Source organism: Shewanella marisflavi (assembly GCF_023283925.1).
GTDB lineage: Bacteria > Pseudomonadota > Gammaproteobacteria > Enterobacterales > Shewanellaceae > Shewanella > Shewanella marisflavi.
This window is the reverse complement of the sequence record NZ_JAKIKX010000013.1, coordinates 1-56416: the sequence shown is the minus strand read 5'-3', so window position 1 is coordinate 56416 and position 56416 is coordinate 1. Positions and strand designations below refer to the sequence as shown.

Sequence of the window (56416 nt, the reverse complement as noted above, 5' to 3'; positions counted from 1 at the left end):
CATCTCCTTGCTGCGAGTCTGCCCAGGCAAACGAGCCAATTATTCTGCACTCAATTTACTCACTATCCTAAGCGAAAGCGAGTATTAAGTCCTATCGGCTTGTTAGTAACAGCCACCAATCAGGCATAAAAAAAGGGAGCCAGGCTCCCTTCATTATTTACTCGATATTATCCCAGCAGGGCCGCCAGTAAACCAATCAGGCCACCAAATACACCACCCCAGACCACCAACCAGCCTAAGTGCTGTTTGATCATCTGCTGCACTATCTCTTTCACCAACTGCGGGGTCAGTTCGGCCAATCTTTGATCGACAATGCTCTTTACCTTGGCCCTGAGATCCGCCAACACATCAGGCTGCTCAATCTCATTTTTGAGCAGTTCATAGAACTCATCACTCTGAGAAAGCTCTACCAAAGAGGCTTTCATTTTGTTGATAAATGGCTCTTTCAGCGGGGCAATCGCCTCTGTGCCACCAAACATAGCCAGCATGCCGCCAAATGAGGATTGTTCGACCGTGGTCACCAAGGCATCGAACGCCGGCGTCATATCCACTTTTTCAATCACAGGTTCAAGATTAATATGGGCAACGCTCCCTCCTTGCTGAGACAGAAATTTATCAATGTTTTCATTGGTAAAAAACTGCTCCATCATCAAGTGGGCGATCCCCGCCTTAAACTCTTCGAATCTTGCAGGTACCACGCCGCTACCATAGAGGCCCGGAACCTTTTCAAACAACATATGAATGGCCAGCCAGTTGGTCACGGCGCCAGACAGAGCAAACAGACCGACGCTAAACAGGATAGGCAGGTCAAGAAAATAGCCGCAGACCACCAACACGGCGGCCAGTAAATTAGTGATAAGGCTCTTATTCACTGATTTATCTCCAAGGATCCAAACTAAAAAAACGCGCTATCTTACCACAAGCAAAATCCCTGAAGACAGACTATCGATTTTAGTTAATAGCGTACTCGGCAAACAAAGTATTGATTTCACTCTCATCGACCATGATAAAGCCATCGCCGCTTAGGTGTTCGCGACGCACTGCAATCACGTTAGTATCATCGGCAAGTTCTTTGGCTTTTTTCACCAAACGCCTGGCAATACCGCGATGGCGGAAGCTTTGTTCGACAAACAGATCATCGAAATACCAAACAGGCTTGAGTAAGCGAGAGCAGAAAGAGGGGTATAACTGAATAAAACCAACGACCTGATCTTCAACCTGAGCAATAAAAATAACCGAATCATTCTCGTGCAGACGAGCACGAATGAACTCACGGCTTTCGGCCAAGGCCGCATCCTGCCCCAGACTTTGACGATAACAATCAAATAGGGAGGTTAACGCAGTCAAGTCATCTTCAATTGCAATTCTAATCAGCATATTCCGTCCTTGAAACCTGTATTGACCCAGGATGATAGGTGACAAATACAGTTACATCCTCATGATTTATTTGATGTTATCATAAAGAGACCGAAAAAACAGTGCAAACCTGACTGAAATCGTCGGACCTCTCAGACTAGCCTCGCGGACGGGTGCGCAGATCTTTATATTCGAAAGAGAGGCTATGGATCCGCTCGATGGGAAAGCCATTTAAGAAGGCTACTTCTCGACTCTCATTGACTAAACCTGGCTCACCACACAAAAACAGCTGTTGTTGACGATCAAATTGATGACTCTTTAGTGCCTCTGTAAAGGGGTTGGCATGGATCACTCGACGGCCCTTGCTCTCACTCTGTCCCGTGATGCACGCCTGGTACTGAAACTGGCGATGTTCCAGCATCATCTTTAACAACTTATGATGGAGATAAAGGTCGTTATCATCCCGCGCGCCGACATAAAGAAAAATCTCCCCTTGATGTCCCTGGGCCAAGGCCTGATTCAGGATGCCATAAGCCACCCCTAAGCCACTGCCAAAGGCAACAATAATCAACTTAGTGTCCCGATAGGCGTTGCGATAGTAGCGACTACCCAATGGGCCCTGAACCAAGAGTGACTCGCCAATCCCTGCATGATGGTAGAGCCAGTCACTAAACTGACCATTATACTTGCGTCTGACATGCAGCTCGATCGCCGAATCCCCCGGCTGATTCACCGGCGAATAACTTCGGGTGAGACCATCGAAACGTCTGACATTAATATATTGACCAGGATGGTGAAGCAGCGGCTCATCGAGGGAGAGACAGATACGCACCACGGCCTCATTGATAAATTGCTTTTGCTGAATCTTGGCACCGATGAAGAGATCCTGAGGCAAAATGGATTTCAGCCGCAAAGAGGGGGTCGGCTTACATTGGCAGGAGCAGAGGTAATGTCGCTGCTTTAGACCCAAGGTCAGTCCACGCTGGGCACCTATTGCCATTTCGCCATCGACATGTTGCAACAGACACGTTTTACACACCCCCTTCTTGCAGGAGTAGTTTACTCTCTGGCCATGACGGATAAGGGTGTCTAACACGGACTCTCCCGCTTGTGCCTCAAATGCCTGACCGTCGAGGTAAAATGTTGTCATAACTATCGATTTATCTCGTAAAAATGTAAATTATTTAATGTTTGGTCGTTCATTATCGTTAATAATACGACTAAAATTATAGCGACTGATTCACAAACGTGCGGACAGTAATTTTCACCGCGCCCTTCCCTGAATCTTTATCAGTTCGTCTACAACATCATTAAGGTCATTATGTCTTCCGTCCCATCTTTTTTTACTCTATTAGGACAAAAATATAAGCAGTTACCTAAATATCAACGATATATTGGTATCAGTCTTACCCTGTATTTAACATGGACCCTATTATTGGGTCTACTGCTTCCTTATGTTTTGACCCAACAAGTCCCAAAACAGCTATCCAAGCAGTTGCAAAGACCCGTGGCGCTGGCAGAGGTGAAGATCAATCCTTTTACCTTAGAAGTCGGGCTCAAGGGATTTGCCATCAATGAAAAAGATGACCAAGCCTTTGTCGGCTTTAACGCCCTCAACCTGAACATCCAGTTTTGGGATTCTCTGTTTCAGCAAGGCCTGAGCCTAACCGATATCACTTTAGATCGCCCCCATGCTAAGATTAAACGCGTCCAAAGTGAGCAACCGCTGCGGTTTAATTTCTCCGATATCCTGGAAACGTTAGCCCAAAACGGGAAAGCCGACCCAGCGCCAGAACCAGAAACCGGCGAAGCGATCCCCCATTTTATCTTGCATAACCTCGCAATTGTCGATGCGAACCTGCAGCTCATCGACGAGATAACCCAAGGCGAAGTAAGCTACCCCAAGGTTAACCTCAAGGTCGCCAGTTTCGACTCACACAACCCCATAGCCGAAACCCAGATTGATAGCCAGAACGGCGATAAGGTCAACCGCTACCATATGGAATTCCACAGTGCTCATGGTGGCAAAATAGCCCTCACAGGTCAGGTTCAATTGACACCTTTCGATCTGATTGGTGATATCAGTCTGACCCATATCGACCTGCCGCAGCTTTGGCCCTTTATTGATGAATACTTTGATGTTTCTCTCGACCAAGGCTATGTGGACTTCGCCACTCATTACCGTGTCTCTCTGGTCGATGACAAACTAGAAGCCAGCTCAACCCAAGGAGAGCTCAGCTTTAACGCCCTGCGGCTCACTCATGAGCAACAGCCGCTGATCACCCTTGGCCGTTTGGCTCTGGTTAACATCAACGCCGATCTTGCTAGCCAGAACCTTGAAGTCGACGCTTTGCAATCTGAAGACCTAACAGTCAATGCCCGCCTCGACGATAAAGGGATAGACTTAGCCATGTTGCTCGCCCCTAAATCCAGCGGGGATTCACCAGCGCCAGCCTCTGCGCCTAAGAGCAGCGACGAGCAAGCAAGCGCCGACAAGCCAGATACAGAGGCCCCACTGGCTGAGGCTGAAACCGGTGCGCCAAGCTGGCATGCAAAGCTAAGCCAAATCGCCCTCAGTAACTATCAACTTAATCTTACCGAGCAACTGTTTAAAGATGAGAACCACTGGCAAATTGAGCAGTTCGAGCTGACCACAGGGCCTGTAGACGACAGCCTGAGCCAGCCTATCGACTACCAACTGGCGCTGGTGATTAATCAACAAGCCAAGCTACAGAGTCAGGGACAGGTCAACGCGCTCGCTAAAACGGTCAGCACCCAGGTGGCCCTTTCTGACCTAGGTCTTAACTGGTTCCAGTCCTATCTTGCACCTTACGTCAATATCAAGGTGGATAGCGGTCGCTTGAGCAGCCAAGGAACGCTGACTGCCGACGCCAGTGGGCAAATGAACTATCAGGGAGCGCTGCAGGTGGACGAACTCCAGGTCAAAGATACTATGGCCAACAAGACGCTGGTCAAGTGGCAGCAACTGGATGTGAATCAGCTGATCTTCGATAAACAGGAAAATAGCCTGGCCATAGATCAAGTGACCTTGAGTAAACCCTACGGCCGTATTGTCATTAACGAAGATCGCACCACAAACTTTCAAGATCTTCTGGTCGCAAGCGATACTCCAGACCAAGAGAGTGTGAAAGACACACCTGCGGATGACACTGCACAGGCGGCCAAACCTATGGCACTGAGCGTCAATAAGGTCCTCTTTAAAGATGGCTCAACCTTCTTTGCCGACAACTCCTTAACGCCCAACTTCGCCGCCAGCATAGAGCAGCTCGCAGGCAGTATCGCCAATCTCTCGTCAGGCAGTGACAAGGCGGCAGGTGTCGATATCAAAGGTAAGATAGACAGATACGCTCCGGTCACCTTAAAAGGTGAGATCAATCCGCTACTGGAGCTGCCCTATCTGGACCTGGATCTTAGCTTTAAACATGTTGAGCTCACCTCGGTGAACCCCTATTCCGGGACTTATGCGGGCTACTATATCGATAAAGGTCTGATGTCACTGGATTTAAAGTATCAGCTAGAAAACAATCAACTGGTAGGAGACAACCACTTGGTGGTCGACCAGCTCCAATTAGGCAAGAAGAGCGACTCGAGTCTGGCTACCTCACTCCCGGTCACCCTAGCCATCGCCCTGCTGCAGGACAGACATGGGGTCATAGATCTTGGACTGCAGGTCTCTGGCGATCTCAACGAACCGGACTTTAGCTTTGGCAGCATCATCGCCACCGCCATTACCAATGTGATAACCAAAGCCGTGACGGCTCCCTTTAGTCTGCTGGCTGGACTGCTGGGCTCGGACGATGAGCTCGACAAAGTAGCCTTTGAGCCTGGTCAAGCACAGCTCCCTGAAGAGAGCCAGTCTCTACTAACCAAGCTGTCTAAGGGCTTGGCAGACAGACCTAAGCTGACCGTCAGCGCCAAGGGAGCAGTAGATCTTACCCGTGACAGCCAAGCCCTGATGACAGCTCAGCTGCATCAAGCGCTCATCACCGAGGCTAAGATTGAAGAAACGGCTCTGCCAGCAGATCTCACCGCCAGCACCTTCCCCACCAAGGGCGTGCTATCGGATGCGCTTAAGTCTCTCTATGAGAAAACATTACTGCGGGATCCCGAGGAGATACTCAAAGAGATAAAGCAGCGAAACACCGAGCAGGAGGTAAGCCAAGAGGAGCTGCAAACCCGTTGGCACATCGCCCTATACAACTATCTGGTATCTGCACAGCAACTCACTGACGATGCCCTTGGCCTGCTCGCCCAGCAGCGCGCATTGGCGGTCAAACAATATCTGATTGAAGAAGCTAAGGTTGATGCTGGACGGGTCTTTGTTCTCGACAGTCAAGCCGCGCTCGATACCAGCGCACCTCAGGCTCTGCTCACCCTCAGCGCCCAGTAAATAAGCAATTGTCACACAGCGGCCAAGGTAAACTCTTGGCCGCTTTTTAATACCCTTTCATCCCCCTAGCCAATAAAATCCGCTCCTTTTTTCCTTATGAGTTCACATTTAAGCTCAGGGCTTTGATCTCAATCACGCTTGCGATAGAATCCGCTCCATCAAAAACGTAGAGGAGTCGTTAATGTTTATTGTTCGTTGGGTTTTAGGTCGAATTATCCTGTTTCTGAATTTTGTCTTTACCCCTAAGAAGCGCCAACGTCCGCTGGCCGAGCAAGCCAAAGTCGATGAGCAGACCCAAAGCCTGCAACTGTATCAGTACGCCGCCTGCCCCTTCTGCGTCAAGGTACGCCGAGCCATTCGTCGTCAGGGATTAAATATCGCGACCATAGATGCCAAGCAGACAGATCATCAGCAGACACTGGTAGAACAAGGTGGCCTAGCTAAGGTACCTTGTTTACGCATCGAAGAAGCTGGTGAAACTAAATGGATGTATGAATCTTCAGATATCATAGATTATCTCAATAAACGTTTCGCTTAAGCGATTAAGGGCACCAAAAGGTGCCCTTTTTATTGACCAAACCTAAGCTTAAAGATGAGGCATCATCCCTTTAAGGACGATATCATCGTAGGTTACGACACCAAGGATCTTACCTGCCTCAATCACAGGCGCCTTGTTGATGCCAAAGCGTTCGAATAACCTGGCGGTATAGCGAATGTCCATGTCGGCGTGCACAGATAGCACAGGTTTTATCATGATCTCATAGACATTAACCCGCTCTGGCGATTTGTCTTTTGCCAACACCTTACGCGCGATGTCGCTCATCAATACCATGCCATATTCGTCATGCTCGTGGCGTTTATTGACCAAAAGCATACTGACATCATTGCCCACCGCTAACTTGATCGCCTCTGCTACGGTATGCAGACCATCGACCATCACATAACTGTCTTTCATGACGTCACTGTTCTTAATTAGCCTGCTTGGTTTCATAGTTGATCCTCAATCTCTTTGCTGAGTTTTTCGACTTGGTGGGCGACACCCACGGCGTCCTCCACATCTATCTGTATAGCAATTCCCTGCCCTGGGTTAGTGTCGAACTCCCCTACCCGGCAAATGGTTTCCAAAATGCTGCGACTCATATGCTCCTCTACCAACCAGAGGATCACATCACGCTGAATATCCAGCCCCAACCCCATGAAAGTCTTTTTCTTTTCCAGTCCTTCACCGCGGGCATGGTTAATCACTGTAGCCCCCGTGGCGCCCGCCTCTCGCGCCGCATCAAGCACGGTATCGGTACAGGTGTCATCGACAAAGGCGACGATAAGTTTAAAGCGCATGGTCTCGCTCCTTAGCGGATTTTCGCTGACTTAAGAATTCCACTAGCTGGGCATAACCCATCACAGTGATCATAGGAAACAGGCTAGCAAAGGCAATCAAGCCAAAGCCATCGATAAGTGGGTCGCGCCCTGCTACATTGGTTGCCAAGCCCAGGCCAAGCGCCGCCACCAAGGGAACCGTCACGGTCGAAGTAGTGACCCCGCCCGAATCATAGGCCAGAGGCACTATCATCTTAGGGGCATAATAGGTCTGGATCACCACCAGCACATAGCCAGCCATGATGTAGTAATGAATAGGATCGCCCACTACGATACGAAAACAGCCCAGTGATATCCCCATGGCGACACCTATGGCAACTGAGATCCTAAGCCCTTGAATGCCGATGGCGCCGCCCGATACTTCGTTGGCCTTGATTGCCACGGCGATCAATGAGGGTTCGGCAATTGTGGTGCTAAACCCTATGGCGGCGGCAAACAGATAGACCCAAAGGTAGTCTTGCCAAATAAAGGGCGCATCGCCACCCTCGGGGTGAAGGAAGTCCGGCGAGGTTAATTGACTGGCCATACTCTGCCCGATAGGAAACAGCGCTAGTTCCAGCCCCACTAGGAACAGGCTGAGCCCAATGATCACATAGACAAAACCCAACAACACCCGGCGCCAATTGGCGATGGCACGCTTAAGCACCCCAAGCTGAAAACCAAACAAAATAACCGCTATCGGCACCACATCACGGGCGGTCAATAACAGTGTGTCGAGCATAGTACTGAGATAGTTCATCACAACACCCACATGCCATAGAGCAAGACGAAAATCATAGGTGTCAGACTGGCAAAGGCGATCAGGCCAAAGCCATCTAGCATAGGGTTTCGCCCCTTAATTACACTGGCCAACCCGACGCCCAAGGCGGTCACCAAGGGCACGGTAATGGTGGAGGTGGTAACGCCACCAGAGTCATAGGCGATACCGATAATATTTTCCGGGGCAAACGCCGTCAGCACCATGACACACAGGTAACCGCCGATGATCAGATAATGAATTGGCCAGCCTTTGAGGATACGAACCACCCCGAGCAGAATAGCCAGCCCCACAGAGATGGCCACAGTCAGCCTGAGTCCCATGGCATAACGATCCATCGCCTCAACACTCTCACCGATAGCACCTGAGTTAGCCGCCACCTCGGCGGCTTCGTTAGCCACGGCGGTTAAAGCCGGCTCTGCAAGCGTAGTACCAAAGCCGAGGGAGAAGGAGAAGACGACTAACCAGAAGACACTGCCTTTACGCGCCAGCGCCTGAGCCAAAGACTCACCAATGGGAAATAGCCCCATCTCGAGACCGAATACGAAGAAAGTGAGGCCAAAAACGATAAACACTAAGCCAAGTAGGATCTCGGCCAGGTTTGCCGGAGCCTGTTGCAGCACAAATATCTCAAAGAATGCCACGACACAGATGATAGGCACCAGATCTCGAAAACTACCGAGTAATGAGCGAAACAGGCTGATCAAGGCCGACATGCAGACTCCTTAGCATTGAGGAACTCCTAACACATTTCCCCTTACCTTGAGTGTGCCAACACGCTAACAAATAACAACATTTTTTTCACAAAACCCCGCATTTACGTGAGCGACATCAAGTTAAGCAGAGAAAGTCAGCCAAAGTAAGTCTGTTAACTTGGGGTGCTATCCCCTGACAATTGGGGTATGCTCCTCGAGTAACGCATAGCTAAGACTAATAACCAGCGAAATAAAGATAACAATCAAATGCCAATACGCTCATTACTCTGTTTCATCTTGCTTATCAGCCTGAGTGGCTGCGCCAGCAAACGCGATGTGGACGATTTCAACATCCGAGTCGAAGATACCTTTCAAACCGCCATCAAGGGCAATGGTATTAAGCTATTCACCTATAGAGTCAAATACGCCGAACTGCCGACTCTAGAACAGCCCCATATGCAGCGCGTCAGGCAGATTGAAAGAATGAAACGTTCGGGCAGTAACAAACGCTCTATCTATCAGCCTGATTTAAGTCGCTGGACAGAGCAGATAGAACTAGGCCTGGAGAAGACCATCGCCATGACAGGATACTGCCGTGAAGGTTATCTGGAACTGAGCCGCATCATAGAAGAAGGACGCGGCGAGATCCGTGGTGAATGCAACGACGGCGCGACCGATGCCGACATCAGCAAGTTTGCCGACAACCATTAAGCCAGCTTATCTTAGGCCTCGTGACTAAAACGGCCGTGGGCTAAAAAATGGGCTGTCTGAGCAATCACAGCTCCGCTATTCATCATAAAGGGGTGAGTCACGGGCAGACTAATATGATCCCGCATGCCATCAAGCTTAGTGTTAGCCACCGAGACCTTACCATCATTGGGAGCTGGCAATAGCGTCGACAGTAATAGATTGATGCTGCGGGTTCCGGCAATCACCCCAAGTTCAAAATTTGCCGGGCCTAAGCTGTTGGGCACACTATCTCTTTCTGTGCCAAGCTGCATTCCGGCCGGGCCGTTGATCCACTTAAATCCCGGAAAATGCTTTAGGCTATCCACAACCTCGCTCCCCTGATTGGGCGGGCCTAACATCACCACGCGGCCAAGGGCAGGCAGAGGGTTGAGGCTTAGGTACTGACGCACCAAGATGCCCCCCATTGAATGGGTCACGAAATGGATCTTATCGCCACGGCAAGCTTTCAACGCCTTGTCTATGTGCTCGGCCGCAAGCGTCTGAATATCGAAACGTGTTGAAGGATAGCCAAGGTTCACGCAGTGATAACCAAGATCCGACAAGGCGGCCGCCATCTTCTCCATCGAGCCTCGCGTGCGGGCTAAACCATGCAATAAGACCACTGATTCAGAGTTGCTTGTCATCGTATTATCTGCCACTTACGCTTAATCAACTTAGTCCATCGTCGACTCAGACGAGTTCAGCCTTTGCCTGCCAACACTTTGCCAACGACCACGATTCTGAATGCGTTGTAACAAAGCAAATTCCCAAGGGCAATCATCCGTGCTTAGTGTTGTCATGTGATTTTGTAAGGCTTGGCTAGCCGACTCCAATCCGTTGTGCTGGGCATACAAAAGTAAACTCAAGGTCAATGAACACTGCTCTATGGGATTGTTAATTAAGGCCAAATGCTCAATAGCATTGGATAAATTCATATTCTGCTTGATGATTTCCAGTGTTTCTTTTTCACTGGCTTCAGGCAAATGCCTCATCGCTAAATCAAGCATGTCCCAATCAGGCTCGCTCTCAATGGACTGGAATACAAAGTCTCTAAAATAAGAAGCCCCCATAGGACAAAGGTACTCATCACCGGATCGCTTAATGACCTCTTTGAGTAAGGATTCTCTTCTTTCACGCCATTGCTGCCAATCAGCCCCCGTATCGATATCGTCAAAAAGGAAAGCCAACTCACCTAGATTGATTGCTGAATACACACCAGCGCAAATAAAGTCTATCCCAGTTTGATAGACTTTTTGATGCCATTTCACCGTTTGACTGACATCAACGGGTAAGCCGTTTTCTCCTGTAAACCTGTGGGTCGCCATAATATTCATGCAACCAGCATGGCCACTTTCGGCACACCTTTGCCATAAATCATAGGCTTTAACGGGATAATTAAGCAGATGCATTGCCACATGACCACCGGCGTAGAGTATGTGATGAGAGCCGGTCTGTTGACTAACAAACTCGATATCTTCTAAGGCCATCTCAGACTGAACATAATCGACTCTTTGGCCAGAGTTTAACCTGTACATGTTAATGTTCTTCAGACTCAAGCCCCTGACTCTTCTTAACAGTACCTGACCCTCTATATTCCACTCATTGGTCTGTAGCACTTGACTCAGTTGCGATATCACCTGTTCGGCAGTTTGAATATCCTGACCGCTATAATCAAACACCTGAATGACATTTTCTCTCAGGTAATTAATATCGCGATTAATTTGCTCAAGGGACTCTTCTGCCCAACCATTTGCTGACAAAAATAAAAATAGAGCCGTACAGCAAGCTGTTAAATATCTAGTCATTTTTCGCATCCATTCGTCTTCAACGCCAATCATTGAAGCTGGTTAATGTACCACTCGCAATACTAAGCTTACTGAGAATTCATCAACTGAAATTCAATCAGGTACAGTGTCTGAATCTCGCCATATATCTCAGTGATCACCGCCTTTAACTGCTCCAGCGTCATATTCTCCTGCTCGGCGTGCCGCGAGTTTAATGCATCAAAGGCGAGCTTTTCGACCCGCAGCACTTGAATGTCGCAAAAATGTCTCCCGGTTTCAAAGGTCGACACTGACAACACCTGCCCTGGGGAAAAATGAGACTCGCTCTCATCCCTAAGGGTGATAGTTTTAGCACCACTTAAAATATCTGCCTCGAAACGCTCAAAGAAGGTGATCTTGCCATCACAGCTTAATGAAGCCATATTTCCTCTATCTGCTATCTTTGCCTATAGCCGCTTGGCACAGATTAGGTTAAAATCCGCCCCCGGTTTAAGCTATCTGGGTTTAAACCCTTATTTTATCTGAATCAAAGACCCTGGTGGAAGTATGAACAAGAAACAAAAGATGCTTAAAAAGACGGCAAAAAGAGCCAAAGCCCGTCACAACAAACATACGCCGCCGACAGTGAAGAAATATATCTCTAAAGGCGATCGCGCCAAGATGCTGGCTCAAGAGCAAGCTGAAATGGCCGCTAAAGCAAACGCTGCCGAAAAAGCCAAGAGCGAGGAGCAAGAAACTCCGACTCAAGAAAGTGATAACTCAGAGGCTTAATCTCGCTCCTGACCGACCACTAACTCGGTCACTTTGTTACTCGCTTCACAATCTTGCTCTTCACTGATCTGCGCCATTTGGGCGCAGGATGAAGAGAGTGGGTTTGGGCTACTCGGGCTCAGTTCCTCATTCAGATCATCGTTAGCACTTTCTTGCACGGCGCCATTTTGCACCTTATCCACCAGACGATAGGCAGTCCATACCCCCAGGACCCCAAAGAGGATCGCTCCGAGCACCTGACCTATCAACACCCCTTCGACGCCCCCAAGCTGGCCGCCATAATAGACGAAAGGTATGGTACCCAGCGTCGCCTTACCTACGTTAAACAGGGTCGAATATTTAGCTTTGCCCAAGTTATTAAACGAGGCATTGGCCACGAATAATGCCCCTGAAAACACAAAAAACACGGCAATATAACGGCAGAAGAAGCGGATCAACTCGGCGCTCTCCCCCTGCATGGCAAACAGGGTCACTATCTGCTCCTGAAGCAGAAGCAACAACAGCGAGACCGAAACCACGTAGATGGCGCAAAATTGCAGCGCCTTGGTCAGACTCTGTCGTACCCTAGCATACTCCTGCGCACCAAAATTCTGCCCAACGATGGGGCCGATGGCGCCACTCAGCGCGAAGATCATGCCAAAGGCCACCGGCGTCAACCTGCCAATCACAGCCCAAGCCGCCACATAGCTATCACCAAAATCGGCAATGGCCCTGGTCACCACAGCATTACCTATCGGGGTCGCAATATTAGTCATCATGGCAGGGCCCGCAATGGCAAAGATAGGCTTAATATCCTGCTTGAAAGCGGTTAGATCGAAGCGGCCAAACAGCTTATGTTTCACCACTACACCGCGAGCGGCAACCACGAGCACGGTAAGGCGCGCGAGCACAGAAGCCAGCGCCGCGCCCTCAATGCCCATGGCCAACAAAAAAATAAAGATGGGATCGAATAGCAAGTTTACGCCACCACCGGCCAGCGTCGACAGCATAGACAGTTTGGCATCGCCAACCGCGCGCAGCGCAGCGCCCAGAGCCATAGCCAAACAGATAATGGGCATGGAAGGCACTAAGATATAGAGATAACTCGCCGCCAATTCGGCAGTACGCCCACTGGCTCCCACTAAGGTAAGCAGCTCAGGAATATACCAAGTCACCACCAGGGACACCAAAGTCGCCACCAACACGGTTACGACGGCGCTATTGAGCAATAACCGTTTAGCCAGTTCAAACTCTTTTGCCCCCACAGCTCGTGACACCAAGGCGCCAAGTGCGATAGCTAAGCCGATACCGATAGAAGTGGTAAAAAAGGAAATAGTGCCGGCATAGCCCACCGCAGCAGCCAGCTCCTGCTCCCCCAACATACTGAGGAAAAAGATGTCGATAAGATCGACGACAAACAGCGCCGATACCCCTATTGCGGCGGTAGAACTCATTACCCAGATGTGGCGCATAATAGAGCCCTGCACAAACTTTGCAGTGGTCATAATTCTATTGTTATTCCTTGGCTATTGGCACAGACAAAAACTTCTAAAGATCGGTTTCCAGTTCGCTGCCACACTTATCACAGTAGAGGGCTGACACTTCGTGTCCCATCTTAAGGCAGTTGCTACAACGGCGCAGATCTTTCTTACGCACCATCTCCTGTGAGATCTCAGAGGTCAAGATACCTGTAGGGATGGCGATAATTGAGTAACCGATCAGCATGGTTAACGCGGCTATCCCCTGCCCCAGAGTGGTCTGCGGCGTAATATCGCCATAACCCACTGTAGTGATGGTCACTATGGTCCAGTAAATCGACTTAGGCATGGAGGTGAAACCATGCTCCGGCCCCTCCACCACATACATGATGGCACTGAGCACCATGACGATCAGGCTGACAGAGAAGAAAAACAGAAACACCTTGCGACCCGACTGCATCATGGCGCGCAGCAAGAGGTTCCCCTCACTGAGATAGCGCAGCAGCTTAAGCACTCGAAATATCCGAAACAGACGCAGCACACGAATAACGAGGGTAAAGCTGGCTCCAGGGAAAAGGAGCGCCAAATAACTTGGCAAGATAGAGAGCAAGTCCACTACGCCGTAGAAGCTGCGGGCATATTGCACCGGCTGAGCCGAGCAGTAAAGTCTGAGCAGGTACTCTATGGTGAAGATGCCGGTAAAGCACCACTCGGCGATACGGATCCACTCGCCATAACGACTGTGAATACTGTCAATGGTATCAACAAATACTAAGGCAACACTCAGCACGATACAGACGATGAGGCTGATATCGAAATACCGCCCCGCCTTTGTGTCTGTACCAAAGATGATCTGCCTTAGCTTTAGTTTCAGTGTCTCTTCGGGGATATCGTCCATCGCAATCAAAAATCCTTATGACTCTCGCCTAGAGGCGCATACCAGATGTCACCGGCAGCAACATCGAATTAACCGATCCAGCTTAATCTAAAATAAGGTATGATGAACACCCAAGTTGTGGCTTTATTTTACCGAACCAAGATGATGCAGACATTTTTTAAACAACTCCTGCTGCTTTGCCTGCTCGCCCCAGTGGGGGTTACCTGGGCGCAATCGAGTGGCTTGAGCTCACCACACAGTGCCAGCAAGAGCCAGCTGGGCAAGGTCGATCTTGTGGTGGTCAATAAATCTGAAGCCAGTATGCTATTGATGCGCCAAGGTAAAGTTGTTAGACGTTACAAGATAGCCCTGGGCGATCGCCCTGTGGGTCACAAACAACAAGAGGGCGATCAGCGCACCCCTGAAGGTCGCTATATTCTTGACTATAAAAAGGCCGACAGCGCCTACTACCGCGCCATTCATATCTCCTACCCAAATGATGAGGACAAGCTCAGAGCCGCCGCCCTGGGTATCGATCCCGGTGGACAGATCATGATCCACGGCCAGAATCCTAACTCCTCACTCACCCCGGACGAAGCCCAGCGCCTCAACTGGACCGACGGCTGCATCGCTATCAAGAACGAAGAGATAGACGAACTGTGGCGCGCCGTCGATACCGGCACCCCCATAGAGATCTGGCCGTAAACGGTTAACTTTATCTAATAACCATCATTCGCAATCGCCCCACCATGCCCTAAGGAGTATGTATAATGACATTCAGAAATGAAATCATTACCCTAGCCACCTTAGCAGCGCTTACCCCCGCCTTATCACTGGCAAACGCCACAAATTTAGGTCCATTAATGACCTATGCCCAGTCGCCACTGCAATCTAATTCGTTATCGCCACAATTGCGTTCTGGTTTCAGTTTGGCGCACCAAACCAAAGAGTTCTATGTTTCGGCGACGAGCTCCAGTGTTTGGGCTGAAAATGAGGTATATCATGCGGACTACTATCAAAATAGTGTACTGATGGGCACCAAATGGCAGTTTACGGAAAAATGGCAAGCAAACATTCAATATCGTTGGAATTTTTCCGCCAATAACCATTTGGATAATGTCACCGATAAATTTCACACACTATTTGGTCTCGATGCGAACGGACGAGATAAAATTAAGCACAATCAAAACAACATTATTATTCCTGAATACGGCATCAAGGTGACCGATTTTGAAGGTGAAACCTTATCCAGCGCATTCAGCTTCTACGCTCAATATCAGCTTATCCAAACTCCCCATCACGGCCTCTCTGTCGGGGGAAGTCTCTATTACAATCATGTGGGCTCAGGCCCTTTTAAAGACTCAAGATTCGAACAGGGACTTCAATTAAACTACAGCTATCAGAATCGTAGTCATCATATTTACACCAGCCTTGGGGTTTCATATCGCCACAACGAAGAGGTATTTGCCCAATTACCCTATCGTAACACCACCTTTGCCATGCTATTCGGTTACCAATATGACCTGGATGACAATCAGGAACTCATGTTCGAACATCATTGGTATGAAGGCTCAGCGAGCAACATTGCCGATATCTCTGACCCCTCTAACGAAATTGTTCTTGGGTATCGTTATAACTGGCAGAAAACATCACTAGAATTTGTCATATTAGAAAATATCTTCAATATGGATAACAGTGCTGATATCTCATTTACGCTTTCTTTAAGACACAGAATCAAATAGGGTTTCTGCAAAATGCAAAATCAAACCATAACAAGTCAGCTCGTTCAAAATTGGGCGGATTTTTCACAACAGATTCAGAATTTTATCGCAAATTTAGGACTAAATGACTTAAGTTGCGATCATGTGGCAATTCGGGTAAACAGCAATGCTGCCGCAGATGAACTGCGAGATTATTTTCTGCAGCGGGGGCAGTTGATCTCAAACAACCTCATCAATGGCCGTCCTATTTTAATCTTCGAACTTTCCGAACCAATGCAGTTAGGCGAGTTATCCATCGAGTGTGTCGAACTGCCCTATCCTGGCGACAAAGCGTACCCTATGGAGAGTTGGGAGCATATCGAACTGGTGCTGCCTGGCGGTGCGACCAGCATTGAAACACTGCGTGAGCAGCTACTCGAGCGGGTGCCAACACTCGCCCCTGTGCTGGCTCAGGAAACAGAGATTAAGGTGAAAATGAGCTCGCCAAAGGGACAGCACGAGCGCCTGCCAAACCCCACTATCGCCTTCAAACGAGGACATCTCTGCATTAAGGTTCATCCCCACGGCATTAAAACGGTTATCGCCTCAGAAGCTAAATAGCTAAATCACCATAGAAGCCAAGTAGCCAGTTAGATTGGCACTTGGTTTCTGGTTCAGTCACAAAGGCACGATTTAAGCGGGTTTAATGTTCTGATTCACCCTAAATAGATTGTTCGGATCGTACTGCTTCTTCAGTTGCTGCAAACGCCCATAGGTTTCACCATAAGCTGCCTCGGTGCGATCGGTTTCATCATCGGTCAGGAAGTTGATGTAGGCGCCGCCGCTGGCAAAAGGTTTGGTCTTATCAAAAAACTCCCGCGCCCAGGCGATACAGCGTTTATCATCATCGGCAGACTCCCAGCGAACATGCACATTTAACACGTACTGAGCATCACGGGCCGAATACGCCATGGCATCGGCAGCAGGCAGGCAAGTAGCACAACCTATAGAGGCGATAAAGATCTCACACTGATCTGTGGGCAGGGTGCCGGCATATTCAATGGCCGTATCGATAGCCGCTTCACTAAGATCGGTAAAATTGTGGGATTTCCAGTAATTACGTGCGCCAGGCGTCAATAAGGGGTCGAAGGCTTGCTGCCAGGCGGCAAAGGGTTGTACGCCAACATGCTCACCGACAGGTGTGCCAAATTGACGAAGCGGTGCGATCAACTTTTCACCTTCCGCGGGATCGCCGGCATAGCATATCGCCAGCACGACCACTTCTTTTCCATGTACCGCTTCGGGTAAAAATGGCAGTGGCGGCGCCTTACGTGCCACCATCCAGACACTCAAATCGTCAGGTGCGCTAGCGGTAAAGTTGGCAAACTGGCTGATAACTGATTTTGCCTGTTCGAAGGGATATACAATCAAGCCACTGAGGAGGTCAGGCCCCACAGGGTGCAGTTTAAACTCAAATTGAGTGACTATGCCGAAATTACCGCCACCACCACGAAGTCCCCAGAAGAGCTCTGGCTCGCTGGCTTGACTAGCAACATGCTGTTTTCCATCGGCGGTCACCACATTGGCAGAGATCAGGTTATCGACAGTCATACCAAACTTGCGGCTTAACCAGCCAAAACCGCCACCTAAAGTTAATCCTGCAATCCCTGTGGTGGAATTAATCCCCACAGGTGTCGCCAGGCCATGTTTTTGTGTGGCACTGTCCACATCTTCAAGCGTACAGCCCGGCTCAACCCAAGCCACTTGTTTGTCGGGATCGACCTTGACCTGTTTCATTAGTGACAGATCGATCATCAAGCCATCGTCACACAAGGCCTTACCCGCAATATTGTGTCCACCGCCGCGAACCGAGATGAGTAATTGATGCTCTCTGCCGAAATTGACGGCTTTGACCACATCGTCTGGCGAAGTGCATCGGGCTATCATTCCCGGTTTTCGATCTATCATGCCATTCCAGATCTGTCGCACTTCATCGTAATGGCTGTCTTGGGGCAAAATAACATCGCCACTAAATTCAGCCTTAAACCTGTCCACCTGAGATTGTTGTAAGCCTTTCATACTAAGCTGCCTCTTATGAGTCACATCGTCGCGCAAACAATGTATGTGCTAATAAGTGCTATGCTCACTCCCTTAAGTTCAACAACTATCTTGGTGCTAGTTAGAGTAATGAAGTCAATTTACGGATTTAATTACGGCAATTTAAAAGAGCATAAGTCTTTATCTTAGTAGAAGTGAGCCAGTTTAGATAACCAGACTCACACTAAAACAGCGGTGTATTGGTTAATAGAGGACAAGCTTTAAAGAGGTTTAACTTTAGTGCTTCTCGATATACAGGATAACTTCTCCCACTTTAATGCCAAACTTGCTCATTTCGGTCTTGTTAAATAAGCGCTTGTCATCGAGCAGAAACATCCAATCGTCTAGCGTTACCTGGTAGATCTCACCATCTACCGGGATCTCAAGTTCATATTGCCAAAACAGGGCGGAGCCTCGGGTGCGACCGAAAGCTGTGCCAACAACATCCTCAGCACTCCCTTGATAGGAGTTCTCATCAAGCTTGGTTAACTGCCAGGTGCGCTGAGTCTTCTCACCATCATCAAACAGAAACCACTCCTTTATCTCTCCCTTTTCGCCTTGCCAGTGAGCCAAGATATCCACTTCGAAACGTCTTAACAGGGTACCGGACCGGTCAAGTACTATGCCATAGGCCGTTAGCTTACCGTCGAAAAACTCATCGAGATGCAAGGCTGGAGAGGTATCACTGTAGTCCTCTAAAGATGCACTACCGCAGCCACCAAGCAGCAACATAGGAAACAGCAAACATGCTAAAACAAATTTTTTCATTGTCTTAATCCCAATAGGCCTTGTCTTAGTTCTGGCTCCGAAGTGCGTTCAGATAACCAGATGGAAAGAAACGCTTCGCCAAAGGTCTGATCCTGGATCTGCCCCAGTTTCTTGTCGCCAAAGTAAAAATGACTGTCACCCTGGGTGTTGACCCATAACGTCAGGCTGTCTCCCTGACGCACATCTGGCCACAGCCCCTGAATATGTGCTTGCCAACGCACTATCTGCTCATCTGAGTAACCCAAGTGACGCCACTGGTCTATGGTGGCCTCAATAAGCGCATCATTGTCGATGTCGCGGTAGTAATTGATCCGCAGCGCCTTATCACCGGCGGCTTGATAATCCGGCTCTGCGCCGTAGAGCTCGGCGCGATATAAGGTCCAAAACATAAACTGCATCTCGCCGCTACCTATCTTGTGCAACCTATCGAGATCAGCGGCCTGAGCGCTCAGACTAAAGAGTAGTAGCAATAAATATTTGCCCATGACTCACCTCACTTGATGACCTTGTTAGCCTTAGCTTGCTGGGCCGATAAGAGCCCCTGCCCCCAAAACAACAAAGGAAAAATCACGGCCCAAACCGGCGCTGCGATCAACCAAAAATTAAGATCAGACTGCCCAGAGGCTAACGCGCCAAGGTTGAGGCCGGCCCAATAACTGCCCGCCCCGCCAAAAGCGCCGATAAGCATCAGCCATGGCAGTCCCAGCCGCGACAAGGGCCTGAGACTGTGATTAAGACTCATCAGGAAGATAACCCAGAGCAAGACAAGCCAGAGCGGAAACGCCGACTCTAGACCTCTAAACACGCCAAGCGCAATGAGTCCACCATCCACCAGGAGTCCAAGAGGCAGCAGCGCCATTAATCTGAGATCCGCTTTTAAACTGGGCGACAACAGACAGTGCAGTACAATCAGCCCAGCGATGATATAGCTGGCCGACTCGGTCAGTAATGCCGCCGACCACCAGGCAAGCTGGAACAAGCCAAGATTAATAAGCCAGAACGCTTTCATCCTGCAGTCCCTTATATCTAGGCTTGCGCGCTACCAGATGATGAGTCGCAATTACCCGCTCCTTAAACGCCCCTTCGCAATAGCAGAAGTAAAATAGCCATAGGCGCTTAAAGTTATCGTCATAACCCAAGGCGTTAAGCTCGGGCCAAGCCTGCTCAAATGCCTGACGCCAGTCATTAAGGGTTCGGGCATAATGCAGACCAATATCTTGCAAGTCACAGATCACCATGTCGGTACGCGCAGCAATATGCTCGCCCATCACGGCTACCGACGGCAGGCAACCTCCGGGGAAAATATACTTCTGAATGAAGTCGACCCCTTTACGGTATTTCTCGTAACGCCCATCGCTGATAGTAATGGCCTGAATCAACATCTTGCCATCTTCCTTAAGCAGCTTGGAGCAAGTGGAAAAGAAAGTCCCCAGATATTCATGACCTACAGCCTCAATCATCTCGATTGAGACCAGCTTGTCATACTTGCCAGACAGGCGGCGATAGTCTTGCTTTAGCAAGGTTACCTGCCCAGTCAACCCAAGCTTTTCAATACGCGCCTTGGCAAACTGATATTGAGCATCTGAGATGGTTGTGGTGGTGACGCGGCAGCCATATTCCTGTGCCATAAAGATCGCTAGCGCGCCCCATCCCGTGCCTATCTCCACTACATGATCGCCACGCTTAAGCTCTAATTTGTCGCAGATGGTTTGCAGCTTGTTTTGCTGCGCCTGGGCGAGGGACTGAGCAGATTCGCTGTAGAGGGCGCAAGAATAGAGCATAGAATCATCAAGAAAACGCTCGTAAAGCTCGTTACCTATGTCGTAGTGAGCCAGGATGTTGCGCTTAGATCCAGTTTCGGTATTGAGGTTTTTTCGTCTCAAGAACAGGTTTTTGACCCGGGTCAGCCAGGCCATTTTAGTTTCGATAGCATCCAACTTCGCCTGGTTGCGAGCCATCACCTGAATCACAGCCGTTAAATTAGGGCTAGTCCATTTACCATCGAGAAAAGCCTCGGCGGCGCCAATACTGCCACCTTGTATCACATCCCGGTAAAATCGCGGGTCATGCACCACAAGTTGGGCGTTTAGGGGCGCCTCACGGTCGCCAAGTACCAGATGATTATCGCCTTCAATAAGCTCAAGGCTAGCATTGTCAAGTTCACCCAGTAATCGGATCACCAAATTACGATACTTGTTGTTGGTGCCAACAGAGATTGCCGCGCCGCGAGGCCTTACACCGTTTTCTTGTTTGACTATCTGTTCCATTTCTCCCTCGCTAACTGAAAATACCGTCACATTGTGACTATTGGTTTTGGCTAACACTGGCTAGTCGTTCTCGCTAACTCTGGCCGTCGCTATTTTATTGAACCACTGGCGCCGTCCGTATCTGGATGGGAAATAAAAGGCACCCGCTTAAGATACAGCTTGAGCGCCTGCCAGTAGATCCCAGCGACCATTTTCACCGTCATGGACGGTATGCTTATCCAGGTACGCAACAAACTCTTCTGGTTTATTGCCTCTCTGGTCAGCGCCATGGTCGCGTCGAACACCTTATGCTCTTTGTGATTCTCGATATGCACTAAGGCCTTAGCTGAAGGGGGGGAGACGCGCCAATGATAGGTCATCTCCATCTCCATAAAGGGCGACACATGAAAAGCCTTCTTTATCTTCATCTCGCCATCTAACCTCAACAAGTAGTAATGCCTTTGATTCCAAGGCGTATTACTCACTTCGGCCAACATATACTCACAACTGTCTTGCTCGTCATAGCAGAAGTAGAAATTAATCGGGCTGAAATAGATCCCTAAGCAGCGGCACTGGGCTAACATCAACACCCGGTTACTCTCCTGCCAACTACCACCTAATGCTCTGACTTTGTGACCAATACGTTGCTTTAAGCTGCCAGGTTCATTTTTGAGGTAATCTTTTTCATTAAATCGAATGGGATTGAACCAGTCTGTGCCAAACAACCGACTCCGCTGGGTGAGCGCTGGCAGTTCATCAAGGTCCAGCCCCATCATGAAGAGGCGATATTGAAAGGCATGCTCAACCTCGCCAAAGCGGCGATGACGCACCTGACCTGTGTAGATACCGCTATGCTCCTGAGACGAGGTTTTTAACGCGCTCATAGGGTCATGCCAAAGCGTTTGGTCACATCCAAGGCACTACGCACCCCATCTTCATGGAAGCCGTTATACCAATAGGCCCCAACAAAATGGGTATGATGCTGGCCGCAGATCTCCTGACGTCTTTGTTGAGCTCGGCAGCTGGCCTCGTTCAGCACAGGGTGGTGATAGACAAAGCTTCTCAGCACCTTGCTCTGGTCAATCTCCTCACTCTGATTAAGGGTGACGCAGAAGGTGGTGTCGCTGTCTATGCCCTGTAAAATATTCATGTTGTAGGTGACGCAGGCCGGGCGACTGACATTATCGTCCAGCCGATAATTCCAGCTTGCCCAGGCTAAGGGCCGATTGGGCAACATGCCAACATCCGTGTGCAGCACCACCTCGTTGCGACTATAGGGAATTGCGCCCAAGACAGCTTTTTCGGCTTCACTGGCATCTCCCAGCAGGGCCAAAGCTTGGTCCGAGTGACAGGCAAAGATCACCTCATCAAACTCATGTGACTCGCCCGATGCCATCAAAAGCTGGACGCTATCGTCTTGGCGTGTCACCTTGTCGATACGGCTATTGAGGCGCACCGGCTGTGAAAGGCTTGCCAGAATCGCCTTAACATATTGGCGCGAGCCACCAGGGACCACGTACCACTGGGGTCTGTCACTGATATTGAGCAGGCCATGGTTGTAGAAAAAACGAATAAAAAACTTCAGCTCAAACTGTTCCATCTCGGCCAGACTGGTGGACCAAATCGCTGCCCCCATGGGCAAGATGTAATGTTCACAGAAGAAACGGGAAAAGCCATGCAACTGCAAAAATTCGCCCAGACGCATTCCCTCAGGAATATCGTTATCGGCATAACTTTGCTTACAAAGGGCATTGAATTTTAATATCTCACGGATCAAGCGCCAGAAACGGGGACGAAACAGGTTACGGCGCTGAGCAAACAGCGAGTTCAACCCGTGGCCATTGTACTCAAATCCGCTCTGTCTGTTATGGACACTAAAGCTCATCTCTGTGGGCTGACCGCTTATTCCCAACATCTCCAGTAGTCGATTGAAATGGGGATATGTTCTGTCATTAAACACGATAAAGCCTGTGTCGATGGCATAGTCCCGCCCTTGGTGATGCAGGTCCACTGTGGCGGTATGGCCACCAACATAATCGTTATGCTCGAACAGGGTCACCTCATAATGTTTATCCAAGAGATAGGCACAGGTTAACCCTGAGATCCCAGAGCCAATAATGGCAATTTTTTTCATTGTTATACCATCCTTAATGCCAGACGGCGCCAGAGAGGGAAAGGTAGCAGCGCAAGCAGGCGCATCATAAATACAAACAGGCGTGGGAAGCGGATCTCGCTCTTGCCCTTGGCAATGCCTCGTACAATGGTTTCGGCAGCCGACTCGGCGCTGATGATCATCGGCATAGCAAAGGTATTACGATCCGTCAGCGGAGTCTGAACAAACCCTGGGTGTACTAGGGTTACGGCAATATCATGTTTTGCCAAATCGATTGCCAACACTCTGGCCAGATAACTCAGTCCCGCCTTAGAGGCACCATAAGCCTCGGCACGCGGCAGGGCCAGCAGTTGTGCGCTGGAGCTTATCAGCACCAAACGACCACCGGGTGCCATTAATGGCAGCCACGCCTGTAACGCATAGCCTATAGAGATAAGGTTAATATTGATTATCTTGTCGAAACGCTCTGCATCAAAGTTGAGTGCATCGTCTATGTACTCACAATCACCAGCGTTAAGGATCAAGAGATCCAGCGGCCCCTGACTAGGATCGGGCTGAGGGTAACTATCATATTGCAGCAGATCGAAACACAAACCACTGATATTGGGCTGGCTCGCCGTGAGGGTGGCAAGTTTGGCCTGACTACGGCCGCAGGCCAGTACCTTATCGCCCGCTTTGGCGTAAGCCAAAGCTAACTGCTGCCCTATGCCAGAAGTGGCGCCAGTGATCATTACATTCATCATCTGATCCCCTATTTGACTGCTCGGCGCTTGACCGCAAGAATAATGCTACCTAACACGGGCAGGTGCTCATACAGCATGGTGCCCAAATCAAAATAGTCCCTGTGGTAGATCACCTTATTATCTTTGGCGCCGAGTCGTGAATGCCCTTCCACCTCAATAGGTTGGCTTGCGTTTAATTGCTTGTGCCTAAACGTCATGGTCCAGTAGACAGCGGCTTCACTTTGTTGCTCGATGACATGATCGATAGTGAAATCACAGCTGACCACCTGCAAATAGAGACCGTCAAAATAGTCCAGCAACTCCTCTAGCCCCTTGAGATTATGGAGAGGATCGACAAATTCAACCTCGGGATGATAGACCTGACGCAGCGCCTCCAGGTTATCTGTCCCCAGTTCGCCATACACGGCGATAAAGTTTTGTAACCATAATGCCTGCGTCATCGTCTTTATTTTCCTATTCCACTTTATAAAAGGCTAAGGCCCGCAAGCGCGCCGCCTTGTGATCGACTATCGGCGCCGGGTAGATACCCATCTTTCCCTGACTCTCTAAATATTCATGGGGAAAGTGAATCTGCTTATCCGGCACATCATTAAGCTCTGGTAGATACTTACGAATAAACTGACCTTGAGGATCAAATTTCTGACTCTGAGTAATGGGATTAAAGATCCTAAAGTAAGGCTGAGCATCACAACCTGTACTTGCAGCCCACTGCCAACCGCCGTTATTGGCACTGAAATCACCGTCAATGAGATGCTGCATAAAGAAACGTTCACCCCAGTGCCAATCCACCAGCAGGTGTTTAGTCAAAAAGCTAGCCACTATCATGCGCAGTCGATTGTGCATCCAGCCGGTGTGTCGAAGCTGTTTCATCGCCGCGTCCACAATGGGATAACCTGTGCGACCTTCGCACCAAGCCTGAAAGTGAGCCTGGTTATTGGGCCAAGGCAGCGACTGATACTTGGGCTGAAAACTTTTGCCCTTGATAAGCTCAGGAAAGTGAAACAGCAGATGCTTATAAAAGTCACGCCAGATCAACTCATTAAGCCAACTAAAGGCCCCATGCTGCATGTCATAGATCACCTCAGGGTGGCGCTGCACCAGTTGCAATGCCAACCAGCGTGGGCTAATCGCGCCAATCGCCAGATAGGGAGAAAGTCCTGAAGTGCCCTTGATAGCTGGAAAATCCCGCCGCTCAGCATAATCGAGCAGTTTGTCTTCCCAGAAACTCGGTAACAGGTTCTCCATCACCTGAGCACTATCTGGCCAACGACTCGAATCTACCTTGGGATAGTCAAACTCAATCGACTCAAGAGTAAGATCAGGGGTGGTCTGCAAAACAGGGGTTGAGGGTTTAGCTGGCGTTGGTAGACACTCAATGCCGGAACTTGTGACATGCTTGAGCCAGGCCTTCTTAAAGGGGGTAAAGACCTTGAACATCTCTCCCTGCTGGTTGCGTACGCTCCCCGGGGGCAAGATAGTATCGTTTTGCCACAACCTTAGGTCCAGGCCTGTATCCAACAGCTGCTTGTCTCGTATCACCTCATCGAGTTCAGGTTCGCTGTTGGCCAGCAGCAGCTTTATCCCCTGGCGTTGACAAAAGTCGTTAAGCAAGTTTACCTGCTGCGTATAATCAGCCGCGGTGAGCACCTGTAGCGCGATACCATACTCTTTTAACTGACTTGCCATCAGAGCAAGATGGCGACGAATAAGATCGACCTTTATCGGCGCCATGTCATGGTGTTGCCACTGGCCCGGGGTCGCGATAAAGAGTGCCTGTTTCACTCCCAGCCTCAACGCCTCGGTCAAGGCTGGGTTATCATGGACGCGAAAATCTCGCCTCAGCCACAATAGTGCACTCAATAGCCATACCTCAATCTCAACTCCTTAGGATGAGGGTTCAGGTAAGTCTGCTGCTGCAGATACTCATTAGGAAACTCAATCAGATAGTGCTTGATCAGTGTCAAAGGCACCAGCAACGGCGTCAGCCCCTCACGATAGGCGGCGATCTCCTGGGTCAGTTCATGGCGCTTCTTCTCATCGAGTTGACGCTTAAAATAGCCTTGTAGATGCTGCAGTGTATTGGTGTGACTACGACGGGATGCCTTGTGCTTGAGCGCTTCCATCAGGCCAGAGATATAACGCTGTGCTTGCTCCTCGATGCTGATATCGGCTCGCGCCAACAGGCGTCCCAAGGCACGATAACTCTCCACATGATGGCTCATTACCAGATATTTGTGGGCACTGTGAAACTGAATAAGCTTATGACGGGTGATCCCCTCAGCCTGCAGATCCAACCACTTCTGATAAGTAAAGATACGTGTCGTGAAGTTTTCCCGAATAATGGGGTCGTTCAGGCGGCCATTTTCTTCACAGGGTAACAAGGGGTTAGCCTTCATCACCTGCTCGGCAAATATCCCCACGCCGGTAGACTCAGAGCCTTTACCGTGGTGGTGATACACCTTAACCCGCTCCATGCCGCAGCTTGGGCTCTTGGCACAAAACACGAAACCCGCTAACCCCTTATAGCCTTGGGCCGCTTTAGCACCAAAAGCCTTCAAGTCTTCTGTGACATCTCCGCTGCCGTCAGGGCGAGAGACAGTAATAATATTGTCTCTGATGATCTGCCTTATCGTCGGTCTGGGCACCGGCAGGCCAATGGCCATCTCGGGACAAACTGGCTTAAATTCGGCAAAATCAGCCAACTGCTCCATACAAAAGCCTGATCTCTTATGGCCTCTGTCAAAACGCACCGGCTCTCCCATCACGCAGGCACTAATGCCAATCTTTAACTTTTTTGTCATGGCTCCTCCACTTAGCACATTGGGCCTTATCAGAGATTAGTAGATAAATCGTCCTATGGGGTTTAAGAGTTGACTCATCCCCTGGGTGAAATGAATGGCGTCGCTGGACACCGTCAGACAGACACACCCCTCTTGAGTAACGGGTTGATGAGTATGTTCGCCATCAAGCCAGATGAAGTCACCTCTATGATATTCACCCATCTCATCACTAAAGCTACCCTGTAGCAGCAGAGTGATCTCAAACCCTTTGTGGGTATGACAAGGTACGCTGCCACCTTTGTCTATATGCAGTAAGCTCATCCTGAGTTCGCCATCATCCAGCGCCAGACGTGAGCGAGATAACTTGCCAAGTCCTTGCCACTCTTTCAAGGCGATCGATTTCAGCGCCCCTGGCAGCGGGATACGTTGACCAGCGACAGCAATTTCGGTGACGGTTTGTGGCAACTGACGAGTGTCGTCACTCTCCTGAGCCGTGATGGCCGCGATGCAATCATCAAACTCATCTACTGTAGTGGAACTATTTAAATTACTTACACCCAATGAATCCTCAAAACCCAATGAATTGTCCAGGTCATCAAACAGCGCCTCTATGGCTTGGGTCTGCTCAGTCGCATCAGTCACCCCGTCAGTCATCTCGCCGAAGACGTCGATGGCGGCCTGCTCGGTGAGAGCCTGCACGGCCAGTTTACACTGGTCGCAAAGCTCTACATGGCTGGCCACCACGACGGATACGGAAGCTGGTAAGGTACCGGCGACAAATTGCGCCAAGACGTCAGAGTTGGGATGGTAATTAATCATGCTGCTGGTCTCCCATCTGCTGTTTAAGTTTCGCTAGGGCAAGTCTTAGTCTGGACTTTATCGTTCCAATGGGGACACCAAACTGTTGTGCCAATTGCTCTTGGGAAAGCTCTTGATAGTACACACCTTTAACCACGGCACGTTGAGCTTCAGGAAGGCTGTCAACATAGGCAAGCATCTGTTTTTCCATCAGGTGATCGGAAAATTCTGCTACCTCCTCTTGAACCTGGCTTTGAGCCTGCTCTAGGGGCCAGATGTCGTCACCCAGGTTAATTTCGGCTTTCGCCTTTACCCGCCTGAGCATATCGAATGCGGCGTTGCGCATCACGGTATAGACCCAAGTGGTCGCTGCGCCTTTGTCGCCATCATAAAGATGAGCCTTGCGCCATACATTGCTCATTGTCTCTTGCACCAGTTCGCTTGCCTGGGCTTCGTTGCCTAGCTGCTTAATCCCAAAGCGTTTTATTTTGGGTGCAAAAAAGTGAAACAGCTCGGTAAAGGCCTGTTTATCCCGTGTCTGAGCGACTAATGTGAGCCAGCTCGACAGCTCGGCCGGCACCTGCGTCTCAAGGTGACTGTTAATTTTTACACTCCCTTTATCTGGAGCGCTTGCACTAGTTATTTGCTGCATCTCTACTCACGTATGACCCAAACTTAAGGAGCAATACGTTGGTGCAAGCGACAAGGATCAATTAATTTTGTCTTGTCCCAAAATTAATGTATCGAGAAAGGACTTAGCCTGACGAAAACTGCCGGGCAAAATAAATTTCTCTTTCTCATTCAAAGATAAAGGCAATATCTCTAAAAAGCGAGCGCAGACCCAATCCAGTTGCTTAAATTGTGGTTGCGGGTACAGCTCAGCGAGCTGAGGATGCTGAGCAAACAGTTCTTGCAGCGCCTGGCCCAGCTCACCGCTTCTCGTCAGCGGACTATCGTCTGGCCAGTGAGCACGGTAGCGGCTTTTGGCCATCAACAATCCATCCTCTTGCTGATAAAAGCCATCAAGGCTCACCAGATGCTTAGCCTTAACATCGATCACCAAGAGACCGTCTTCGCTGGTGTGGAAATCCACTATCTCCACCTTAGTGCCCCAATTAGGGACATTAAATGCAAACTGCTTATCGTAGCGAGCAATCACAAAGCCCCCTTGACGACTGGCCTGGGCAACCATGTTGATATAACGCTGCTCGAAGATTTTCAGTCGCTGCACGCCGCCTGGCAGGATAAACAGCGGCAAAGGGAACACTGCCAAGGTTTGCTCGGCCGCGGGTGCAGGTATTTGGCTCTGGCGCCCCTCTCGAGGCGATTGGCTATCATGGTCTTTAATCACAATTACTCTCGGATTATCTCTTGATAAATTAGTGCTTAAAGAGTCGAGGCCTATAAATCAGGAACTAACAGTTAAACGGTTAATGACCTAGCGCACTCAAGTCTTTAAACCTGATACAAAAGATACGTAACCCCCTTGGGTATCGATCACCCAAGTGACGAAACGGTAAATAGAGATAATAAATGCCATAAAAAAAGCGACCCTCAGGTCGCTTTATAGTGATATCACGCGGTTACGGCACTGATCACTTGGCTTGTTTTACCACGCTGGCCATGGGCGGCACGACTGTGACGGGATCGAGGCGCATCTGAAACCAGTTAAGACGCCAATCGAGATGCGGCCCCGTCGCCCTACCGGTAGCCCCCACCTCGGCGATTGGCTGACCCTGTTTAATCTGGGTGCCCGGCTCGACATAAAGCTTGCTCAGATGCAGGAAGCTTGAGCTCACACCATAGCCATGATCAATAATCAGCGTCCCACCAGAATAAAACATATCGGGGACAGAAAGCGTAACAATCCCATCGGCCGGCGCCACGACGACTGTGCCTGTCTTCGCCGCCACGTCGACACCATAGTGAGGATTGCCCGGCTTGCCGTTATATACCCGCTGACTGCCATACACCCCTGAGATCCGCCCGGTCAGAGGCCAGATAAACGGCTGTGAAAAGGCGGTCTGGCTCGAGAAGGTTTCCCGAGCGGCCTTAACCTGCTTGCTATCTTTCGCCGCGCGTTCCAGCGCCTTTGGATCAGGCTTCATGATCTTCTTAGCGATACCATTAACCTTGTCGATCTTATAGGCCTTCTCGCTTATCTTGAGCGGCATGATCTGCGTCAGGCCATCGGGATAGACCAGTTTGAGTTGCTGCTCAAGCGGGGCTTGTCGCTCGAAACCGAAGGCAAACAATCCCTCGGGACTCACCTTGACCGGCTCACCATTTAACCAGATCTGAGTCCCAGACTGGGCTTGGCCGCGAATAAGCGCCCCCTGCTCCATCTTGCCACTCAGACTCACCTCGGCTAAGGCGCCAGTGGCGGTACCAAGTAACGCTAATCCAACGACTGCTCGCAACCAGTTCAAATCAATCTCCTTTGTTCTTAACGCTTCATACCTTTCGACACAATGGCGCCTTTGCCAACCCCTTCATAGGCAATGACCTTAAAGTCACTCTCAGGGTTTTCAGTTGCCAGGGTTGTGGCAATAAAGTCTGCGAGCAGCTCTACCGTGGTATCGTGGGGAATGATCTCGCAGCGCTTCTTAGGCATGGCCAGCTGAAAATCGCCTTGGGGTGCCACATAGTGAAAACCATAATGAGTTTCATCGCTTACCGTGGTTTGTGGCGACAACTCCAGCTCATCGACCCCGACTAAGTCCTCTTCAGATCCCAGATAGATATCTTTCCAGCGGCGGGCCCAATACTCATCCCACTTTGGCGCCGCGATACCATTTTCAAACACATTGATGGGGCTGCGATGACCGTGAGCGATACGCTGGCAATTGCCGTCATGTTTCTTCAGGCCGTGGGAATAATGATAGTAAGGGGTTTCATGCAGCTCGTTGCGCAGCGTCAGGGCGATACCCTGCACATTCTCTGGCAACACCTCTTTTAAGGCTTTTTGCAAGAAGGCGTTAACGCTCTCGAAATCGATGATCTCGGTTGGGATAAGGGCAAAGGCCTGTGCCGGACAAGCAAGATGGATATCGCCCTGGAGGCTATTGAAATCCATCCACACACGGTCGCCTTGCTGTTGCCATCTGACTTCGGCGCAGGCCGTGGGGATCAGCAATCTGTGGTCGGCAACATCGTCGATGGTATTTTTTATCGTGCGTTTGACCTTGGCAAAGTCCAGCACCATATTTTGCTCATCAAGGCCACCATCGAGCAGCACATCGACAATCCAACTCTCCCCTACCATACCACGGATTGGGCAAAGGTATGAAAAATCGATTACGGTTAAATCTCTAACAAAAAGTTGCATTTACGCTCCGTAGGCAGAAAAACAGTCCACCTTAGTTGGTCCCATCGGCAAACGGCCGGAGGACCCAGTAGTTTCAACAGATAATTTCAACTCATCTGCGATATTTTAGCAAGTCGCGCAGGCTCAAGCGTTTAACACTTAAGCCAGCCGACCCACTTTAAGCATCATAAGGTTAATGGACTTACTGACCTCCCTTAAGGCGGCGATCTAACTGATCTTTCAAGTTAGCCGGCACGCCTTTGATCAGAATCGAGTCTGAGATAGGGTCATAGATCACCCGCTCACCCAGATGCTGACCATCGAAACTGATAGTGACACCACCGCCTGTGCCCGAAAACTTCTTCAGCTGACGCAGGGTAGGCTTATCGCCGGGAAACTCATCTTCTAGCTCATAGTCTCCGCCTTGGGCGAAGTCATAGAAAGAATCCATCCCCGCATCGGCCAGTTCATCAGCCAGATCTTTGAGCTGAATATCGGCGCCGGAATCCACCCGCTCAGTGCAATATTCGAACACTTTCTCACGGCACTGTTGACGCTCATCTTTGGTCAACTCGCTGCTGGCGACAAAATCTTCAACCGCATTCATCAGCGACTTGTTTTGTGCCTTGGTGTTAACCCCTTCGACACATCCCATGAAGTCGAGGAAAAAATCGGCGACCTTACGACCGGCGCGGCCACGCACGAAGGAGATATATTTAAGTGAATCAGGATCGGCCTGCCACTCGGTCAGGTCGATACGGGCCGCCAACTGCACATTGTTCAGATCCAAATGGGTATTTTGTGACAGCTCCATATCGTCGAGCACAGTCATCGACGACTTGGCATTAAGCAGCGACACAAACAGATAATCACTGGTCATATAGGTGTAGCAGGCCATCAGCAAAAAGCCGCCTTGGCTAAAGTCATATTTGGCCAACTCTTCCTGCAACAGTTTCCCCGCCAAACCGGAAAACTCAACGAAGCCCAGTTCGCCACCCAAGTAACTACTTAAGGCCTCTTTAAACTTGGGATTGGCTTCACCATCTTCGCCATGGGTACCAAAATGGCCAAACCCTTTGCCCGATTTGCTGGTGTAGGTTTGATGTAGCTCTTCGAGCATGGTTTCAACCGCCTGGCTATTTAATAGCGGTTGTGGGCGCAATCGACAGCTAAGTTGGCCTTCGCCATCTTGGGATATTGCGTGAATAATTGCTTGTTCGACGTTAATACTCATAAGCCTCGATAGTGATGTTGGTAGAAATCCGTTATTATATGCTGCTATTTCAAATTAAAGTGAAAAAATTTTAAATATGGCTATCCAATCAAAATATTCAAACACCCAGGTAGAAGCCGTTATCGCCGAGATCCTGGCGGTACTCGACAAGCATCAGGCGCCTACCGACTTAAGCCTCATGGTACTGGGTAACTGTGTCACCGACCTGCTTCACCGCAAGGTGCCCGAAGAGGCTCGCCTACAAGTGGCCGAGCAATTTGCCAAAGCCTTGACTCAATCGGTGAAAAGCTAAGGTTGATGCCACTCTTGCGCAGTAAAAATCCTGTTTTTATTCGCAAAAAACTGGCCAATACGCCTTAAAAAAAATTAAGATAGACAAGTATTTCAACTAATAACGGATCCCTATGATCGAGCGAAAAAAAGAGATGGGCCGTGATCGCGTGTCACGCTTAGTCAGCTGGGGGCACTGGTTCGCCTTCTTCAATGGCTTCTTGGCGATGATTGTCGGCGTCCGTTATATTGAAACCGTTGGCGCGCCCGAGTCCTGGATAGGCTGGAGCTATCTGGCCATCAGCACCCTAGGGCACTTCAGTTTTCTCGCCTTTATCGTCTATCTGGTGGTGCTGTTCCCCATCACCCTATTACTCCCCTACTCCAAGATATTGCGTGGGCTAGGAGCCTTTGCGGCGACCCTAGGGCTCTGTATCTTGCTGTATGACACCCTGATTTATGACGACTACGGCCTGCACCTTAGTCCTTTTGTGTTCGACATTGCCTGGGCCGATATTAACGCCCTGTTGCAGGGCACATCCTATATCGTTACTCCCCTAGGGATCATCATTCTTGAACTTACTGCGGCTAACTTCCTGTGGAAACGGATAGAAAAGATCCGTAAATCCAATTATGGCTCCAAAGTGGTGCTGGTGATCGGCCTCTGTTTTGTTAGTAGTCACCTTATCCATATCTGGGCAGATGCTGCAGACATCACAGAGATCACTCGTCTGGATGACGCTTATCCGCTCTCTTATCCGGCAACAGCTCGCTCTTTCATGGAAAGCCACGGCATTGAAAAAGGTAGCAAAGAACAAGATCCAAGTAAGCTGCAACCCACACTGAATTACCCTATTAAGCCACTGCAATGCAGCGCCGATGCTGATACCAATATGTTAGTCATCGCCATCGATGGCTTCAGAGCCGATCTGGTAGACAAAGAGACCATGCCGTTTCTGTATACATATGGCCAGGCTAATCACGAATTTAAGCAGCACCTGAGCGGTGGCAATATGCACGCCAGCGGCATGTTCTCACTGCTCTATGGCCTGCAAGGCAGTTATATTACCGCCGAAGACCTAAACTACCGCCCCCCTGTCTTTACCCAGGAACTGGTTAAGCTTGGCTACAGCCTAGCTAGGTTCGCCCCAGAGGTGGAGAGTCAGGTGCCTCATGCCATCTATCAAGACTTTACGCCACACCTGCATTCCCTTAGCAGCGGTGTCGCTGATGCCGATATTCAGTCTATCGATAGCTTTAATCAGTGGCAGACCCAGCAGGACAAGCCCTGGTTTGCCCTGATCAATCTGCAAAGCCCAGACAGTTACGACACGCCCGTAGGCTTCTTAGGCATTGAGACGGTGAAACCCGCGACGCCGCTAAAACCGGCGCAAAAGGTACTGTTTAATCAATATCGCCAATCACTGAATTTTATCGACAAGCAGCTACAACGCCTGCTCGAACGTCTGCCAAGCAGTACCTTTGTCATGATCACAGGCGTATCTGGTAAAGCCTTTACTAGCGACAACGATAACCAACGGGGCAATCTGTCTCCGGCGAATGTGCATGTGCCAATGATCATCCACTGGCCCGATATGCAGTATGACAAGACGGTCAGCTACCCTAGCAGCCACTATGGTGTCGTACCGACCCTAATGACCCAGCTGCTCGATTGCACCAATAAGGCCACCGACTACAGCGCCGGGCGCAGTATTTTGCAGCCTCAGAGTGAAAACTGGACCTATATTGGCGATAACTTGGTATTTGGTATCTATCAAGAAGATGAGATCACAGTGATCGACCGACACGGCAAATATCGTATCTATGATCGTGACTATAGGAAGCGCCTTCACAACAAGAAGATCAGTGCACCTGAACTCATTCAGGTAATGCGCGAAGGGCGTCGTTTCTATAATCACTAGCGACCTAGTACTTAAGCTGAGCGGCTAACGACTATAAACTAGCCAGTCGATCATGCTCCGCAGTTGAAAGGCTTGCACTGGCGCAAACGACTTGATAAAGTTCGGCGTGTTCAGAGCAGACCCCAAGTCTTTGCTGCTTTGGATAAAATCGGTATGTAGCGCAGCCCGGTAGCGCACTGTCATGGGGTGTCAGGGGTCGGAGGTTCGAATCCTCTCATACCGACCAAATACTAAAAAGCCAGCTGAAAAGCTGGCTTTTTGCTGTCTGGGATTTGCGCATTGACAGTGAAATCCCGTCCGCTATCAAAGGCAATGATGGTGCACTCACTTTCACAAGACCAATATCGATTCATCCCCATAAATCGTCAGCCTCGAGAGGCAAAACAAGCGCTCTCTATCGCAAACACCTATCGACTGCAACCACAAAAGAGTGATAAGAAACATTTGGTTAGCAATTAACTAGTGATTCACTTACACTTCATATAACAGCCCAAGAGGCATCACTGGGCGGCTGTAGCCATGGAGCTTAGATAGGGAAGAATATCATTGATCAATAAGAATCATCTTGGTTTTGCAATGCTGCTGGGTGGCCTCGGCCTTCTGGTTAACCTGTCGCCTATCCCTCTGTTTGGCAACCAGCAACTTATTATAGGTAATCTCTTCTTCGTGATCGTGGCCATTTTTCTCGGCCCCTGGTATGCCCTGCTCACCGCCATGTTATGCGCCATCGGCCTCTTTATTACCTGGGAGAGCTGGCATATGTTCCTGCTTTTCCCCATAGAAGCCCTCTGGCTAGGTTATGCGCGGCGCAAGGAGTTTTATACTCTGTACGCCGACATCACTTTTTGGTTACTGCTTGGGATGCCCATCTTCTACCTGTATGCCCACTTAGTATTTCAACTGCCAAATAGCTATATGAGTTTTATCACCCTGAAACAGGGGATCAACGGCATACTTTACACCGCTCTGGGGGTCATGGTGGTAACCCTGCTGCCGGCCCATCTGCATATTAAAGACAAGTTAGTTAATCGAAAACGTAAGAGTTTCAATGCTCAGCTCACCTACACCTTTACCCAGGTATTAACCCTGGCACTGCTAGTCTCGGCGCTGATCTTCAACAACAACGCCATCGAACAACAGCAGAAAGATGTGAAACTCAATCTGGAGGACTCGGCCGCTCATCTGGGGAAAGCGACCGAAAGTTTTATCGATGGCCATATTAACGCCATCGATAATGCGGCGCGCTGGTTAAGCCTGTCTAAATACGATCCGGGCGAGTGGCAGGGATTACTATCAAAACTGCATCAAAGCTACCCATTTTTTATCTCTATGCTTATCGCCGATGACAAAGGGGTGATCTCAGCCGCTAGCCCTACCTCACGACTGGACAAAGACGCGATCGCAAACAAGAGCCTCAGCGTCATGGACAGGCACTATTTTCAAGAGTCCTTCTATAACCAGCTGACTTTCGTGTCACCGGCCTTTCTCGGGCGAGGATTTGGAAGTGATCCTATCGTTGCCATTAGTGCGCCACTGTACGCTTACGACAACCCTATTAATCCTATTGGCATTATCGAAGGCTCGTTAAACTTAACTAAGTTTGCCAGCATAGATGAGCGCAATCGCGAATTTAATGAACAGGCCATGATGTTGACCGATGAGAATAATCTGGTGATCTATGCCTCGGAATCACTCAAGCTGGCCCCCCTAACCCCGCTTAAGGTCAACACCTCAGGCCACCTTTATCGTACCAGCCTGAATATGATCAATATTCACCAACTCGACAGCGCTAACCCCGAGTTTGCCTACGCCAAATATGTGTTAAAGAACGGCTGGTCGCTCTATGTGGTCATGCCCTTCTCGCCGCTGGTAAAACAGGTAGAACATCAATACCTGACTACCTTCAGCGTGCTATTTCTAGCCTTTATCATTACCATCTTGTTGATCAAGGTGATTAGTCGCCGCTTAACACAGCCGCTGGAAACCATCGCCCAGAAATTCAGTCAATGGGGCATGGCTGAACACAGTGATGAGATCCAGTTAGATTCAGCGCCAAGGGAGATCTTTGCCCTCTCCACTAGCATACAGAAGAGCAAACAGGAACTCATAAGCTACCAACTGGAACTAGAGGAGAAAGTGGCGCTGCGTACGGTAGAGCTTGAAGAGGTTAACCGTAAGCTGCAGTCTCTGGCCGAGCGAGACGAACTGACTCAGCTCTTTAATCGCCGCTATCTCGAGCAGCATTTCGAACCGATACACGATCTGTGTAAACGCAGCTGTGCTGCCTTGGCCTTCTGCATCATAGATATCGACCACTTTAAGCAGATCAACGACACCTACGGCCATCAGGCGGGCGATACCGCGCTCATCGCCATGGCACAACTGATGCGACAATTCTTTAAACGAGATACTGATATCGTCTCCCGCTATGGCGGTGAAGAGTTTCTGGTGATATTGCCGCAATGCAACGCCCTTCAGGTAGAGCAACACCTCAACCAGTTTAAAGAGGTGGTGGCTAACCATAAAATAACTATCCAAGGAGAGCAGGAGATCGCGCTCACCGTCAGTATCGGCGCAGTGATTAGCAATGCTGGCTATATGAAGGATATTGACCACTGGTTTAAGATGGCCGATCTCAATCTGTATGAAGCTAAAGAGAACGGCCGTAATCGTGTAGTCTGCTCCCTGCTATCGGACGACGATCAGATAGAAGCTTTTCAAGTTTAATAGACAGACCACTCACAATGAGTAAAGTGCAGACCTTGACTCATTTATTATCAGTGGTGGCTTCTCTATCGGCAATAAAGCTGTCCACACGCTGCAGCACGTAAGGAAAGAAGGGGTTCCACTTCTGCCTGAGTATTTCTCCGGGTGACACACCTAAGATCCCCCGCTCGCCACGGGCCGCAGCGGCGCCTATCTGTACCCTGTCGATCCCTTTATCAAACTCAATACCATACAAGTTATCTGTCGCCGGATAAGGTAAGGCAACATGGGACAGAGAATAAACCCCTGTTGGCCAACTTAGGCCTAAGGGCAGTTGCTCAACCGCCTGATCGGGTCGATAGCGATTAGCCTCAACTTCGGCAATACGTTTGGATTCCCCAGGCTCTTGCCGGTTCTGCACTAACGTCATATCGAAACTTGGTGTATCGGGTTGCAATACAGGCAACAGACTGAGAAAGGGGTCTTTGACTACCAAGGCCTGATTTATCGTCAACCGATTAATATCAAACAGCACCAATTGATGATCTTTTACCGACAAACGTTGATAGAGATCTCTTACCACGGCGGGGGTCGATACCGTGCTGTCGGCGACAGACTGAAAGGTGAGAACACTGCCAAGCTGAGCCAAAACCTCTGGCGAGAGTCCATCCATTAGACGCTGATTATGCTCGGCTAACTGGTACACCACATCCCCAGCATTCACCGCAAAGGAGTTGTACTTGAAGGGATCATATTCGGTCAAAATAGAGTTCCAGCTGAGTTTCTCCAGCCCCAGCAACTGCCCTAACTTGTCTTGCCACTTGGCAGCCGCCGCCACAGGTGACAGACCGATAGCAGGCGAAAGAAAAATCATCCCCCGATAACTGGTATCGTCGCCGCGCTTTAGCGCCTCGAGTTCATGGTTTAATGCAAGCGCCGCCCCGGTTGAAAACGCCACCACATAAATTGGCTTATCGACTAATTGCGCCTTAAGGTGCTCAGTAGCCAGAGAGACCGCCTTCGCCATCTCTTGCCAGGTGAGATCAACCAATCCCGAGGGGATGGTGCCATGACCGGGTAATCTCAGCCCCACCAGGTGAGCGCTTGATTTAAAATGAGTCGCGAAATGAGACAAGGCGTAGGGAGAGTCTGACATGCCATGCAGCAACAAGACACCAAACTCTGCCTTGGCATTTGGCCACTCATAACTGCGATTCCATGCCGTTAACCAATTATCGGGATCGGCATAGCTACCATGTACATAGCGATTGAGAGGTTGTTCCACCCAGTTCTGGGTCTTGTGATAAACCTTACGTTCCACCTCGTCAAACAGCTTGGCCTCAAGGGACTGGTACTCGCGAAAATCTTCTACCTGCTTGTCCAGGCGAAATTGATGTTCAAGGTGGGTGGTATGCCATAACGAGAGATCTGGACGGGCATTTAAAAACCAGATCCCAAACGCCAGCGCTGCACTGACGATACCGACACAGGCATAAGTGATAGCAATAGTAAGATGTTTGGTCGAATGAATAAGAAATGTCTTCATAATGAAAAACCGCGGCTCCTTTTGCGTTACCCATTAACATACACGGCTTTATTGCGTAAACTCCAGCCCCAAACGCCAAGGAATGAGTAATATGCCTCACAATGTGAACGCTTTAGGCCAGCCTAAGGCCAAGCGCTGCTTTTACCTGCCCAATCCCCCTGCACTGCCACCCGATTGGCAATGTGAGCAGCCAGGCAGCCTGGACAGCCTTATCGCTCTCAATGGCAACCATTGGCGTAAGATCTTAGTGATCATGGCCAAGATCTGTGCACCAGGCCCCCAGTGGCGCCCCTACTTGAATCTGTTACTCAAACACAATGAACAGATACGTTTTGGCGCAGCGCAGCTAAGCCCCTACGCCAGCGAGCATTTTATCTGCGGACAACAAAGCGCTATCGCCCTAGGGCTTCAGCCCCTTACGCAGCCGCAGCAGTTTTCGCACCAGAGCCTAACCGCCGGTCAGGTATACTGCCTGCCCTACCTGGATTATCGCCAGTGCCCAAATGTCTTGATTGAGTCGCTGCGTCAACAACTGACTCAATTTAACTAGCGCTATCTTGCTTCGTCTAACCAGAGAGTCATAGTAAAAAAGGCGCCATTGGCGCCTTTAATCTGCTTAATCTCAATCAATGATATTCCCTAGCAATCATATTCCCTATCAATCATATTCCCTATCAATCATATTCCCTATCAATCATACAGGGTCGGGATAGGCTTACGCTTATGCTGGGTTGCATTGTAAATAGCGATCAGCCGCGCCTCGACAGCGGCATCCACAGGCTTGCCTTCAAGAAAGTCATCAATCTGATCATAGGTTAGTCCAAGGGCAACTTCGTCTTCTAGCTGGGGTTGGTCGCACTCTAGATCCGCCGTAGGCGCCTTATTCACCAAGATAGCTGGCGCGCCCAGCGAAGCCGCCAGCTGACGCACCTGACGTTTACTCAGACCAAATAGGGGTGCAAGATCGCAGGCGCCATCTCCCCACTTGGTATAAAAGCCAGTGATATTCTCGGCGCTATGGTCTGTCCCCACCACCAGGCCACCGGTGAGACCCGCGATCTCATACTGGGCAATCATACGCATTCTGGCTTTCACATTGCCTTTAACGAAATCGACACTGCTTTGAGGATGAGAGATGACGCCGGCAGTCTCTAGTCCAGCTAAGGTTTGATGGTGGATCCCTTCAACCCCTTCACCTATGTTTACCGTCACCAGTTTGCTGGGCTGGATAAACTGACAGGCTAACTGAGCCTCGTCCTCATCTTTTTGAACCTTAAAAGGTAATCTTACCGCGATAAACTGATAGCTTCCCTCAAACTCGCCTTCGCTGTTAAGCTCATCCACGGCCAATTGGCACAAGCGGCCCGCCAGGGAAGAATCGACGCCACCGCTTATCCCAAGTACTAGACTGGTAGCGCGTGCCTCTTTGAGTTTCGCTTTAATAAAGGCAACACGTCTTTGTACCTCATATTCCACTTCAATATGGGGCTGCACCTTCATTTCACGTATGATCTGTCCTTTCACTGGTCCGACTCCAATTTGGTTAATTATCAGCGTTATTCTCGGCTGTCCATTATGAGCCAAATCATCGGGAAATTCACGACCAAAGCATAGCCTTGAACAATAAATCCGCCGTGAATCTGCAATTATTTACTAGTCACGGGAAAAGTCGCTAGGCTACACTGGCCAGAGAATCAACAGCACAGTGGAATCATCTTGTCTGGCACGGTAGAAAAAATTGATTATTGGCAATCGAGCATCTTAAAAGAGATGGAGCTCAGCCGCGCCCAATTTACCCACTTTGTCTTCGAGAAACATGTGCATCTTGACTATCACATAGGTGTCGTCTGCCGCGGAGGGCAACGTTATCACCATAAGGGATGCGAGTACCGCCTGACGCCAGGCAACCTCTCCACACTCAACCCAGACGAGAGCCACAATGGCCAAAGCATCACCGACACAGGCTATGAAGCCCTAGTGATGTCCCTACCCACCAGCTATGTAAAACAGGTAGGCGATGCCCTAAACCAGAGCGAGCTCTATTTCAGTGCGCCGCTGTTAGACGATGCCAGACTCAGAACCTACTTTATCCAGCTGCACAGACAGCTGACCCATTACCAGCAAAGTACCAGCGCCCTTGAAGCCGAAACCTTACTGCTGGGATTTATCAGCGAACTCTTTTATCGTCATGGTCAATTGCACAACCTGCCAGGAAACCGGGCTAAATTGAGCGGCTTGCAACTTGAGCAGATAAAACAGCAATTTCATGAAGGACTGGATCAGGAGTTCGATCTTGAGCAGTTGGCACTCTCTGTTGGGCTGAGTAAGTTTCAGTTTCTGCGTCAATTCAAGGCGGCCACCGGCATGACGCCCCATGCCTATCTTAAACGCCTCAGGCTGGAATATGCCAAGAAGGCGCTGATGCGCGGCGACAGTGCGATCAGCACAGCCTATGAACTGGGCTTCTTCGATCAGAGCCATTTCAACAAGGCCTTTAAGCGGGCATTTTTAACCACACCTGCACATTTTCAAAAACTGGTCACGGCTTAGGTCTGTGAAACCAGATGTGCAATATTTTACAATCCTGGCAAGCGCAATCAGCCTAGTATCACCATAAAGCCCAATCTCCAAAGGTCAAAACACACAATGGAATTACAACTACAACTACTGGTTTCACTGGCAATCATACATACGGTCGCCCTTGCTAGCCCGGGGCCGGATTTCGCCTTGGTGGTTAAACTCGCAGCGCAGGAACACAGACGCACGGCAGTCGCAGCCGCATTGGGGCTGGCCGTCGCTATCACAGGGCACACATTGCTGAGCCTCACCGGCGTTAGCCTTATCATTAAAAGCTCGCCGACCCTCTTTATGGCGGTGCAGTTGATTGGCGCCAGTTATCTTGGCTTGATGGGTATAGGCGCAGTACGCGCCGCCGTCGCACACTGGCGAGATGAGCAAAAGCTCAGCCCCACGAGCACTCAAGGACATGGCCTGGGTACCACCCAAGGCTTTATACAGGGGGTCTCGACTAACCTGCTCAACCCCAAGGCGCTGGTGTTTTTTATTACCTTGTTTTCCACCTTGATCACCCCTGAAGTGACGCTGGCGACCAAGGTGGCTGCCACAGTAATGATATTTGCCCTCTCTCTGGGCTGGTTTAGCCTGATTGCCCTGGTGCTGTCCCATCCCAAGATGCAGCTCAAGATGAAGCGTGCCACACCGTTGATCAACCTGATGACGGGCTTGCTATTTATCTTTGTGGCAGGAGTGATTCTATTAGGCGCCCTCGCCCGCTAAAGGGCGAGACGCCTTAGTGAGCAGATTAAGCGCTGGCGAGCTGAGTTTTGATATAATCCAGCGCCGAGCAGACAGCCGTAACCTGCGCCTGAATGCAATTTTCATCATCAACTTGGGGACTGTCAGGATAGACCTCTGTGGTGGTGTTGTATTTAGCATCACTAAAACCACTGCACAGACCCAACGCCTTGGTCGCATAGTTGATCACCCCGAACTGGGTAATGGGCGCACCAATCAAGCGTCCCTGCTCGTCGGCAGGTGCGATATGGGTCACTTTAGATACCGCCTTGATAATGGCCGACTGCATCTCATCGTTCGGGTTTTCACTATCGCCTACCAAGTAAAAACCGTCAGGGATATTCCAGTTGCTGTGCACTGTGGCGTCTCTGGCCGCCAATGCCGGGCGAAACTCGCTGTTATCTGTGTCTGTGGTCTCGTGCAGATCGATATGGGCCATCAGCGACAATTCAAAACCCGCTACCCATTGCATTAAGGCACGAGACTCCTGCGCCGGACTATCGGCATAAAAAGAGCGGTTAGGATCAATCGCCTCGGGATTCCAGCGATTGATGGTCTCGTAACCCCATGGGCTAACGCAGGGCGCCACCAGAATATTAAAATCCTCGCGGTACTCGGCAGCCTTGGTGATCAAAAACCGCAGCGCTCCCTGAACACCACTGGTTTCGTAGCCATGCACGCCACCCGTCACCAAGATTGTCGGCTTATTTTCATCCCAAAGACGTGACTTAAAACCAAACAGAGGATATTGCCCCTCAGCATAGTTAAGCTCGCCATACTGCACGGCTTCAAATGCCTCACTCACCTGACTGAACTTAGCCAGCACCTCTTGTTCATAAGAACGTTTTTTTTGCTGCGCCTCACGCCACTTAAGCTTTTCAGCATCGCCCCACGGCTTCCCCGCCTCACCAATCCAATAACCCTGCTTATTTGTCATTATGCTTATCCATCGTGCTTTTCGTATTTGTTTCTGCCGCGCGGCCTTAGCAACACTGCGACACCTTGGCCTATCATACCCAAACTTGCCCCAAGATAGAGACTCTTGAGTAAAAATCATCGCGGCCAGATAAAAAGCCAACGCCTTGAAGACGCTAGCGGGATAGGCACGGCGGACAATCTTTGTTAGGATCGCCGCCGAGGAGAAACCATGAAAATTTTTAGCTACCAGCCCCCCGCCATTCCCTGGCTCGATATACGTTATCAGGATCGTGACATCGTCATACTCAATAAGCCATCAGGCCTGTTGTCTAATCCTGGCCGCGCCGAGGAAACCCATGATTGTGCCATCAACCGTCTGTTACAGCGCTTTCCCGAAGCCATCTTAGTACACAGATTAGACTGCGCGACCTCGGGGATCATGGTGTTTGCCCTCAACAAGAAAGCCGAGTCTAATCTCAAGACCCAGTTTCAAAATCGAACGACAGAGAAATATTATGTGGCAGAGGTTCAGGGCATCATGGCCCAGGATAGCGGCAAAATTACGCTGGCAATGAAGGCTGATAGTGAGCAGCCACCGCTACAAAAGATCGCCGAAGATGGCAAACCGGCCACCACCTATTTTGAAGTGTTAGAGCGGCGCAGCAATAGTACCCTAGTGAAGCTCAAGCCGATCACGGGCCGCACACATCAGCTCAGACTGCATATGAAAGCACTGGGACACACCATATTAGGGGATGATTTCTATGGCGATGAGACGGTGATCGCAGCCACGCCACGTCTACATCTACATGCGGAGCACCTGGGAATTACCCACCCCTATAAACAGAAGCGACTCAGCTTCTACAGCCGTCACCCCTTCTAAGTCGATGGCAGGTTTAGACAGTGTAAAAAAGGCGCCCTCTGGCGCCTTTTAACGATTTATGCCGCTCGTTTAGCGGTGTAGAAGCATTCGTCGCTATTGCAAAACTGCAGGTTATGATCTTTCGACAGCAGGAAATACTCGCCAAATAGATTGCCACCTAAGTCTTCAAGCTTTAACCCATGTTCCAACTGAGTCGCCTGCATCTCATCTAGGCTATGGCAACCGTCGTTGTACCAGGTCTCTAAAAACAGCTTATCGCCCTGACGGTAAAGCGTGATCTTGTCGCCCAATGAGGGGCGTTCATCTATCCACTGGCCGATAATTTCGCGTGTATCCATATCTTGCTCCTGCCAATTTAACCGCTTGCGCTTTTCAACAACCGACATTTCGATAACTTGAAGTAATGACTGCGAACCACTTGCGCAGGTTTTGTCTAACATTACCCTAAGCTCAGATCTCATATTTATTTAACCTCTAACACCCGCAAATGTTGCAAAACTGTAAACAAAAGTCATATTAAACCAACAAGTTAAACCGTATTATCTTGTCCCTTTATGTGAAATTGTACCCCAGGAGCGAAATAAAAACGCGATCTAAATCACTTTTGATGCATTATTTAAGTAAAGTGTAATACAAATTTTTTTCAAGACGCTAGGCGGAAAAGATATTACAAGCGAACAATGAAGTGGCAAATCGGTTCATTCACCTGGGCTGAAGAATACCCGCCATAAAAAAAGGAGCACGAGGCTCCTTTCTGCAGTTGGGTCTTTCGATTCAGATCCCTTAGACCTGTTTTTCTGCCGCCTCGCAGGCCGATGCGGTAAAGAGCACATCGGTTGAACTGTTGAGTGCCGTCTCTGCAGAGTCTTGAATCACACCTATGATGAAACCAACGGCAACCACTTGCATCGCGACATCATTTGAGATGCCGAACAAACTACAGGCCAGGGGGATCAGCAGTAACGAGCCACCGGCCACACCAGACGCGCCGCACGCCGATACCGCCGCAACAACACTTAATAGAATCGCAGTCAGAATATCCACCTGGACCCCTTCGGTATGCACGGCTGCCAGTGTCAGCACTGTGATAGTGATCGCAGCGCCCGCCATGTTAATGGTTGCTCCCAGCGGAATTGATACCGAATAGGTATCTTCATGCAGATCTAACTTCTCACACAGGGCCATGTTGACCGGTATATTCGCCGCGCTTGAGCGAGTAAAGAAGGCGGTCACGCCACTCTCTCGTAAGCAGGTAAACACTAACGGATAGGGATTACGACGGATCTTAAACCACACGATAAGTGGATTAACGATCAGGGCGATAATCAACATAGAGCCTAGGAGCACCCCAAGCAGTTGAGCGTAACCGGCAATAGCTTCAAAGCCTGTTGCGGCAAAGGTGTTCGACACTAGGCCAAAGATACCGATAGGCGCCAAACGGATCACGAAGCGTACCATTTGCGACACACCATGGCTGACGTCGGCAAATACCGTCTTAGTAGTCTCAGAGGCGTGGTGCAGCGCAATACCTAAACCGACACCCCAAGCCAAAATACCAATATAGTTACCTGTCATCAGGGCGTTAACTGGATTATCGACCACTTTAAACATCAAGGTATTGAGTACTTCACCAATCCCTTCTGGCGGGGTCGTTCCCTCTGCACCGCTCACTAATACCAGCGTGGTCGGGAACAGAAAACTCATGGTGACAGCGGTAATCGCAGCGGCAAAGGTACCGAACAGATAAAGGACGACAATAGGCCGCATATTGGTTTTAGTGTTCTTCTTCTGATTAGCAATCGATGCCGCTACCAGAACAAAAACCAAAATAGGAGCAATCGCTTTTAACGCGCCGACAAACAGATCACCAAGGAAAGCGACACTTTGCGCCGATGAAGGTGACATACTCGCAAGCACCACACCGGCAATAATCCCCAAGATAATTTGCAGCACTAAGCTGCCATCTGCCAATTTGGCAAATAAAGAACGATTTTGATTCATTGATTGACCTGTCATTATAATTAATTGTGTTTTAACGCTTGCTGATCACAGCCAGTGTTTGTCGAGATGAACAGTCTTCATTATCATATTTGTATTCTCAATTACCGCTCATCTACCTGCCATACAAGCCAGACGAGAGCGCAATCGAGCGAAGACACACTTTCAAACACAGGGCCAGCGCAAGGTTAAACTTCCTTCATCCTGTGTTTTATAGAAACTCCCTTCCCTTGTCTAGCAATCGACGTGATTTCGTTTTAGATATTACCCATTAGCATCATAAACATAACAAAAATCTAATCTTTACTCTGCTTGATGCCGCTTAGCCCCTCTGAGCATCGCCTCGATCAACTCATGGGCATCGAACTTGGTCAAGGCTTCATTTGCGCCCACCTGATGGGCCTGGCTCACGCTGATCTCGCTAGAGAGAGAGGTATGCAAAATAATATAGGCATCGGCTAAGGCTGGAGTGTTCTTCACCTCGAACGCCAGCTCGTAACCATCAAGGCCTGGCATCTCGATATCGCTCACCAAGAGATCTACCGGACGACCTTCCTGGGCGGCATGTTCCATGATAGAGAGGGCTTCGCGGCCATCTGACGTGACCAGATAAGGGATATTGATGCTGTCCAGCGCATCGCTAAGTTGTTTGCGAGCCACCATAGAATCATCCACCAGCAGAATATTCAGTGGCTTTAAGATCTCTCGCTGCACGTCGGTTAAGATAGCGCGCTGGGCTGCAGGATTAGCAGGAAATATCTTTGACAATAGCAGCTCAACATCCAAGAGCTGCACCAACTTATCATCGACACGGGTCACCCCCGTTAGAAAAGCACTCTTGCCCAAGTTCTCTGGCGGCGATTCAATATCGCGCCAATTGCACTCAATGATCTTATCTATGCTACGCACCAGAAAACCCATCACCATGCGTTGGCAATCGGTAATAATGATATAAGCGTTGGCACGCTCTTCTTGGGTGATTGGCGCATAGCCCACGGCGGCGGCCATATCGATAATGGGAATAGTATGGCCCCGCACGGTCGCAGCGCCAAGAATGGCGGGATGGGATTGGGGAATGGCGCTGAGATTGGTATAGGGAACCAGTTCACGAATTTTCAAGGTTCCCAGGGCAAACAGCTGAGTATGCGACAAGCGGAACAACAGCAACCCTTGAGATTGGCTCGCCTTACTTTTCATAATCTTACCGACATTCTTATGTTTATTTATCGATGAGTTTAACCCTAGCACAGCCTGATTAAATTGACGATGCTCAAGGCTTGATAATTTATCTCTACAACTGAGACTCTATCGGCAATAGACCGATGAAGTCTGCCATAAAACGGCGCCAGAAACTGGCATCGGGATCGGCGTAATAGATCTTACCGTCAAAATCATCGTGCCAGATTAACTCATCCCCCTGCAGGGCCAAACGATAACTGCTGCGCTTAAGGGATTGCTCGATAGAGGAAACCACTTCGCGTGCAAACTCGCTCTGCTCGACTATCAGCCCCATCTCTGTATTGATCCAAGCGGATCTCGGGTCGAAATTAAAAGAGCCAACAAACACCGACTTTTGGTCCAAAATAAAGGTTTTGGCGTGCAGACTCGTGCGCGAACTGCCTTTCCAGGCACTGGGACGGCGATTGATATCGACTTTTACCTCATACAAGGCGATACCATTTTCCAGCAGACGCTGACGATACTGTTTGTAGCCTGCATGCACCGCCAGCACATCTGTAGCCGCTAAACTGTTAGTGACGACAGTGATCGCGATACCTCGCTTAGCGGCATTAATCAACGCCTGAGTGCCTGAATCAGTTGGCACAAAATAGGGTGATACAATCAATACCTCTTTTCTCGCCTGAGCAAGAAACTCACCGAGATCAGAGAGCAGCCATTCTTGTTGAGACTCGCTATTTGCCTTCTGGGGTGGATCAAAAATCAGCTCGGCATCCCCCCAATACCAGGGAATCCCTTTTTGGGTGATCTGTTTTACAAGTTCACTGAATTCGAGTCGCTCTAGGTACTCATCGTGAACAAAATTTTGTTTATTTGTGGCCATAGTTTTAGCTGCGGCCTGATGCATTTCGCTGGTCGCCGCTGGCACCAGATTCGTAATGCTCTCCACCTGCTCGCTATTCCAATACAGATCAAATTGGTCCGATACCTGATCCACCACTGCACCTATGGTCAAAAGATCAAAGTCGCCGAAATCTACATCGCTGTTCTTGGAAAAATACTCATTTCCTATATTGCGCCCGCCGACAATGGTGATCTGATTATCTACGGTGAGCGATTTATTGTGCATCCTATGATTAAGGCGTGAAAATCCAGTCAACATCGCCACACTTCTGAAGGTGCGCTCATAGGACGGGTTGAACAAACGGATCTCGATATTAGGATGACTCGCCAACAGGATCAGGGCATCGTCCAAGGTTTTAGTGGTGAGATCATCGAGCAGCACCCGCACCCGCACCCCGCGTTCGGCGGCATCGATCAGATACCAGCTCAACAGGCGGCCGGTCTCATCGTTATGGTAGATATAATATTGCAGATCGATACTGGTACGCGCAGACTTGACGATGGCAAGACGCGCAGCAAAAGCATTGACACCAGAGGAGAGAGGTAAGATACCGGTTTTACCTGGATGCGCCGACAAATCATCGGTCAGATATCGCGTCATCGGGGAATTATCTGGCGTCTCAAGTTTATAACTCGGTGTTACCGGATGGGGAGGTGGCAAGCTGCTACAAGCAGACATTGCCAATATAAAGAATAAAACCAGGCTATTTTTTACCATTGAGAATTTCATAACGTCCTGTAAAACCTTTTGATATCAGCGCCTAGGCTATAACATAGGTATTAGTATCACGCCTGTAAAGCATATAAAACATCATAAACAAATTGATCCCACCCGTCTGAATTAAAGGCGATATCGCGTACGGCTCGAACCTGACTTACCGCGTGCAAAGGCGCCGCGCCATTTTCCATCAGATAATAGGCCATCAGTAGGCCGGTTCTGTCTTTGCCTGAGCGGCAGTGAATCATAACCGTTAAGCCTTGAGCCTCACACTCGCGGATAAAGGCCAGGGCCTTGGGCAACTGGGCCACACATAACGCCTGGTCGCCCTCTTGAGGTGGAATATTCTCCGATAGAGGAATACAGGCGTAGCGAAGGTCCAGCCTAGCCATCTCTTCGGGATCACAGAGTTCCCCCTGGTTAACCGATAAAATCGCATCGATCCCCTCAGCCTTAAGCTGCCCGAGATCCCACTGGATCAAATTCGGGCCACAACGACCGGCAATCACGCCTTCTACTAACCAAAACAGCTGCTGCATACGCCCTACTTTTTCTCAATATCTGCCATTAAACGCCGCATACTATGACGGATTCTTCCAGATCCCGTCATTGATCTTTGGTAACTTTTTACGCTTTTTTTTACCGGTTCCGGCGGGCTTTGCCACAGGCTTCCCTTGGCGTGATGGACAATCTTGCGGCGCTTCGTCGTCGGCCTCGAAGCCTGCATACTGCTCTCTTGGGAGACGTAGCTTATTTTTCTTTTCTATCACAGAAAAATGATGATATTCATCGTGGCTGATCAGCGAAATGGCTTCCCCCTGCTCCCCTGCGCGACCACTACGCCCAATGCGATGCATGTAATCTGCGGGGCTACGTGGCAGCTCAAAGTTAATCACCACAGGTAACTTGTCGATATCGATGCCGCGCGCCGCTATGTCTGTGGCGATCAGCACGGTTGTCTCGCCGCTTTTGAAATCCTCAAGTACACGGCTTCGGGTCCCCTGGGCCTTATCGCCATGGAAGACTTGCGCGCTAATGCCGCGCTTGGCCAGTTTCTGCGCCAGGTGATCACAGCTACGCTTGGCACTGGCAAACACCAATACCTGACGCCACTCACGAGTCTTAATCAGTTCGGCCAGCAATGCCGTCTTACTGCTACGATTGACCGTATAGACGCGCTGGATAATATCGGCGCGCTCTTCATCTTGCAGTTCAATCACCTCAGGGTCGACCAACAGTGCGCTGGTCAGTTCTCGCACCTCTTCAGGAAAGGTCGCCGAAAACAGCAGTGTCTGTTTCTGCTTAGGTAAAAGCTTTAGGATCTCGGCGAGTTCTTCAGTAAAACCCAGGTTGAGCATACGGTCGGCTTCATCAAGCACCAGGGCCTTAAGCTGAGATAAGTTAACCGCATTGCTAGAGACAAGATCCAACAGACGACCAGGAGTCGCCACCAAAATATCTGTGCCGCCGCGCAGCGTCAGCATCTGAGTATTGATAGAAACGCCACCAAAAACGGCGACCACTTTCGCCCGGGGAGCCAGTTCACCTCCGTAACTGATAAAACTGTCAGCCACCTGCTGGGCTAATTCACGGGTCGGCACCAACACCAACCCACTGACATGATTACCGCCGCTAGCCCTTTGCCCAGCTAGCTTTTGCAATAAAGGTAAGGCAAAAGCCGCCGTCTTACCCGACCCCGTCTTAGCGCCGGCCAACAGATCACGTCCGGCTAGGATGGCGGGGATCGCCTTGGCCTGAATGGGCGTGGCCTTTTGATAGCCAAGGTGATTCAGCCTGGCTTGTAATGCCTTAACCAAATTCAACTGGCTAAATTCAACCGTCGACACGGGCAGTTCTGAAGGAGCGGATGGGGTCATGATAAAAGTATGCTACCAATACAAAATACAGCCGACTATTGTACCTAAGATTGGCCCACAACACCTAATCTTTAGCGCATCATCTTTATCAGATTATATTTGCGATATCACCTTGGTCACATCAGCCAACCAGGCGCTAGCGGCCAAGATCTGACTCAAGGCTTGCGATATTAGCCTCTAGCGTCAGCAGTTTTTGCTTGATCGTCAGCCCATAGGCATAGCCGGTTAAGGCGCCCCCTTTACCGATAATACGATGGCAAGGAATGATGATGGCGATACGATTGGCACCATTAGCACTGCCTACGGCACGCACAGCTTTGGGATTGTCTATGGCATTGGCGATGTCGCTATAACTGGCGGCCTGGCCAAAGGGGTGAGTCAGCAGCGCTTGCCACACCTGATGCTGAAAAGCCGTCCCCACAGGCGCCAGCGCTACGCTAAAGGCTTTCAGTTGACCAGCAAAATAGGCCACCAACTCCTCCTCTGCCTGCTTAAGATGCGCCTCGGCCCTGGCCTGTTCCTGCTCGCTAGCCGTGATAAGACTCACGGGGCGAGCGACAAAGCCGTCGTCTTCTTCAGGCAGAAAGCTTAGGTGTGACAGACCAAACTGATTGGCAGCCAGACTCAAGCGGCCAAGGGGGGTCTGGAGCACTTTTTGCGCTAAAGCCTGATCGCCAGCAAGACCAAAGTTGCGGCTTAGGGGCGTGTATTCAAGTTGTGGGTTATGTGCACTCATTGTTGATTCCATAGTTGCAGGGTGAGATAGCTGCCCCAGGGCGCAACCTCTTGCGCCAATTGATGACTCAGCTCTTGATAATATTTCTGAGCTTGTTTTTTCACCGCCTTAGGGTCTTCACACGCTTGCCTCGGCCATGACCCAGGCAAGTTCAGCAAAAGCTGTTGTTTGACCACGAGATCGCTGCTAAGTAGCACATCAGGCAGGCTCAACCCTCGCAGGCGCACATAATCCAATGTCCAGGGGCCAATGCCTTTTATCTGCAGCCAGGACTCGATATCCGCCTCGGGGGCTTTAGCCACAAATGTCGCCAGCGCCCGAATCGCCTCTTTTCGCACTCCCGGCATCTTCAGCCCTTCCAGGCTGGCACCACTTAGTTGCTCTGGCTGCGGAAACAGGCGTAGTGTGCGCTCACCCAAGGTTACCGTCTCGCCATAGTCGGCAATCAGTTGTCCCAACAGCTTAACCGCCTGGGTGACGCTCACCTGTTGACCCAATATGGCTCGGCACGCTGCCTCAAAGGGTGACCAGACACCGGGAATACGCATTCCGGCTTGCACCTTGGGCAAGGCAGCCCCTAAGCCGCTCAGTCTATCGCCTATGGTGAGAGGATCCGCGTCGAGATCTAATAGGCGACGAATATGGCTGACAATCCCTTTTAACTCCCTGAGATCTTCCGCCCTTGCCAGATGAATCTCCACATAAAAGCAGGCCTCCTCTTCACTGTGTTTGGCGGTGAAATGACCCCTAACGCCATTCAGTGTAAAGCTGCGCCCATAGCTCTGCTCATCAATCCATTCCATCTCGGGAACCATTCTCTGGGTGTAGAAATCCCTGAGATGCGTCCAGTCATAGGGCGGCCGATAGGCAAGTTTTAAGGTCAATCCCTGTTTAGCCGACGGCGCCTTTGCTCCAGTTTTGCGGATCTCGCTCGGGGTCAATTGCAGCTGCTCTCGAAAGATCTCATTAAAACGTCTGACACTATTAAACCCAGCGGCAAAAGCGACTTGAGTGATCGGCATCTGAGTCTGATGCAGCAACTGTTTGGCAAACATCAACTGCTGATAGAGGGCATATTGCTTGGGAGAGGTTCCTAAGGATTGCTGAAACAGCTGGCGCAGATAACGCTCGCCTATGCCTAAACGCTCGGCCAGTGCGCTCATTGAGATCGCCTGCGGCCCAGCTAAGACACCGGCATTAATCAAATTGAGCGCGCGATTAAGACTCGTCTGCGTACCAAGCCAAGGGTTGGAACCGGGGGCACTGTCGGGTCGGCAACGTAAGCAGGGTCTTAGCCCTGCCTGCGCCGCCGAGATAGCATCAGCGAAATACCTGACATTAGCCTCTTTGGCGGGCACAGCCGGACAGATAGGTCGACAATAGATCCCGGTGGAGAAGACACCGACAAAGAAAAGCCCATCGAATCTGGCATCTCGGGACAAACGAGCAATTCGGTATTGCTCCGCTTTGACGGGATCATGTAGCACGCCTAGGCCTGACTTGGCTAACATATGGAGTACCCTAAAGATCGCTTAAAATCACATTGCAATGTCACTGAGTTAGGCTCATTTAAATAGGAATAGACTCACTCTAATGGAGGAGAAGTTCAGATACTAGCGGAAAACGGCACTCATGCTAACTTGCCCTGTTAAGTAACAATACATCGCACTCAACCCGCTGCTACTATATGATTGAGGCATATCAAGTCTGATGATAACCCTCAACTTTATAAGGACTTAAATGTTTAAGCGTTTTGAATCATGGGTTTCTGCTCTACCAGATGATGAGGCAGTACAGCCACCGCGCGGCATCTATAAGTTTTGCCGTCACTACACTCGCGGCTTCGAATTACCATTGGCCTTGATGTCGATACTCACCGCCCTTCTGGCGATACTCGAAGTGTCACTGTTTGCCTTTATGGGTGATCTGGTGGATCTGCTGGCCAACCACAGTCCAGAGACACTGTTTGCCGAACAGGGTGACAAGTTGTTATTGATGTCGGTATTGGTTCTGGTGGTTATCCCGTCTCTGGTACTGTTACATGCTCTGGTGGTCTACCAAGGTCTGCTGGGCAACTATCCCATGTCGATCCGCTGGCTTGCCCACCGTTATCTGCTCAAACAGAGCATCTCTTTTTACCAAAACGATTTTGCCGGGCGTATCGCCACTAAGGTGATGCAAACTTCGCTAGCAGTGCGGGAGACTGTAACTAAGCTATTGGATGTATTGGTTTATATCTTAGTTTACTTTCTTTCTATGCTGGTGATCATCGCCGATGCCGATCTGCGCTTGATGCTACCTATGCTGGCTTGGTTGGCCCTCTATGTCGGCCTGCAATTTTATTTCCTACCCAAGCTGAAAAAGGTCTCCACCGAACAGGCCGATGCCCGCTCCACCATGACAGGGCGTATCGTCGACAGCTACACCAATATCGCCACAGTGAAACTGTTTTCACACACCCAAAAAGAAGCCCAATATGCCAAAGACAGCATGACGGGCTTCCTCGATACCGTGTATCGGCAGATGCGCCTGGTCACTGGTATCAACGTCAGCGTGCAGGTTATTAATTACTTACTTGCCTTCACCGTCGCCGCCGTCTCCATCTGGCTGTGGCGTGACAGCGCCATCACCATAGGGGCCATCGCCGTAGCAGTGAGCTTGTCGCTCCGACTCAACGGTATGTCTCAATGGATCATGTGGGAGATCAGCTCACTGTTCGAAAACATCGGCACGGTTGCCGATGGCATGAATACCCTATCGCGTCCGACCAGCGTGCAAGATAAAGAAAATGCCGCCCAACTTACCGTCTCTCAAGGCGAAATCGCCTTCGAACAGGTGAGTTTTCACTATGGCGAAGCCAGTGGCGTGATAGAAGATCTCAACCTTAAGATCAAACCCGGTGAAAAAGTGGGTCTGGTGGGTCGATCCGGCGCCGGTAAATCGACTCTGGTGAACCTGCTCATGCGTTTTCACGATGTCGAGCAAGGTTGTATCACCATAGATGGGCAAAATATCCGAGAGGTAAATCAGGACTCGCTGCGAGCAAACATCGGCATGGTGACCCAAGACACCTCTCTGCTGCATCGTTCGATCCGCGACAACATACGTTATGGAAGACCTGACGCCACTGAGGAAGACTTGGAAAATGCCATCAAACAAGCTCAAGCCTATGATTTTATTCAGAGCCTGAGCGATCCTGAGGGCAACCATGGCTTGGATGCCCAAGTCGGTGAGCGCGGTGTAAAACTTTCTGGCGGGCAGCGTCAACGCATTGCCATCGCCAGGGTGCTACTGAAAAACGCTCCGATTTTACTCTTAGATGAAGCCACCTCCGCGCTCGACTCCGAGATTGAGGCCGCAATTCAGGAGAGTCTCTATCAGCTGATGGAAGGTAAAACGGTGATCGCCATTGCCCACCGTCTGTCGACCATTGCCGCCATGGATAGGTTGATCGTGTTAGATCAAGGCAAAATCGTCGAGCAAGGCACTCACCAGGAGCTGATAAAACAAGGTGGGATTTACGCCCAGCTTTGGGCCCATCAAACTGGTGGCTTCCTGGGTGTAGACTAGGTTCTTCGCTATCTCAAACTCTATGCCTAAGGACCTGTTCCTTAGGCATTGCTACCCGCCCTAACCTATTGAGCTAGTTTGTCGGGAACCATCCCGGCTCGGTGAATACCCAGTCATTGTCTTTCACTGGGGTATGACAACTGACACACACCTGCATCCCTCCCTCAAATGGCGTCTGCTCGGCGCCAACCCAACGCGCCCATCCCCAGCCATAGGTGTCGGCATACTTAACGGAGTCCTTGAACATAAACTCGGCATGGACAAAGTCTTTAGGCCCTATCGCCTTCGGCCAGTGAGCTAATTCACCCGCTTTCCACACCACCTTGGCCAGAATGGCACCGTCAGGCCAGGGAGAATGTTCACCGCTACGAGCCGCCTTAATAGCCACATCATTGCCCAGAATAGCCCTTACCGTATTATTGTCGGTTCTATGGGACACGGCGATGCTTGACCAAGTCTGCCAACCTTGTGGATAGTCAATGCCATGGGAAGGTAAAGGCGTTTTGTCAGCTGCATAACCATTTGATGAAAATAATGAAACGGCTGATAACAGTATTAAAAGAATTGTCTTCATTGTCTGACTCACTCTGTTGCGAAAAGCACAAATTACTGGCTTAACTATTAGTGTGTCAGTGTAGTCTCAATAGGAAAGCTTTGCCGAAGGTAATCTAAGAAAGGAATTATGTAACGAGTTCAAGCTTGGATGAAAAGGCCGTAGCTTTGATATCAAAAAATTTATCATTTCGCTTCTGTTTCGTCGCACGATAAAAGAACAAATCAACTAACTTACTTGCGTTAAGCTCCTTTGTCGTAAAGTGGATCTCGACTTGGTTCGGTAAAAGGCTAAAACTAAAATCAAGACTCATATTCAATAGCTTACGTGCAATGGCCTTCCCCCTTACTTCTTTATCAACATAGATTTGACCGATGTAAGTGACTGATTTTTTGATATGGTGCCTGAAATAACAATAACCAATAGGACTCTCATCTTCGACCGCAACCATTACCCAACGAAGATACTCAACATCATTAATCTTGCACTGTGTGATATCAGCTAACACTAAATTCTCAAAGTCTCGTGCTAGTTCACTTGAAATCTCAGACAGGTCGAATTCTGATTGGAAAACATCGAGATCTCTAGATATGAACATCAACATAATTGCCCTAATGCATCAGGTTAACGATTTTCCTGAAGTGTGGCACATTATGCCCCGCTCGGCGAAAGCAGATTAGTTGGCGAAAATAGGCGAGACACAAGCAATTGGATAGGCTCCTGCTCTCTAGGCATTTGACGGCCTCATTTTGAGGCATCAGAGTGCCAATCAAATTCGTGCCATTGCAGCGGTGTAGATCTAAGGAAGGATAAGGTAAATGACAGATGAAAAAAAACCACCCTATTGGGTGGTTTTTTCCGCGTAACTAAACGCTTATTTGGTGGAGCCTAGCGGGATCGAACCGCTGACCTCAACACTGCCAGTGTTGCGCTCTCCCAGCTGAGCTAAGGCCCCGAAACTGGTTGTGACTATACAGTAAAACCTGAATAAACACAATGTCTTATTTCAAAAAATCTTAAAATAAGAAGTGGTATCCCATAGGGGATTCGAACCCCTGTTACCGCCGTGAAAGGGCGGTGTCCTAGGCCTCTAGACGAATGGGACGCCGTCCTTACGTTTAGACTCCGTAAGCGAGTGAATACTCATTGAAACCTGTAGGCTAAGCTTCAATGCTATCGAATCGTCAACTTAATCAGTCAACCACTCAAAAAAGTGGTATCCCATAGGGGATTCGAACCCCTGTTACCGCCGTGAAAGGGCGGTGTCCTAGGCCTCTAGACGAATGGGACACTGTTGGTACCTTATACTCTGTACCGAGTGA

At 49.7% G+C, this 56416-nt stretch carries 57 protein-coding genes and 4 tRNA genes; 16 read left to right on the top strand and 45 right to left on the bottom strand.

What is annotated here, in order from left to right:
• Positions 1–167 precede the first annotated feature (167 nt).
• From L2712_RS18095 to L2712_RS18085, 3 genes are all read right to left on the bottom strand, one after another.
• Positions 168–872, bottom strand: coding sequence for a DUF445 domain-containing protein (locus tag L2712_RS18095; RefSeq protein WP_033539996.1), 705 nt, complete (start codon positions 870–872; stop codon positions 168–170).
• Between the two features lie 79 nt (positions 873–951).
• On the bottom strand, positions 952–1377 hold the full coding sequence (locus L2712_RS18090; protein ID WP_248978617.1) for a GNAT family N-acetyltransferase: 426 nt from the start codon (positions 1375–1377) through the stop codon (positions 952–954).
• A 136-nt stretch (positions 1378–1513) separates the two neighbouring features.
• Positions 1514–2506 carry a 2Fe-2S iron-sulfur cluster-binding protein gene (locus tag L2712_RS18085; RefSeq protein ID WP_248978616.1) on the bottom strand — a complete coding sequence of 331 codons (993 nt, stop codon included), beginning with the start codon at positions 2504–2506 and terminating at the stop codon, positions 1514–1516.
• Between the two features lie 171 nt (positions 2507–2677).
• Here L2712_RS18085 and L2712_RS18080 point away from each other — a divergent pair, with 171 nt between their 5' ends.
• Positions 2678–5767, top strand: coding sequence for a DUF748 domain-containing protein (locus L2712_RS18080; RefSeq protein WP_487250780.1), 3090 nt, complete (start codon positions 2678–2680; stop codon positions 5765–5767).
• A gap of 181 nt (positions 5768–5948) precedes the next feature.
• On the top strand, positions 5949–6305 hold the full coding sequence (locus L2712_RS18075) for a glutathione S-transferase N-terminal domain-containing protein (protein WP_033540000.1): 357 nt from the start codon (positions 5949–5951) through the stop codon (positions 6303–6305).
• 48 nt (positions 6306–6353) lie between these two features.
• Here L2712_RS18075 and L2712_RS18070 read toward each other — a convergent pair whose 3' ends face one another.
• Genes L2712_RS18070 through L2712_RS18055 form a run of 4 tightly spaced genes read right to left on the bottom strand, consistent with a single transcriptional unit; the run spans position 6354 to position 8617 of the window.
• On the bottom strand, positions 6354–6758 hold the full coding sequence (locus tag L2712_RS18070; RefSeq protein WP_033540001.1) for a CBS domain-containing protein: 405 nt from the start codon (positions 6756–6758) through the stop codon (positions 6354–6356).
• Positions 6755–7105 (bottom strand): P-II family nitrogen regulator, encoded by a 351-nt coding sequence (locus L2712_RS18065; protein ID WP_033540002.1) that lies wholly within the window; start codon positions 7103–7105, stop codon positions 6755–6757. Before L2712_RS18065 ends, L2712_RS18070 begins: the two co-directional genes overlap by 4 nt.
• Entirely contained in the window at positions 7095–7883 is a 789-nt protein-coding gene (locus tag L2712_RS18060; protein WP_181404188.1) for a DUF1538 domain-containing protein, read from the bottom strand. Before L2712_RS18060 ends, L2712_RS18065 begins: the two co-directional genes overlap by 11 nt.
• A complete protein-coding gene (locus L2712_RS18055; protein ID WP_248978614.1) occupies positions 7883–8617 on the bottom strand; it encodes a DUF1538 domain-containing protein in 735 nt (244 codons plus the stop codon). The genes L2712_RS18060 and L2712_RS18055 overlap by 1 nt, the downstream gene beginning before the upstream one ends.
• A 246-nt stretch (positions 8618–8863) precedes the next feature.
• Here L2712_RS18055 and L2712_RS18050 point away from each other — a divergent pair, with 246 nt between their 5' ends.
• Positions 8864–9307, top strand: a complete 444-nt coding sequence (locus L2712_RS18050; protein WP_033540005.1) for a hypothetical protein — start codon at positions 8864–8866, stop codon at positions 9305–9307.
• An 11-nt stretch (positions 9308–9318) separates the two neighbouring features.
• Here L2712_RS18050 and L2712_RS18045 read toward each other — a convergent pair whose 3' ends face one another.
• From L2712_RS18045 to yqfB, 3 genes are all read right to left on the bottom strand, one after another.
• Positions 9319–9969, bottom strand: a complete 651-nt coding sequence (locus tag L2712_RS18045) for an esterase/lipase family protein (RefSeq protein ID WP_248978613.1) — start codon at positions 9967–9969, stop codon at positions 9319–9321.
• Between the two features lie 30 nt (positions 9970–9999).
• Complete coding sequence (locus L2712_RS18040) at positions 10000–11130, bottom strand: hypothetical protein (RefSeq protein WP_248978612.1); 1131 nt, start codon at positions 11128–11130, stop codon at positions 10000–10002.
• Positions 11131–11198: 68 nt separating this feature from the next.
• Positions 11199–11531, bottom strand: a complete 333-nt coding sequence (yqfB, locus tag L2712_RS18035; RefSeq protein WP_248978611.1) for a N(4)-acetylcytidine aminohydrolase — start codon at positions 11529–11531, stop codon at positions 11199–11201.
• Positions 11532–11655: 124 nt separating this feature from the next.
• Between yqfB and L2712_RS18030 the strand changes: the two genes are divergently transcribed.
• Positions 11656–11880, top strand: a complete 225-nt coding sequence (locus tag L2712_RS18030; protein ID WP_248978610.1) for a DUF2986 domain-containing protein — start codon at positions 11656–11658, stop codon at positions 11878–11880.
• On the opposite strand, the gene L2712_RS18025 is transcribed toward L2712_RS18030, so the two are convergent.
• Positions 11877–13364, bottom strand: a complete 1488-nt coding sequence (locus tag L2712_RS18025) for an MATE family efflux transporter (RefSeq protein ID WP_033540010.1) — start codon at positions 13362–13364, stop codon at positions 11877–11879. The two genes, L2712_RS18030 and L2712_RS18025, sit on opposite strands and share 4 nt — an antisense overlap.
• Before the next feature lie 43 nt (positions 13365–13407).
• Positions 13408–14235 (bottom strand): ion transporter, encoded by an 828-nt coding sequence (locus L2712_RS18020; RefSeq protein WP_248978609.1) that lies wholly within the window; start codon positions 14233–14235, stop codon positions 13408–13410.
• A 144-nt stretch (positions 14236–14379) separates the two neighbouring features.
• On the opposite strand from L2712_RS18020, the gene L2712_RS18015 reads away from it, so the two are divergent.
• The 3 genes from L2712_RS18015 (at position 14380) to L2712_RS18005 (ending at position 16535) form a co-directional block, all read left to right on the top strand.
• On the top strand, positions 14380–14919 hold the full coding sequence (locus tag L2712_RS18015) for a L,D-transpeptidase family protein (protein ID WP_418079192.1): 540 nt from the start codon (positions 14380–14382) through the stop codon (positions 14917–14919).
• A 65-nt stretch (positions 14920–14984) separates the two neighbouring features.
• Complete coding sequence (locus L2712_RS18010) at positions 14985–15956, top strand: DUF3187 family protein (RefSeq protein WP_248978607.1); 972 nt, start codon at positions 14985–14987, stop codon at positions 15954–15956.
• 12 nt (positions 15957–15968) lie between these two features.
• Positions 15969–16535, top strand: coding sequence for a VOC family protein (locus tag L2712_RS18005; protein ID WP_248978606.1), 567 nt, complete (start codon positions 15969–15971; stop codon positions 16533–16535).
• A 72-nt stretch (positions 16536–16607) separates the two neighbouring features.
• Here L2712_RS18005 and L2712_RS18000 read toward each other — a convergent pair whose 3' ends face one another.
• The 17 genes from L2712_RS18000 to yejK all read right to left on the bottom strand — a co-directional run bounded on the left by L2712_RS18000 (position 16608) and on the right by yejK (position 32000).
• A complete protein-coding gene (locus L2712_RS18000) occupies positions 16608–17993 on the bottom strand; it encodes an FAD-binding oxidoreductase (protein WP_248978605.1) in 1386 nt (461 codons plus the stop codon).
• Positions 17994–18248: 255 nt separating this feature from the next.
• Positions 18249–18779 (bottom strand): DUF3833 domain-containing protein, encoded by a 531-nt coding sequence (locus tag L2712_RS17995; protein WP_248978604.1) that lies wholly within the window; start codon positions 18777–18779, stop codon positions 18249–18251.
• The gene (locus tag L2712_RS17990) at positions 18776–19264 is read right to left on the bottom strand and encodes a chalcone isomerase family protein (protein ID WP_248978603.1); all 489 of its coding nucleotides are present in this window, start codon (positions 19262–19264) and stop codon (positions 18776–18778) included. The genes L2712_RS17995 and L2712_RS17990 overlap by 4 nt, the downstream gene beginning before the upstream one ends.
• 8 nt (positions 19265–19272) lie before the next feature.
• Positions 19273–19788 carry a DUF2878 domain-containing protein gene (locus tag L2712_RS17985; protein ID WP_248978602.1) on the bottom strand — a complete coding sequence of 172 codons (516 nt, stop codon included), beginning with the start codon at positions 19786–19788 and terminating at the stop codon, positions 19273–19275.
• The gene (locus tag L2712_RS17980; RefSeq protein WP_088904932.1) at positions 19766–21046 is read right to left on the bottom strand and encodes an SAM-dependent methyltransferase; all 1281 of its coding nucleotides are present in this window, start codon (positions 21044–21046) and stop codon (positions 19766–19768) included. Before L2712_RS17980 ends, L2712_RS17985 begins: the two co-directional genes overlap by 23 nt.
• Before the next feature lie 89 nt (positions 21047–21135).
• Positions 21136–21909 (bottom strand): DUF1365 domain-containing protein, encoded by a 774-nt coding sequence (locus tag L2712_RS17975; RefSeq protein WP_248978601.1) that lies wholly within the window; start codon positions 21907–21909, stop codon positions 21136–21138.
• Complete coding sequence (locus tag L2712_RS17970) at positions 21906–23159, bottom strand: NAD(P)/FAD-dependent oxidoreductase (protein ID WP_248978600.1); 1254 nt, start codon at positions 23157–23159, stop codon at positions 21906–21908. The genes L2712_RS17975 and L2712_RS17970 overlap by 4 nt, the downstream gene beginning before the upstream one ends.
• A 2-nt stretch (positions 23160–23161) precedes the next feature.
• Positions 23162–23878 carry an SDR family NAD(P)-dependent oxidoreductase gene (locus L2712_RS17965; RefSeq protein WP_248978628.1) on the bottom strand — a complete coding sequence of 239 codons (717 nt, stop codon included), beginning with the start codon at positions 23876–23878 and terminating at the stop codon, positions 23162–23164.
• Positions 23879–23889: 11 nt separating this feature from the next.
• The gene (locus L2712_RS17960; protein ID WP_248978599.1) at positions 23890–24321 is read right to left on the bottom strand and encodes a nuclear transport factor 2 family protein; all 432 of its coding nucleotides are present in this window, start codon (positions 24319–24321) and stop codon (positions 23890–23892) included.
• A gap of 13 nt (positions 24322–24334) precedes the next feature.
• A complete protein-coding gene (gene phrB / locus L2712_RS17955) occupies positions 24335–25741 on the bottom strand; it encodes a deoxyribodipyrimidine photo-lyase (protein ID WP_248978598.1) in 1407 nt (468 codons plus the stop codon).
• Entirely contained in the window at positions 25738–26682 is a 945-nt protein-coding gene (locus L2712_RS17950) for a YbgA family protein (protein ID WP_248978597.1), read from the bottom strand. The genes phrB and L2712_RS17950 overlap by 4 nt, the downstream gene beginning before the upstream one ends.
• A gap of 36 nt (positions 26683–26718) precedes the next feature.
• Positions 26719–27480, bottom strand: a complete 762-nt coding sequence (locus L2712_RS17945) for a ChrR family anti-sigma-E factor (RefSeq protein ID WP_033540023.1) — start codon at positions 27478–27480, stop codon at positions 26719–26721.
• Entirely contained in the window at positions 27473–28111 is a 639-nt protein-coding gene (locus L2712_RS17940) for a sigma-70 family RNA polymerase sigma factor (protein WP_248978596.1), read from the bottom strand. Before L2712_RS17940 ends, L2712_RS17945 begins: the two co-directional genes overlap by 8 nt.
• 57 nt (positions 28112–28168) lie before the next feature.
• Positions 28169–28810: an LON peptidase substrate-binding domain-containing protein gene (locus L2712_RS17935; protein ID WP_248978595.1), complete on the bottom strand. Its 642-nt coding sequence runs from the start codon at positions 28808–28810 to the stop codon at positions 28169–28171.
• A gap of 244 nt (positions 28811–29054) precedes the next feature.
• Complete coding sequence (locus L2712_RS17930; protein WP_248978594.1) at positions 29055–29888, bottom strand: M23 family metallopeptidase; 834 nt, start codon at positions 29886–29888, stop codon at positions 29055–29057.
• A gap of 17 nt (positions 29889–29905) precedes the next feature.
• Complete coding sequence (locus L2712_RS17925) at positions 29906–30787, bottom strand: 6-carboxytetrahydropterin synthase (RefSeq protein WP_248978593.1); 882 nt, start codon at positions 30785–30787, stop codon at positions 29906–29908.
• Between the two features lie 181 nt (positions 30788–30968).
• On the bottom strand, positions 30969–32000 hold the full coding sequence (gene yejK, locus L2712_RS17920) for a nucleoid-associated protein YejK (protein WP_248978592.1): 1032 nt from the start codon (positions 31998–32000) through the stop codon (positions 30969–30971).
• Positions 32001–32076: 76 nt separating this feature from the next.
• On the opposite strand from yejK, the gene L2712_RS17915 reads away from it, so the two are divergent.
• From L2712_RS17915 to L2712_RS17900, 4 genes are all read left to right on the top strand, one after another.
• On the top strand, positions 32077–32292 hold the full coding sequence (locus tag L2712_RS17915) for a YejL family protein (protein ID WP_033540028.1): 216 nt from the start codon (positions 32077–32079) through the stop codon (positions 32290–32292).
• A gap of 112 nt (positions 32293–32404) precedes the next feature.
• Entirely contained in the window at positions 32405–34192 is a 1788-nt protein-coding gene (locus L2712_RS17910; protein WP_248978591.1) for a DUF3413 domain-containing protein, read from the top strand.
• Positions 34193–34341: 149 nt separating this feature from the next.
• A tRNA-Pro gene (locus L2712_RS17905) sits at positions 34342–34418 on the top strand.
• A 320-nt stretch (positions 34419–34738) separates the two neighbouring features.
• On the top strand, positions 34739–36919 hold the full coding sequence (locus L2712_RS17900; protein ID WP_248978590.1) for a sensor domain-containing diguanylate cyclase: 2181 nt from the start codon (positions 34739–34741) through the stop codon (positions 36917–36919).
• A gap of 40 nt (positions 36920–36959) precedes the next feature.
• Here the strand turns inward: L2712_RS17900 and L2712_RS17895 are convergent, their stop codons facing one another.
• Positions 36960–38444: an alpha/beta hydrolase gene (locus L2712_RS17895; protein ID WP_248978589.1), complete on the bottom strand. Its 1485-nt coding sequence runs from the start codon at positions 38442–38444 to the stop codon at positions 36960–36962.
• A gap of 91 nt (positions 38445–38535) precedes the next feature.
• Here L2712_RS17895 and L2712_RS17890 point away from each other — a divergent pair, with 91 nt between their 5' ends.
• Entirely contained in the window at positions 38536–38994 is a 459-nt protein-coding gene (locus tag L2712_RS17890) for a DUF6942 family protein (protein WP_248978588.1), read from the top strand.
• Between the two features lie 140 nt (positions 38995–39134).
• Here L2712_RS17890 and nadE read toward each other — a convergent pair whose 3' ends face one another.
• On the bottom strand, positions 39135–39968 hold the full coding sequence (nadE, locus tag L2712_RS17885) for an NAD(+) synthase (protein ID WP_346347574.1): 834 nt from the start codon (positions 39966–39968) through the stop codon (positions 39135–39137).
• Positions 39969–40214: 246 nt separating this feature from the next.
• On the opposite strand from nadE, the gene L2712_RS17880 reads away from it, so the two are divergent.
• Positions 40215–40994: an AraC family transcriptional regulator gene (locus L2712_RS17880; RefSeq protein WP_283104919.1), complete on the top strand. Its 780-nt coding sequence runs from the start codon at positions 40215–40217 to the stop codon at positions 40992–40994.
• A gap of 96 nt (positions 40995–41090) precedes the next feature.
• The gene (locus L2712_RS17875) at positions 41091–41741 is read left to right on the top strand and encodes a LysE family translocator (RefSeq protein WP_248978587.1); all 651 of its coding nucleotides are present in this window, start codon (positions 41091–41093) and stop codon (positions 41739–41741) included.
• A gap of 25 nt (positions 41742–41766) precedes the next feature.
• Here L2712_RS17875 and L2712_RS17870 read toward each other — a convergent pair whose 3' ends face one another.
• Positions 41767–42696, bottom strand: a complete 930-nt coding sequence (locus tag L2712_RS17870) for a M14 family metallopeptidase (protein ID WP_248978586.1) — start codon at positions 42694–42696, stop codon at positions 41767–41769.
• A gap of 210 nt (positions 42697–42906) precedes the next feature.
• Between L2712_RS17870 and L2712_RS17865 the strand changes: the two genes are divergently transcribed.
• Entirely contained in the window at positions 42907–43560 is a 654-nt protein-coding gene (locus L2712_RS17865; RefSeq protein ID WP_248978585.1) for an RluA family pseudouridine synthase, read from the top strand.
• A gap of 56 nt (positions 43561–43616) precedes the next feature.
• Here the strand turns inward: L2712_RS17865 and L2712_RS17860 are convergent, their stop codons facing one another.
• The 8 genes from L2712_RS17860 to L2712_RS17825 all read right to left on the bottom strand — a co-directional run bounded on the left by L2712_RS17860 (position 43617) and on the right by L2712_RS17825 (position 52482).
• Complete coding sequence (locus tag L2712_RS17860; RefSeq protein WP_033540043.1) at positions 43617–44021, bottom strand: hypothetical protein; 405 nt, start codon at positions 44019–44021, stop codon at positions 43617–43619.
• A gap of 322 nt (positions 44022–44343) precedes the next feature.
• Complete coding sequence (gene sstT / locus L2712_RS17855; RefSeq protein ID WP_248978584.1) at positions 44344–45561, bottom strand: serine/threonine transporter SstT; 1218 nt, start codon at positions 45559–45561, stop codon at positions 44344–44346.
• A 300-nt stretch (positions 45562–45861) separates the two neighbouring features.
• A complete protein-coding gene (locus L2712_RS17850; protein WP_248978583.1) occupies positions 45862–46755 on the bottom strand; it encodes a chemotaxis protein CheV in 894 nt (297 codons plus the stop codon).
• Between the two features lie 94 nt (positions 46756–46849).
• Positions 46850–48241, bottom strand: a complete 1392-nt coding sequence (locus L2712_RS17845; protein ID WP_248978582.1) for a phospholipase D family protein — start codon at positions 48239–48241, stop codon at positions 46850–46852.
• A 185-nt stretch (positions 48242–48426) separates the two neighbouring features.
• Positions 48427–48897 carry a dual specificity protein phosphatase family protein gene (locus L2712_RS17840; RefSeq protein ID WP_248978581.1) on the bottom strand — a complete coding sequence of 157 codons (471 nt, stop codon included), beginning with the start codon at positions 48895–48897 and terminating at the stop codon, positions 48427–48429.
• Between the two features lie 42 nt (positions 48898–48939).
• On the bottom strand, positions 48940–50235 hold the full coding sequence (locus L2712_RS17835) for a DEAD/DEAH box helicase (RefSeq protein WP_248978580.1): 1296 nt from the start codon (positions 50233–50235) through the stop codon (positions 48940–48942).
• 136 nt (positions 50236–50371) lie between these two features.
• On the bottom strand, positions 50372–50971 hold the full coding sequence (locus L2712_RS17830; protein ID WP_248978579.1) for a methylated-DNA--[protein]-cysteine S-methyltransferase: 600 nt from the start codon (positions 50969–50971) through the stop codon (positions 50372–50374).
• The gene (locus tag L2712_RS17825; RefSeq protein ID WP_248978578.1) at positions 50968–52482 is read right to left on the bottom strand and encodes a DNA-3-methyladenine glycosylase 2 family protein; all 1515 of its coding nucleotides are present in this window, start codon (positions 52480–52482) and stop codon (positions 50968–50970) included. Before L2712_RS17825 ends, L2712_RS17830 begins: the two co-directional genes overlap by 4 nt.
• 229 nt (positions 52483–52711) lie before the next feature.
• On the opposite strand from L2712_RS17825, the gene L2712_RS17820 reads away from it, so the two are divergent.
• Positions 52712–54541 (top strand): ABC transporter ATP-binding protein, encoded by a 1830-nt coding sequence (locus L2712_RS17820; protein ID WP_033540050.1) that lies wholly within the window; start codon positions 52712–52714, stop codon positions 54539–54541.
• 73 nt (positions 54542–54614) lie between these two features.
• Here the strand turns inward: L2712_RS17820 and L2712_RS17815 are convergent, their stop codons facing one another.
• The 5 genes from L2712_RS17815 to L2712_RS17795 form a co-directional block, all read right to left on the bottom strand.
• Positions 54615–55115 (bottom strand): cytochrome P460 family protein, encoded by a 501-nt coding sequence (locus L2712_RS17815; protein WP_033540051.1) that lies wholly within the window; start codon positions 55113–55115, stop codon positions 54615–54617.
• Between the two features lie 106 nt (positions 55116–55221).
• Positions 55222–55692, bottom strand: a complete 471-nt coding sequence (locus tag L2712_RS17810) for a GNAT family N-acetyltransferase (RefSeq protein WP_248978577.1) — start codon at positions 55690–55692, stop codon at positions 55222–55224.
• A gap of 281 nt (positions 55693–55973) precedes the next feature.
• Positions 55974–56049 (bottom strand) — tRNA-Ala (locus tag L2712_RS17805).
• A gap of 74 nt (positions 56050–56123) precedes the next feature.
• Positions 56124–56199: transfer RNA gene (locus tag L2712_RS17800), tRNA-Glu, on the bottom strand.
• Between the two features lie 109 nt (positions 56200–56308).
• Positions 56309–56384: transfer RNA gene (locus L2712_RS17795), tRNA-Glu, on the bottom strand.
• Positions 56385–56416: the final 32 nt, after the last annotated feature.

What these genes read in the sequence shown, in the direction of transcription:
- L2712_RS18090 (WP_248978617.1), bottom strand. Translation starts at nt 1,377, where the DNA reads ATGCTGATTAGAATTGCAATTGAAGATGACTTGACTGCGTTAACCTCC.
- L2712_RS18085 (WP_248978616.1), bottom strand. Translation starts at nt 2,506, where the DNA reads ATGACAACATTTTACCTCGACGGTCAGGCATTTGAGGCACAAGCGGGA.
- L2712_RS18080 (WP_487250780.1), top strand. Translation starts at nt 2,678, where the DNA reads ATGTCTTCCGTCCCATCTTTTTTTACTCTATTAGGACAAAAATATAAG.
- L2712_RS18075 (WP_033540000.1), top strand. Translation starts at nt 5,949, where the DNA reads ATGTTTATTGTTCGTTGGGTTTTAGGTCGAATTATCCTGTTTCTGAAT.
- L2712_RS18070 (WP_033540001.1), bottom strand. Translation starts at nt 6,758, where the DNA reads ATGAAACCAAGCAGGCTAATTAAGAACAGTGACGTCATGAAAGACAGT.
- L2712_RS18065 (WP_033540002.1), bottom strand. Translation starts at nt 7,105, where the DNA reads ATGCGCTTTAAACTTATCGTCGCCTTTGTCGATGACACCTGTACCGAT.
- L2712_RS18060 (WP_181404188.1), bottom strand. Translation starts at nt 7,883, where the DNA reads ATGAACTATCTCAGTACTATGCTCGACACACTGTTATTGACCGCCCGT.
- L2712_RS18055 (WP_248978614.1), bottom strand. Translation starts at nt 8,617, where the DNA reads ATGTCGGCCTTGATCAGCCTGTTTCGCTCATTACTCGGTAGTTTTCGA.
- L2712_RS18050 (WP_033540005.1), top strand. Translation starts at nt 8,864, where the DNA reads ATGCCAATACGCTCATTACTCTGTTTCATCTTGCTTATCAGCCTGAGT.
- L2712_RS18045 (WP_248978613.1), bottom strand. Translation starts at nt 9,969, where the DNA reads ATGACAAGCAACTCTGAATCAGTGGTCTTATTGCATGGTTTAGCCCGC.
- L2712_RS18040 (WP_248978612.1), bottom strand. Translation starts at nt 11,130, where the DNA reads ATGACTAGATATTTAACAGCTTGCTGTACGGCTCTATTTTTATTTTTG.
- yqfB (WP_248978611.1), bottom strand. Translation starts at nt 11,531, where the DNA reads ATGGCTTCATTAAGCTGTGATGGCAAGATCACCTTCTTTGAGCGTTTC.
- L2712_RS18030 (WP_248978610.1), top strand. Translation starts at nt 11,656, where the DNA reads ATGAACAAGAAACAAAAGATGCTTAAAAAGACGGCAAAAAGAGCCAAA.
- L2712_RS18025 (WP_033540010.1), bottom strand. Translation starts at nt 13,364, where the DNA reads ATGACCACTGCAAAGTTTGTGCAGGGCTCTATTATGCGCCACATCTGG.
- L2712_RS18020 (WP_248978609.1), bottom strand. Translation starts at nt 14,235, where the DNA reads ATGGACGATATCCCCGAAGAGACACTGAAACTAAAGCTAAGGCAGATC.
- L2712_RS18015 (WP_418079192.1), top strand. Translation starts at nt 14,380, where the DNA reads ATGCAGACATTTTTTAAACAACTCCTGCTGCTTTGCCTGCTCGCCCCA.
- L2712_RS18010 (WP_248978607.1), top strand. Translation starts at nt 14,985, where the DNA reads ATGACATTCAGAAATGAAATCATTACCCTAGCCACCTTAGCAGCGCTT.
- L2712_RS18005 (WP_248978606.1), top strand. Translation starts at nt 15,969, where the DNA reads ATGCAAAATCAAACCATAACAAGTCAGCTCGTTCAAAATTGGGCGGAT.
- L2712_RS18000 (WP_248978605.1), bottom strand. Translation starts at nt 17,993, where the DNA reads ATGAAAGGCTTACAACAATCTCAGGTGGACAGGTTTAAGGCTGAATTT.
- L2712_RS17995 (WP_248978604.1), bottom strand. Translation starts at nt 18,779, where the DNA reads ATGAAAAAATTTGTTTTAGCATGTTTGCTGTTTCCTATGTTGCTGCTT.
- L2712_RS17990 (WP_248978603.1), bottom strand. Translation starts at nt 19,264, where the DNA reads ATGGGCAAATATTTATTGCTACTACTCTTTAGTCTGAGCGCTCAGGCC.
- L2712_RS17985 (WP_248978602.1), bottom strand. Translation starts at nt 19,788, where the DNA reads ATGAAAGCGTTCTGGCTTATTAATCTTGGCTTGTTCCAGCTTGCCTGG.
- L2712_RS17980 (WP_088904932.1), bottom strand. Translation starts at nt 21,046, where the DNA reads ATGGAACAGATAGTCAAACAAGAAAACGGTGTAAGGCCTCGCGGCGCG.
- L2712_RS17975 (WP_248978601.1), bottom strand. Translation starts at nt 21,909, where the DNA reads ATGAGCGCGTTAAAAACCTCGTCTCAGGAGCATAGCGGTATCTACACA.
- L2712_RS17970 (WP_248978600.1), bottom strand. Translation starts at nt 23,159, where the DNA reads ATGAAAAAAATTGCCATTATTGGCTCTGGGATCTCAGGGTTAACCTGT.
- L2712_RS17965 (WP_248978628.1), bottom strand. Translation starts at nt 23,878, where the DNA reads ATGAATGTAATGATCACTGGCGCCACTTCTGGCATAGGGCAGCAGTTA.
- L2712_RS17960 (WP_248978599.1), bottom strand. Translation starts at nt 24,321, where the DNA reads ATGACGCAGGCATTATGGTTACAAAACTTTATCGCCGTGTATGGCGAA.
- L2712_RS17950 (WP_248978597.1), bottom strand. Translation starts at nt 26,682, where the DNA reads ATGACAAAAAAGTTAAAGATTGGCATTAGTGCCTGCGTGATGGGAGAG.
- L2712_RS17945 (WP_033540023.1), bottom strand. Translation starts at nt 27,480, where the DNA reads ATGATTAATTACCATCCCAACTCTGACGTCTTGGCGCAATTTGTCGCC.
- L2712_RS17940 (WP_248978596.1), bottom strand. Translation starts at nt 28,111, where the DNA reads ATGCAGCAAATAACTAGTGCAAGCGCTCCAGATAAAGGGAGTGTAAAA.
- L2712_RS17925 (WP_248978593.1), bottom strand. Translation starts at nt 30,787, where the DNA reads ATGCAACTTTTTGTTAGAGATTTAACCGTAATCGATTTTTCATACCTT.
- yejK (WP_248978592.1), bottom strand. Translation starts at nt 32,000, where the DNA reads ATGAGTATTAACGTCGAACAAGCAATTATTCACGCAATATCCCAAGAT.
- L2712_RS17915 (WP_033540028.1), top strand. Translation starts at nt 32,077, where the DNA reads ATGGCTATCCAATCAAAATATTCAAACACCCAGGTAGAAGCCGTTATC.
- L2712_RS17910 (WP_248978591.1), top strand. Translation starts at nt 32,405, where the DNA reads ATGATCGAGCGAAAAAAAGAGATGGGCCGTGATCGCGTGTCACGCTTA.
- L2712_RS17895 (WP_248978589.1), bottom strand. Translation starts at nt 38,444, where the DNA reads ATGAAGACATTTCTTATTCATTCGACCAAACATCTTACTATTGCTATC.
- L2712_RS17890 (WP_248978588.1), top strand. Translation starts at nt 38,536, where the DNA reads ATGCCTCACAATGTGAACGCTTTAGGCCAGCCTAAGGCCAAGCGCTGC.
- L2712_RS17880 (WP_283104919.1), top strand. Translation starts at nt 40,215, where the DNA reads ATGGAGCTCAGCCGCGCCCAATTTACCCACTTTGTCTTCGAGAAACAT.
- L2712_RS17875 (WP_248978587.1), top strand. Translation starts at nt 41,091, where the DNA reads ATGGAATTACAACTACAACTACTGGTTTCACTGGCAATCATACATACG.
- L2712_RS17870 (WP_248978586.1), bottom strand. Translation starts at nt 42,696, where the DNA reads ATGACAAATAAGCAGGGTTATTGGATTGGTGAGGCGGGGAAGCCGTGG.
- L2712_RS17865 (WP_248978585.1), top strand. Translation starts at nt 42,907, where the DNA reads ATGAAAATTTTTAGCTACCAGCCCCCCGCCATTCCCTGGCTCGATATA.
- L2712_RS17860 (WP_033540043.1), bottom strand. Translation starts at nt 44,021, where the DNA reads ATGAGATCTGAGCTTAGGGTAATGTTAGACAAAACCTGCGCAAGTGGT.
- sstT (WP_248978584.1), bottom strand. Translation starts at nt 45,561, where the DNA reads ATGAATCAAAATCGTTCTTTATTTGCCAAATTGGCAGATGGCAGCTTA.
- L2712_RS17850 (WP_248978583.1), bottom strand. Translation starts at nt 46,755, where the DNA reads ATGAAAAGTAAGGCGAGCCAATCTCAAGGGTTGCTGTTGTTCCGCTTG.
- L2712_RS17845 (WP_248978582.1), bottom strand. Translation starts at nt 48,241, where the DNA reads ATGACGCGATATCTGACCGATGATTTGTCGGCGCATCCAGGTAAAACC.
- L2712_RS17840 (WP_248978581.1), bottom strand. Translation starts at nt 48,897, where the DNA reads ATGCAGCAGCTGTTTTGGTTAGTAGAAGGCGTGATTGCCGGTCGTTGT.
- L2712_RS17835 (WP_248978580.1), bottom strand. Translation starts at nt 50,235, where the DNA reads ATGACCCCATCCGCTCCTTCAGAACTGCCCGTGTCGACGGTTGAATTT.
- L2712_RS17830 (WP_248978579.1), bottom strand. Translation starts at nt 50,971, where the DNA reads ATGAGTGCACATAACCCACAACTTGAATACACGCCCCTAAGCCGCAAC.
- L2712_RS17825 (WP_248978578.1), bottom strand. Translation starts at nt 52,482, where the DNA reads ATGTTAGCCAAGTCAGGCCTAGGCGTGCTACATGATCCCGTCAAAGCG.
- L2712_RS17820 (WP_033540050.1), top strand. Translation starts at nt 52,712, where the DNA reads ATGTTTAAGCGTTTTGAATCATGGGTTTCTGCTCTACCAGATGATGAG.
- L2712_RS17815 (WP_033540051.1), bottom strand. Translation starts at nt 55,115, where the DNA reads ATGAAGACAATTCTTTTAATACTGTTATCAGCCGTTTCATTATTTTCA.
- L2712_RS17810 (WP_248978577.1), bottom strand. Translation starts at nt 55,692, where the DNA reads ATGTTCATATCTAGAGATCTCGATGTTTTCCAATCAGAATTCGACCTG.